Genomic DNA, 55,046 nt, shown 5'->3' on the forward strand with positions numbered 1-55,046 from the left:
TGCGACGAGGTCTCGACCGTGCCGGCCGGTGTCACATTGTTCTGCTTGGCAAGCGAATCGAACAGCGCCTGCGGCGTGATGCCGAGCGTGGCGAGCTTGGCATGGCTGAACTCGACATAGATGCGCTCGTCCTGGGTGCCGTAGAGATTGACCTTGGTGACGCCGGCGACCTTCAGCAGGCGCTGGCGCAGGCCTTCGGCGGTCTTCTTCAATTGCGCATAGTCGGCGCCGTCGCCGGTCATCATGAACAGGATCGAATCGACGTCGGAGAACTCGTCATTGACGAACGGACCGACGATGCCCGACGGCAGCGAGGACTGCACGTCGTCGAGCTTCTTGCGGATCAGGTAGAACAGATGCGGCACCTCCTTCGGCGGCGTCGAATCTCGGAAGGTCACCTGCATCGCGGTGAAGGCCGGCTTCGAATAGGTCTGCACCTTCTCGAAATAAGGCAGCTCCTGCAGCTTCTTCTCGATGGGGTCGGCGACCTGGCTCTGCATCTCCACGGCCGTCGCGCCCGGCCACATCACCGAGACGTTGACGACCTTGACGGTGAAGAACGGATCTTCGGCGCGGCCGAGCTTCTGATAGGAGAAGAAGCCGGCGACGCCGAGCGCAATGATCAGGAACAGCACCAGCGGCGGATGATTGACCGCCCAGGCCGACAGGTTGAACCGCTTCATGGGTGCTCTCCGATGATCCGATATCGCTAGTCCAGTCCGTTACTCTCGGTGATCGTCATTGCGAGCGAAGCGAAGCAATCCAGAGTCGCACGCGGAGCCCTGGATTGCTTCGTCGCTGCGCTCCTCGCAATGACGACAATTTCGTCCGAGCTAGAACGTCAGCGCCGACACGACGCGCACTCTCTGCGCGGGGTCGATCTTCTGCACGCCGAGCGCCACGACCTTCTCGCCCTCGTCGACGCCCGAGGTGATCAGCACGTCCTTGCTGTCATAGGCCTTCACCTTCACCGGCTTCAGCGTCACCTCGCCCTTGTCGTTCACCACGTAGAGCGACGGCTCGCGGCCCTCGCTGAACAGCGCCGACAGCGGCAGCCGCGCGACGCGGGTGGTGGCGGGATCGGCGAGCGTCAAGGTCGCGGTCATGCCGAGCGAGACGGCCTCGCCGGCGTCCGGCAGCGAGAATTTGGCGAGATAGGTGCGCGTGGCGGGATCGGCGGCCGGCGCGATCTCGCGCAGCTTGGCCGCATATTTCTTGTCGGCGTCCGACCACAGCGTGACGTAGGCGCTGCCGGTCTTGGCGCGTTCGAGCAGCGTCTCCGGGATCGCGACCACCGCCTCCTTCTCGGCGAAGCGCGCGACCCGGATCGCGGCCTGGCCGGCGGCAACCACCACGCCCGGCTCGATCATGCTCGCGGTGACCACGCCGCGCGCATCCGCAACCAGCGTCGCGTAGGACAGCGAGTTGCGGGTCAGTTCGACCGAGCGTTCGGCACGGTTGAGCCGTGCCCTCGCCTCGTCGGCGGACGCCCTGGCCTGGTCCATCTGGGCATCCGTGGTCCAGCCCTTGGCCCGCAGCTCCTTGGCGCGGGTCTCGGCGGCGGACGCCTGCGCCAGCACGCCGGTGGCAGCGCGGAATTCGGCTTCAGCCTGCTCGGCCTGGAGCTTCAGGTCGACCTCGTCGAGCGTGGCCAGCGGCTGGCCGACATCGACAGTCTGGCCGACCTCGACCAGGCGCTTGGCGACCTTGCCGGCGACGCGGAAGCCGATATCGGCCTCGATGCGCGGCCGGATGGTGCCGACGAAGCTGCGTTCGGGGGTCTCGGCCTCGTAATGCACGGGCGCGACCAGCACCGGCCTGACAGGCTCGGCCTTCTGGGCGACGGTTTCATTGCACCCGGCCAGGGCGACGGCCATGGTGGCCAGCGCAAGACCGGTCAACAGCTTGGAATAGCTCGCGAAAATCAGGCGGATCAACATGGGGCACCCTCGCTGCAGTTGCGAGCAAGTGTCGAATGTTGAGTGACGATTGTCAATATTCGTCAGTGATCATGACTTCGTGAACATCTGGACACGTTGCCGCAGGTGCTCAGTCCATCGGCAGGCAGCCTGTCGGGGACTCACGTCATTCCGGGGCGACCGCGCCAGCGGTCGAACCCGGAATCCCGAGGTGGTTGGCACGATCCTCATCATCTCGAGATTCCGGGTTCGGTCGCTGCGCGACCGCCCCGGAATGACGTGGCTGATGCAGCCTCTCAACGAACGTCCGCACGGCCGCCGCGGATCGCACCCGCCTCACCCCGCGGAGCGCACGTGCCCTTGCTGGGGCAACGACAACAAAGAGCCCGGTCGAGACCGGGCCCTTCGTCGCACTCAGCCGATGGGCGGTTTCAGGTCTGCAATCGTCAGCCGATTGTGCGGTCGCTATTCCGCCGGCGCCTGGCCTGCGAATTCGACCTTGCTCTCATGGCCGCCGAAGAACACCAGCAGCCCGGCGATCAGCGGCAGCACCGACAATGCGAGCAGGCCATGGGTGGTGGAGCCGGTGGTGTCCTTGATCCAGCCGACCAGATAGGGGCCGCCGAAACCGGCGAGATTGCCGATCGAATTGATCAGCGCGATGGCGCCGGCGGCGGCCGTGCCCGACAGCCACGCCGTGGGCAAGGTCCAGAACACGCCGAACACGCAGAACACGCCGATCGCGGCAACCGTCAGCGCGACCATGGTGAGCGTGGGATCGCCGATCATGCTCGAGGCGGCCAGCGCCACCGCGATCAGGATCAGTGGCGCACCGACGTGCACGACGCGCTCGCGCGTCGCATCCGAATGCCGCGCCCACAGGATCATCGCCACGGTGCCGAACGCATAGGGAATCGCGGTGACGAAGCCGGTCTGCACATTGGTCAGTCCGAACGCCTTGACGATCTGCGGCAGCCAGAACTGCATGCCGTAGAGCGCGCCGACGAAGCCGAAATAGATCAGGCTGAGCACGATCACCTTGGGCGACGACAGCGCCTCGCCGAGCGTCATGTGTCCGGCGGCCTGCTTCGCCGCCGTCTCGGCCTCGAGCCTTGCCGCGAGCCAGGCCTTCTGCTCCGCCGACAGCCAGGTTGCATGTTCGGGCCGGTCGGTCAGGTAGAACCAGGTGACCACGCCGAGGATGACCGAGGGGATGCCCTCGATGATGAACAGCCACTGCCAGCCCTGCAGTCCCATCAAGCCGTGCATGCCGAGCAGCAGGCCCGACACAGGCGCGCCGATCACGGTCGAAATCGGCACGGCAACCGCGAAGGCGGCGAGGAAGCGCGCGCGATACTGCGCGGGATACCAGTAAGTGAGATAGAGGATGATGCCCGGGAAGAATCCGGCCTCGGCGACGCCGAGCAGGAAGCGCAGCGTGTAGAAGCTCCACGGGCCCGAGACCAGCGCCATCAGCGCCGAGATGATGCCCCAGGTCACCATGATGCGCGCGATCCAGCGGCTGGCGCCGAACTTCTCCAGCGCCAGATTGCTCGGCACCTCGAAGATGAAATAGCCAATGAAGAAGATGCCGGCGCCCCAGGCGAACACCAGCGGCGAGAACTTCAGCTCGGCGTTCATGGTCAGCGCGGCGAAGCCGAGATTGACGCGATCCAGATACGAGAAGAAATAGGCCAGCACCAGGAAGGGAATCAGCCGCCAGGAGATGGCGCGGATGGTCGCGGCCTCGATGTCGGAGCGGCCAGGCGCGGCCGGGGTGGTGGCGGACGGACTCATCGATCTCCTCCCGGGAGCATTGCAGACATTGGTAGTTGATGGGCGGTGTTGAGCATCGGTCGTGGCAAGTCAATCGGAAAACCTGAAACCCCACAGCCCGTCGGCGCATCGCGGGGGCGCGGCACGCGCATGACGCTCTCGTCACCCGGGATGCTCGCCCGCGCTGACAGGCGCCGCCGCGCAGCACGAGCGCTCGCGACGGCGCTGATCGTGATCGCGCTCGGGCTTGGCCTGCGTTTCCACGGTCCCGGCCTCGGCCTTCCCGCCTTGATCGTCAAGTATGGCGGCTCCGTGCTCTGGGCGACGATGGTCTATATGCTGCTCGTCGCGCTGCTGCCGCGAATGGCGGTGGGGCAGATCGCCGGCCTCGCGCTCGCCATCGCCGCCATCGTCGAAGCCTTCAGGCTGATCCACACGCCCTGGCTCGACAGCTTTCGCCTGACGCTGGCGGGCGCGCTGCTGCTCGGCCGCATCTTCTCACTGTGGAACATTGCCGCCTATGTGGTCGGCATCCTCATCGGCGTCTGGATCGACCGGATCGCGATGCGGCCGGCTTCGGCATAGGCTTGCCCCGGGCAAGCTACGACATCGCGCGAGAGCTCAGCCCGACGCGGTACAGACGCGGCTGAAGAAGGCGTCCAGCTCCTCGGCCAGAACGGCAGGCTGCTCTTCCGGAATATAGTGGCCGCACGAGGAGATGGTGATGCCCTCCACTTGATCAGCGACCTCCCTGAGCGGCGCGGCCATGTCCACGATCGATCCCTGGTCGGCGCCAACGGCCAGCACCGGCGGCTTCAGCCTGCCCCTGGCTTTCAGTTCGCGGTTCTGAAGCGCTGACAGTGCGGCGGCACGATAATAGGCGAGCCCGGCGCGCAAGCCGCCGGCCTTGGTCAGCACGCGGGCATATTCGTCGAGATCGCATTCGGAGAACGCTTCTGGACTGGCCCCCTTCCGCCGCAGGAACCAGGCGAGATAGTCGCGTTCGCGGCCATGGATCAGCATCTCCGGGAGATCCGCGACGGCGTGGAACGCGAAGTGCCAGGTGCGCCACGCGCGGTCTGGCGCGAACGGCAACGCCTCGGGCAAGGTGACGCCGGGAATTCCTGCATCGAGCAGGGCCAGGCTGCGCACCTCGGCTTCAAACAAGGCCGCATAGGGATAGGCCACCCACGCGCCGATATCGTGGCCCACCAGATGATAGCTGGTGAGGCCGAGCTGCTGCAGCAGGCGATGCACCGCCGTGGCCAGGGCCTGCGTGTCGTAGCCGTCGGCTGGCCGGTCCGAGTCACCCTGTCCTGGGAAATCGACGGCAATGACCCGATACCGCGACCCGAGCAGCGGCATGACCTTGCGCCAGGCAAACCAGCTTTCGGGAAAGCCGGCGAGCAGCACCACGACATCGCCAGCCGGCGGACCACCGCTGACATAGTGCAGCCGGACGCCGTCGACGGTTTCGAAGCGATGGGTGAATCCCGGCAGCGACGGCTCGGCGCGACTGAACGGCTCCGCCGCGACCAGCCGCGGCGGAGTTTTGGCAGGGATGGCGTTCATCAACTCGGGCATTGATCATTCTCCTATTATAGAACAAACGTTTCCTATTTTGGCACGACATCATGCGAGCAACGCCGCGGCCTGATTTGCGACGCTCATCATCTCGCTCCTTGCACGCCCCGTCTTGCCAACCACCCGCAGCCCTTGGATCACGCAGAAGAGCGCGCCCGCGACGGCTTCCGGGTCGAGCGCCGGCCGGATCGATCCGTCGGCCTGTCCCAACTTGATCAGGTCGCGCAACAAGGTCTCAACCCGGCGCAACGCCCCCCGGACCTTGGCGGCAGCCTCCGCATTCAAGGTAGCGAGCTCGGTCGCGCTGGTGACGACGAGGCAGCCGCGCCGGCCTTCGCTGTCGCTGGCGGATTCCGCGTAGAACTGCAGCAAGGCCTTGAGCTTGTCGCGTCCGCTGTGGTGTGAATCGAGGCAGTCGCGAACCTGCCGGTCGCGGCGCGCGATGTAGTGATCGAGCGTCGCCAGAAAGATCGCGTGCTTGTCCGCGAAGGCCTTGTAGAGGCTTCCGGTGGTGAGCTTCATGGCAGCGCGCAATTCGGCCAGCGACGCGCCGTGGTAGCCGCGCTCGCTGAAGACCACCAGGGCCCTGTTCAGGGCGGTGTCCATATCGAACTCGCGCGGCCGACCAGGGCCGCGGCGCTCGGACGAATTCGTTTGTGACCGCGTCATTCCTCCTTTTAGGAAACATTCGTTTCCAAATCAAGAGCTCGAACGATTCTCCGGCGGAAAGGTCAGTCTCCAAGTTGAAACCGCTGGAACCGCTGCAATTCGTCCTCGATCCGCCGCTTCAACGTCTTGCGCTGATCGCCCCGCGCGGCCTTGCCCTGGCCGACCCAGCTCCATTTCTGCATCAGGAGCTTGCCGTTCTGGCGGTCGGTCTTGAGGTCGAGCGCGGCGACGATCTCGTCCCCGACCAGGACGGGCAGCGCGAAATAGCCGAACAGGCGCTTGTCCTTCGGGACATAGGCTTCGAAGCGATGATCGTAGTCGAAGATCGCCTGCGTCCGCTTGCGCTGGATGATCAGCGGATCGAACGGCGACAGAATGTGCACGCGCGCCGGATCGATTTCAGCCGGCTCGTCCAACGCTGCTGGCGTCGCCCAGTGCTCCTGCTTGCCGGCGCCCTCCACCGTCACCGGCAGCAGTTCGCCGCGCTGGACCCTGGCATCGATGACCCGGCGCACCGCGGCCTTGCTTGGCGCATTGAGATGGCAGAGCGAATCGAGGCTGACGACGCCTTGCGCGCGCAAGCCGCGGTCGAGCAGATAGGCTGCGATCTCGCGATCGTTGGCGCCCTTCGGCAGCCGTTCCCAGCCGAAATGCCGGGTGGTGAGGTCGTAGGTCTTGAGCATGCCGTCGCGGCCCGACACCGTCAGCACGCCCTCGTAGAAGCCGAGTTGCAGCGCGCGCTTCGACGGCTTGCGGCTGGCCCAGGCGTGGTCCTTCTCGCGCAGCACGTCGTCGTCGATGTCGCGGATCGTCAGCGCGCCGCCTTGGCGGATCAGCCGCATGACCTTGCGCGTATCCTCCGGCTTCACGGTCGTGAGCCAGCGATGGCCCTCGCGGCGGTGGCGGCGCATCGCCGGCACGAAGTAGCGGAAATCCTGCACCGGAATATAGGACAGCGCGTGGGTCCAATATTCGAACACGGTCTTGTCCGCGCTCTGCGCCTGCCTGAGATCGGCGCGGCGATAGGCGGGAATGCGGCTGAACAGGATGTGGTGGTGGCAGCGCTCGATGACGTTGATGGTGTCGATCTGCACATAGCCGAGATGGGCGATGGCGGCGGCGACCGCCTCGGGGCCCGCGCCGAACGGCGCGTCGGCATCGAGCCGCTGCGCGCGCAGCCAGATGCGGCGCGCCTGCGGCTTGGAGAGCGGGATGGGCGTGGAAACGGCGGGCATGCCGCGCAATGGTGCGAGATTCGCCCCCGCTCCCGCAACGGCGAATCAGGCCGACGGGATCCCCTTGCGGAACCTCAAGGCTTGGACTTGTCCGGAATGCTGCCGGTGGCGATCTCGGCCTTGCAGCTGGCGCGGCCGGGATCGGGCGCACGGCATTTGTAGATGCGGCCGGTCAGGCGGTCGACCAGCCAGGCCGTATCCTCGGAGGGACTTTCCAGGCCGACATAGCGGTTGCCGACAGCCGTGAACAGCGTCGACAGCAGGATCGATGCGGCAATGATCCCTGCTCCAATCAGCGTCGACATGGAACCGGACGATCCCGCCTGATCCTGGCTGCTCGCCCGATGGGACTGATAGTCGCGCCTGTGCGATGGGTTGAACACGGCTCTGCTTTTCTGTTCGCGTTTCTTGACTACGAATCCACTCGCCGTTCGCGTCCCTTAGGTTTGCGATTTTTTCCTGGCGAGCGCTATCCGGTAGAACCGCATCTGGCCGATTTGTTGTTCGCGGACCGGCCAGCTGCCGATCGCTTTGCGGCAGCGCGCGGCGCGTCCCGCGGACCGCTCGCTTCGCCCCTCGAGGGCCGCCCGGCCCGACAACGTGACGTCGATCACATTGGACGCTTTGAACCCGTTCTATCGTTCACGCATCCAATGGCCATAGGGCATGACGACCCGAGGATAACGACGATGACCCCATATTTTGGACGTTTTGCAGTTCAGGCGGCGGCGTTCTCCGCGATGCTGGCGATCGGCGCAGGCACCGCTCTCGCCGGCGAGGCCGTGTCGGCCGACAAGATCCTCAACGCGCTGAAGCCGAAGGCCGTGACGCGCGGCATCTCGATCGGACCGCAGGCGAACCCGCAGGCCGACACGGCGACGCAGGCGAAGCAAGCGGCCTTCATCGACAGCATGCGCAACCGCAAGACCCGCTCGCTGTCGCTCGGCGAGCGCGAACAGATCGCCGAGATCGCGGCGACCAAGCCCAAGATCGATCTCGAGATCCAGTTCGACTACAATTCGGCCGACATCAGCAAGGCCTCGATGCCGGCCTTGCAGGAGCTTGGCAAGGCGCTGTCCGATCCGAACCTGAAGGGCTCGACCTTCGTGGTCGCCGGCCATACCGACGGCATCGGCAGCGACGGCTTCAACCAGGATCTCTCGGAGCGCCGCGCCGACACCATCAAGCGCTATCTGGTCGAGAAGTTCGCCCTCCCCGGCCAGGACCTCGTCACGGTCGGCTACGGCAAGACCAAGCTCAAGGACGCGGCCAACCCGGCCGATCCGCTCAACCGGCGGGTCCAGGTCGTCAACATGGACACCAAAACCGCGGCGAAGTGAGCGCTCCGCCGCGCATCGCCCCGCCTGCTTACGGTCCCTGGCGGGCGGGGCGCTTTTTGTCCGCGTTCAGATCCAGCTCTGGAACAGCATCAGCCGGGTGAAGGTCTGCATCGTCGTGCCGATGAAGGCGGCGCTGATCGGCAGCATCGCGACGAAGCCCAGGATCGCGACAGCGACATAGCTCACCAGCACCCAGCGCGGCCAGCGTCGCAGCGCATGGACTAGCGCGAGGCTCGCCAGCGTCGCCGACGGCAGGTAGTAGTAGATGAAGCTTAGCGCGCGCGGCAGCAGCGCCCAGGGCAGATAGCAGCCGAGATAGAACGCCAGGATCAGGAACGCCGTCGCGCTGCGCGTCGCGATGAAATCCCGGGCGCAGATCGCGAGCGCGGCCAGCGCCGGCCACAGCACCAGCGGATTGCCGAGCAGCACCACCGCGGCGATGTCGGTGTCACCATTCTTGTCGAACAGGAACCAGACCGGACGGACCAGCAGCGGCCAGGTCGGCCACGCGCTCATATAGGTGTGGCCGGCGATCGCCGTGGTGATGCTGTCGGCGAAGATGCGCCGCTGCGCCTCGACGATACCCATGACGGACAGGCCGTGCAGCGGGACGAAGGTCGCGAGATAGCAGACCGCAGGCATCGCGACGAGGCCCAGCACGATCTGCAGCCAGCTCAGTTGCGGCCATTGCTCGGGCCGATACCAGTCGGTCGGCTCGCCATCGCCGAACGAGGTCTGCCAATGCTGCAACAGCTTGATGAGACCGACGATGAGAAGCGCCGTCAAGAGCGGAAACAGCCCGCTCCATTTGCAGGCGATCGCAAGGCCGAACAGCGCCCCCGCCAGCGCGAACACGACCTGCGGCCGGCGCTGCCTGAACGAAAACAGGAACGCCGCGATCCCGAGCAGGCTGAAGGCGAGCGCGCCGATGTCGAGCATCGCGATGCGCGCCTGGACGAACAGCATCTGGTTGAAGGCCGCGAGCAGCGCCGCCGCGATGGCGGGCCATTGCGCCGCGAACAGCGCCAGACCGCACAGATAGATCGCGGCGACGGCGAGCCCGCCGAGCACGGTACCGGGATAGCGCCATGCGAAGGCATTGTCGCCGAACGTCCTGATCGACAGCGCGATCAGCTCCTTGGCGAGCGGCGGATGCATCGGGTTGAGCTGCGGCGTTGCCGGCGCCAGTCCCAGCATCTGCCGCGCCGCCGGCACGTAATGCACCTCGTCGAAGACGAATTTCGGCGGCGCGGCGAGCCCGATCATCAGCACGACGTGCGTGATCGCGAAGATCAGCAATGCCGTCATCACACAACGGCGGACCGACAGAGCGCCATCCTGCGCAACCTCGCCGTCCTCTTCGTCGTCATCCCAGCGAGCAGCAGATACCTTCATGGGCCTCCGCGTTGAACTGATCCCACGGTGACGGCAACTAACCACCGAACGGTCATCGAGGCAAACTTGTGCCTATTTTACAACAACGCCGCGCGCCGTCTTCGGCTAGATTGAGCAAGGAACGACCTTCGGTGTGGATATGAGTCAGCGTCGCCGAACCTGTGTCGCTGCGATCTCGGCTGCCGCCCTGCTGGGCGCGGCGGGCGGGGCAAGCGCCGACGGCCGCATCGGCGAAGCCGTGCTGGTGCAGAAGGACGTGCTGCGCGTTGCAGGCGCGGCGAGCAGCCCGATCAATGTCGGCGACGGCGTCGTGCGCAACGAGACGGTGCGCACCGGCACGGACAGCGCCGCGCGGCTCGTCATGATCGACAGCACCAATCTCTCGCTCGGCGCCAACGCCACCCTGACGCTCGACCGCACCGTCTTCAACGACGAGACCAGCTATCGCGACATCGCGATCCGGCTCGGCACCGGCGCGTTCCGCTTCGTCACCGGCCATTCCGAGAAGACCGCCTACAAGATCAACACGCCGCTCGCGACCATCGGCGTGCGCGGCACCATCCTCGACATCCGCTCGCAGCGCGGCCAGACCATGGTCGTGCTGCAGGAAGGCGCGTCGCGGGTCTGCACCCTCACCTTCCAATGCCTCGAGCTGACCCAGCCCGGCGACACGGCCATCATCACCGCAACCGGCAACGGCAGGAGCACGATCAAGAAGACCAGCAATCCGTCCTGGAGCTTTGCGGCGAGCTGCGCGTCGACATCGGGCCTCTGCACGGTCACCGATCTCGCCAGCAATGCGCCGCCGCAGGACTTCACCGGCATCCTGTGCGGGCGATGACGATGAGAACGCGCCGCGGTCAGCTTGCTCTCCTGATGACGGCCATCGCCGGCGGGCTGCTCGCGCTCGCCCTGCAAGCCGCGCCGGCCGCCGCGCAGAGCACTTGCGGGGTGGACAACTTCGCGGCGGCGCCGTGCCCGACCCCGTCGCCGTCTCCGACCTCCTCGCCCACCGCGACGCCGACGCCGTCGGCCACGCCGACATCGACCGCCAGTCCGACGCCGACGCCCTCGCCCTCGAGCACGCCGACCCCGTCGCCGTCGCCCACCGGCGCGGGAAACAGCGCCAACGCGATCAACAGCCTCGCCGACCAGCGCTTCAACCAGATGATCACCAACCGCGTGCTCGGGCTGGTGCTGCTCGGCGTCAACGAGCAGGTCAACTGCAGCGACTGCGTCAGCGCGTTCGGCTCGGCCGGCTCGTTCTCGGCGGGCATCCATGGCCGCAAGCAGCTCACCAGCAATCTGGCGCTGCTCGCCGGCCTCGCCTACACGCACTACGACGAGAACGGCTATCACGTGACGTCTGCGCCGATCGGCGCCTTTGCGCTGCGCTACGACTTCGCCGACTGGGGCTCGTCGCGGCCGTTCTTCGACGTCGGCACCATCCTGACGCCCTATGAGCGCGTGCGCTACGGCCGCAGCTATGCGACGAGCCTCGGCAACGTCACGGTGGACGGCACCACCACGGCATCGAACTACGCGGTCTATGGCCGCGCCGGCTGGATCAGCCGGTTCTCGCCGCGCGACGAGCTCGCGGCCTCGGTCGAGCTGTGGCAATTGTGGCAGCACGTCGCCGGCTATCGCGATCCCACGGTGGCCTTCAACCCGTTCGACGCGACGATCGCCGGCGGCACCGACCGCACCAGCCTGGTCAAGGTCGGCGGCCAGTGGACCCACCTGTTCGGCACGAGCATCGAGGCCAACATCAATGGCGGCTACGTCCAGTCGTTCGCGACCAGCTCCGGCATCGTCGCCACCGTCACCGGCAACGGCACGGTGACGCCGACCATGGGCAACCAGGGCTGGTTCGAATATGGCGGCCGGCTCGGCTTCCGCCTGCCGCAGGGCTGGATCGCCGACCTGTTCGTCAACGGCACGCTCGGCCCGCAGCCGGTCGGCAACACCATCCACGGCGGCATCGGCCTGCGCGTCCATTACTAGCGGGCCGCCCCGGCGCAGCGGATCACCCTGCTCCGCCAAATTTTCATGATCGGCCTGCGCCCGCGTCGCCTTGACCCGCGCCCGGCGGCGGACCTATTGAATGATGATCGTCATTTCAATGCAACGGCTCGCCAGGCGCGCGGAGATCCGATGGACGTTTCCACCCAGGCAACCAGCGAGGCCCGGCGTAGCGGCACGGCAGCTCCGGAGGCGCCAGCGCCGCTTGTCACGCCGGCCCCGGCTCCGTCGCGCGCCAAGGCCGAATCGGTCCGCACGGCATTGCTCTCCGGCCCGGTGCTGCCGGCGCTGTTCCGGCTGGCGCTGCCGACCATGACCGTGCTGGTGGCGCAGACCGCGGTCAACGTCGCCGAGGCCTACTACGTCGGCTTCCTCGGCACCGATGCGCTGGCCGGCGTCGCGCTGGTGTTCCCGATCTTCATGCTGATGACGATGATGTCCAATGGCGGCATCGGCAGCGGCGTCTCCTCGGCGGTGGCGCGCGCCGTCGGCGCCGGGCACAACGCCGATGCCGATGCCATCGCGTTCCATGCGATCGTGCTGGCGGTGATCGCCGGCGGCCTGTTCACGCTCGCGACCGCCCTGCTCGGCCCGGCCCTGTACCATGCGCTCGGCGGACGCGCAGGCGCGCTGGAGGCGGCGCTGCGCTACTCCAACTATCTGTTCGCCGGCGCCATCCCGGTGTGGATCGTCAACCTGCAGGCGGCGGCGCTGCGCGGCGCCGGCAATGTGCGGGTGCCGGCGCTGGTCACCCTGGTCGGCGCGCTGGTCATGATCCCCGCCTCGCCGCTGCTGATCTTCGGCCTCGGCCCGCTGCCGGGGCTCGGCATTGCCGGCGCGGGCATCGCCTTCGGCCTGTATTACTGCGGCGCCATGCTGGTGCTGGTGCGCTATATGGCCTCCGGCCGCTCCAGCCTGCATGTGCGCGTTGCGCCGCTGCAGGCCCGGCTGTTCGCCGACATCCTGAGGGTCGGACTGCCGACCGCGCTGAACGCGGTCATGGTCAATCTCACCGTCATCCTGGTGACCGCGCTCGCCGGCCGCTTCGGCACCTCCGAGCTCGCCGCCTACGGCATCGCCTCGCGGCTCGACTACATCATGATCCCGATCCTGTTCGGACTGTGCACGGCCACCCTGACCATGGTCGGCATCAATGTCGGCGCCGGACAGCGCGGCCGTGCGCGCCGCATCGCCTGGATCAGCGCCCTGGCGGGCGCGGCGCTGGTCGGGACCATCGGCGTGATCGTGGCGCTGCATCCGCCGCTCTGGCTCGGCCTGTTCAGCCGCGACGCCGAGGTTGTGCGCGAGGGCGCGACCTATCTGCGCACCGTAGCGCCGGCCTACGCCGCGCTCGGCTTCGGCTTCGTGCTGGCTTTTGCCGGCCAAGGCGCGGGGCACGTGCTGTGGCCGTTCGTCGGCTCCGCCCTGCGCGTGCTGATCGCGGCGGGCGGCGGCTATGCCGCCATCGTCATGCTCGGCGGCGGCATGGCCTCGCTCGCCGCGATGGTCACGCTGTCGCTCGTCGCCTACGCACTCGTTTGCAGCCTCGTTCTCTCGCCCCGGATCTGGCGCTCGCGCGCTTAGCGGACACTAACCGGCAAGAGCAATTCAAACGACCTGCAACTCACAAGCGGCCACCGCCGAATACAAGCAATTCGCGCGGCTACTACCAGTGAGTGGTGCGAACAAGCACCTCTCGATGATCCGGCAAATACACTGATAACCTTCGGCTTCCGCAACGACGTCGCAGGGTTCCTTTACGGAACCGGATTCAGCATGCGGTAATGTCTGGCCGCCACTTCCTTGCAGCACGGGCTCGCATCCGCCGGCGTCGAGCCTCGGACAGCCATCAGCAGGAAGCGTTGCACATGACCGTATCGATTTCGTCGAAGACACTTCGCGATCTGGCATGGAGATTTGGCCGCGCGAAGGACGGCCAGATCAGCATGATCTTCGCCATCACCATCATCCCCATCCTGGTGTCGGTCGGCGCCGCCGTCGATTTCGCCAAGTCCAGCGACACCAAGGCGCAGCTCCAGAAGTCGGTCGATGCCGCGGTCCTCGCCGGCGTGACCCAGGCCAGCGCGCAGCAGGTCTCGACCGCGAGCGCGGTGTTCTCGGGCAGCTTCAAGGGCCGGTTCGGCACCGGCACGTCGGCGACCTTCACGCCCAACGGCGACGGCTCGCTGTCGGGCACCGCGACGACCACGGTGAAGACCTCGTTCCTCAATGTCATGGGCACGACGTCGCTCGGCGTGACGGCGTCCGCTACGGCGAAAGCCGGTGCGCAGGCCAGGTCGCCGGTCTGCATCCTGCTGGTCAGCACCATCAACGCGCAATCGTTGCTGGTGAATTCCGGCGCCCAGCTCAATGCGCCGAGCTGCGAGGTTCACGTGCTGTCGACGCAGAGCCCGGCGGCGATGTTCAACGCCACGCTCAACGTCAAGCGCATCTGCATCAAGGGCACCAACATCACCAAGAACGGCGGCGTCACCCCGCCGGCCGAGACCGGCTGCGCGGCGATCGCCGATCCCTTCGCCGGCAAGCTGCCCGTCGTCACGGTGGGCGCGTGCACCACCAACAACAAGGTCTATGATCCCGGCTCGGTCACGCTCAGCCCCGGCGTGTATTGCGGCGCGACCAATTTCAACGGCTCCGGCACGCTGACGCTCAATCCCGGCCTTTACATCATCAAGGGCGGCGCGATGACCTTCAATTCGGGGTGGACGGTGACGGGCAGCGGCGTCACCTTCTACCTCGTCGACCAGAACGCGACGCTCACCTTCAACGGCAACGTCAATGCGACGCTGTCGGCGCCGACCAGCGGCACCTACGCCAACATCCTGATGTACGAGCCGTCAGGCCTGTCGACGACGAACCTGCCGATCAACGGCACCAGCAGTTCGTCCTACACCGGCCTGATGTATCTGCCGAGCCGCAACGTCACCATCAACTCGGTCTCGACCATGAGCAGCAACAGCGTCACGATGGTGTTCAACACGCTGATCCTCAACCAGACCAACTGGGCGATCGCGCCCGGCGCGCTGTCGATGTCGGCGACCAGCGGCCAGGCCGGCACGGCGTTTTTGTCGAAGTAGCTTGCTGCATATGAGGCACGCTCCAGCCGCAATGACGGTGCGCCCCCTCTCCCCGTTCTTCACGGGGAGAGGGGTGGGGTGAGTGGCAGCCGCACGAGCGGTTTGAGTCGATAGCCTCCACCCGTCTCACCTGAATCACAGAGATTCGGATCACATCACGAACGTCCTCACGCCAAGAAAGAACGGACCTAACAACTAAGACTTCTTGTGTGGCTGCCCCGTGGCTGCCCCTCACCCCGACCCTCTCCCCGTAAGAACGGGGAGAGGGAGCGCACCAGTCGTTGTTCTTGCAGCGTTGTTCTTGCAGCGTCGCTCCTGCAACATCGCTCAAGCGGATCGGTGTCCCGACGGTTCTAAAGCACACCGCTGAACCTGCTCTGCTCCTTGAGGCCGACGCCTGCCCCGCGCGTCCACAGCCCGCGGCAAGACCCCACGTCATCACGCCCCTCACACCTTTGTCACACACTCTCCCTTGACACCCAGCGCGACTTGAGATGATGTTATGTTATAACATAACGATTGAGGCCGCATGCCCGTTCGCCGGCACCGACCCCTTCCCCTGAAGAGGCTGTTCGATCTCGATGCGCAAACTCCCCGTCACGGTCTTGTCCGGCTTCCTCGGGGCTGGGAAGACCACTTTGCTGAACCACGTCCTGAACAACCGCCAGGGTCTGAAGGTGGCGGTGATCGTCAACGACATGAGCGAGGTGAACATCGATGCGGACCTCGTTCGCGATGGCGGTGCCAATCTGTCACGGACGGATGAGCAACTGGTCGAGATGACCAATGGCTGCATCTGCTGCACCCTGCGCGACGACCTGCTGAAGGAAGTCCGCACGCTGGCCGAGAGCGGTCGTTTCGACTATCTCGTGATCGAGGCCACCGGCATTTCAGAGCCGCTGCCGGTGGCGGCGACCTTCGACTTCCGCGACGAGCATGGCATGAGCCTGTCGGATGTCGCGCGCCTCGACACGATGGTGACGGTGGTCGACGCGGTCAACCTGCTCAAGGACTATTCGTCGTCCGACTTCCTGACTGACCGCGGCGACCAGTTCGACGGCGATCGGCGCGCGCTGGTCGATCTGCTGGTCGAGCAGATCGAGTTCGCCGACGTGATCGTGCTCAACAAGGTCGACGATGCCAGCAGCGATCAGCGCGACGCCGCGCGCAAGATCATTCGCGCGCTCAATCCGGACGCCGACATCATCGAGACCAACCAGGGCCGTGTGCCACTGGAGCGCGTGCTTGCGACCGGGCGCTTCGACTTCGACCGCGCCCAGCAGCACCCGCTCTGGTACAGCGAGCTCTACGGCTTCGCCGACCATGCGCCGGAGACCGAGGCCTATGGCGTGACGAGCTTCGTCTACCGCGCCCGGCGGCCGTTCATTCCGGCCCGCTTCGACCGGTTCCTGCGCGAATCCTGGCCGGGCGTGATCCGCGCCAAGGGCCATTTCTGGCTGGCGACCCGGCCGCAATGGCTCGGAGAGATCAGCCAGGCCGGCGCCATCGTCCGCACCAGCGCGCTCGGCTTCTGGTGGGCTGCGGTGCCGCAGAAATTGTGGCCCGAGGACCTCGACTGGCGCACGCGCATGCTCGGGCGCTGGGACGAGGTCTATGGCGACCGCCGCCAGGAGATCGTGTTCATCGGCAGCAACATGGATGAGGCGGGCCTGAGCGCGCGGCTCGACGCCTGCCTGCTGCCGGGGAAGCCTGCGATGGATGTCGCCGCATGGGCGCGGCTGTCGGATCCGTTTCCGGTCTGGCGCCGCGCCGACGAGGCGGCCTGATCGGCATTCATCCGAACTGCGGCTCGAGACAACGAACCGCGAGACACACGCGCGACAGTCGCCCCTGCTTCGCGTGTGAGAGGGAGGGCGGTATAGCCACTCCCTGCCCGGCGGAGCCGTCGCGAGACGGCTCCGCCATTTCCTTGATGGCTACGGCTTCGACTCGGCGGGATCGCGGTGCACCGGATCGATCCACAGCACCGTCTCCGGCTTCTCGACCGGCTCGATGTCGATGTTGATCGCGACCGCCTCGCCGTCGCTGCGCACCAGCACGCATTCCAGCACTTCGTCCGGGCTGGCGTTGATCTCCTGGTGCGGCACATAGGGCGGCACGAAGATGAAGTCGCCGGGGCCGGCCTCCGCGGTGAATTGCAGCCGATCGCCCCAGCGCATCCGCGCCTTGCCCTTGACGACGTAGATCACGCTTTCGAGATGGCCGTGATGATGCGCGCCGGTCTTGGCGTCCGGCCGGATCGTGACGGTGCCGGCCCACAATTTCTGCGCGCCGACGCGCGCGAAGTTGATCGCGGCCTTGCGGTCCATGCCCGGTGTCGACGGCACGTTGCCATCGAGCTGATGACCCGGAATGACGCGGACGCCGTCGTGCTTCCAGCGCTCGTCGCCGTGATCGTGGGAATGGCCGTGCGTGTGATCGTGAGAGCCTGACATGATTTTCTTCTTCTCGGATTCTTGTGTTCGGAGGAACCGGCGCGATTGTAGTCGAAATGCCGCATCGGCGCCATTGCGGTTCCACGCGAACCTTTTCGCAACGCCCGCGTTGAGTCCGCACAGTTCACACACACAATGGAGAGACATCATGGGTGCGACCATGGACAAGATCAAAGGTGCGACCAACGAGGCGATCGGCAAGGCCAAGCAGGGCATCGGCGAAGCCACCGGCAACGACCGTCTGCAGGGCGAAGGCGCGATCCAGGAAGTGAAGGGCAAGGGCCAGCAGGCGCTGGGCGATGCCAAGCAGGCGACCAAGGACGCGGTGAACACCGCCGCCGGCGCTGCGAACAAGAACCTCTGAGCAGGATCGGCGCGGTCGCTGAGGTCGCGCGATGACGATCTCCAGAAACTAACAAGACCGGCCCCTCGCGGGCCGGTCTTCGCGTCGTTGTTAGTTGACGATGAATAGCAACTATCGGCGTCCCAACCGGCGCCTATGAATGCGCCCTCTCCCCTTGTGGGAGAAGGCATGCAGGACAGCCCCCACAAGCTTCGTTGGGTGAGGGGTATCTCTCCCCGAGCGTCGCTCGCCGAAGGATACCCCTCACCCTATAGCGTTCGCGGATGGGCAGGTGATGTCCTCTCCCACCCTGGCGAAGCTCCGCTTCGCCTTGGGGGAGAGGACGCTGTATCGCACAGCACGCTTGCTGACCGAACCGCCCTCACTCTCCCAGACCTACTTCACGCCCAGCAGCTCGACGTCGAACATCAAGGTCGCGTTCGGCGGGATCACGCCGCCGGCACCGCGTGCGCCATAGCCGAGCTCGGGCGGAATGATCAGCGTGCGCTTGCCGCCGACCTTCATGGTCGCGACGCCCTCGTCCCAGCCGGCGATCACGCGCTTCATGCCGATCGGGAATTCGAACGGCTCGTTGCGATCCACCGACGAGTCGAATTTCTTGCCCTTCTGACCGTTCTCGTAGAGCCAGCCCGTATAATGCATCACGCAGGTCTGACCGCGCGTCGGCGTCGCGCCGGTGCCTTCCTTGGTGTCGATGATCTGCAGTCCGGAGGGAGTGGTCATGGTCTTTCCTGTCGGTTGGGCGGAACTGGTCTGGGCCGCGACCGCGCGGGAGCCCAGCACGACACCGGCCGCGGCCGATGCCGCCATCATCAGCGCAACTCTTCTGTTCATCGGACGCCGCATGCTCCAGACCGCCTCTGCTCGTTCACGGGAGCCGCGGTTTAGCCCAAGCGGGAGCGGCTGACCAGCCCGGCATCTGCTTCCGAAAAAAATAATCCTATTGCCAATAATCGGAAATCATGATTATCTCCGCGCATCCCGCCTCACCGCAGAGGGGCGTAGCGCGCGATCGTCACGACACGCGAGGCGGGGTGCGATGGCCGCGAGAGATCGCAGCATTCTCTTCGACGAGGATGCGGACGAACGATATCTTGCGGACGTGAAGTCGCAGCGTCCTGACACCCCGACGCTGGTGTCACCCGCGCGATGCGCAAGCATCGTCGCGGCATGGTGGCCAACAAGCCCGGCGCACCAGGGAGACTGCGTATAAGCGTGAAGACCGTCGCGCAGGGAATGCCGGAGTGTTCGGCTTTGCCTGTGGTACCTGCCGCCTGCATTTTTTTCGCAGGCGGGCCATGGGTGAGGCCTTCACCCGGCATTCCCTGCGCCCTCTGCATGATTTGCGAGGGACGTGTTCGATGCATCACTCGGGCGAAGCTCGCCGCGAGATCACGTCCTCATGTCTTCAACTCGATCGCTGTTTGAATCGTAAATCCGCCAAACCCACCGCTGTCGTCCCGGACAAGCCGTGACGCGCGCCAGCGGGTCGCGGCGCCGATCCGGGACCCATACGCCGCGGCGGACGTGATGGGCCAAATGCCCATGACCAATTTGCCTCAAACCGCTCCCTGGGGGTATGGGTCCCGGCGTTCGCCGGGACGACGATGGAGTTGGTTGAGACAGACACCCGCCATCCTCGCCGACGTGTCGGACGAGCCGCGGCGCACACGAGCGCTGCGCCGAAGCTGACGCCATGCTTCGCGGGACGGCGCCCGCCTCACCCCATCGCCAGCACCGCGACCGACAGCAGCGCCAGCATCACGGTCGAGCTCAACAGTTGCAGCGATCCCTCGGGCTGCGTGCGCCAGCGCAGCACCTTGTCGGCGAGGCCGAGCGTTGCGTCGTAGAACTCCGCCGCGTAGGCCTGCCTGAGCATGCGCTGAAAGCGCGGGCCTGCCGCCGAGGTCATGAGCACGTGGATGATGGTCGCGCTCGCGACGAAGCCGATGATCCCCGGCCGCAGCGCGGTGCAGTGCGCGAGCTTGAGGATCAGCGCGGCGCCGGCGTAGGTCGGGATGGCCTGGAACAGCGCGGTCAGCGCCATGCCTTCGAGCCAATTGAGCAGCGCCGCCTTCGGCGCGGAGGTGCTGGGGGAGGCGACGGTGAGCATGGCCTGGACATCCGGTTGCGGCGGCCCTCGGCGAGGACCAGACCGCTCCCGTCTAGCCGCCACGTCCGGCGCGGACCGTGAGACCTGTCACGCCGGGCACCGTCTCCGGGCCGGTGCGGAGGCACGCCGCAGACGAGCGGCGCGCCGCATCGACTAGGTCCGGCCCTGCCCGTTGACCTGGCCCTGCTGCTGCTGACGCTCCTGCTCCTTGGCGCGGTGACGGCCGTAGAGACAGCCGGCGGCGGCGCCGAGCACGCCGTGATGACCGGCATAATGGCCGGCGACGCCGCCGACGATGGCGCCCTTGATGCACCCCTTGGCCTCGGCGGCCTGCGTCGACAGCAGCGCCAGCGCTGCGACCGAGGCGGCCAGCATGGTCTTCGTGATCGACATCGTCATGATCGAGCTCCGCTTGGATTGGTGCGGGGTAACGGCGACGCCGCGGGCCGGTTCCCGGCTCGCAACCGGCATGACGCGTTGCGCGAACCTTGTCGCGCGCGGTGATGACCCAGAAGCTGAGAGATCAGCTGGATGAGCTGAGAGACGCCCCCCAAACATGATCGTGACGCGATCACCCGCCAAGCTTCCGTTCACCGTACCGGCGCATAGAGCTGGCCGACGGTTACACAGGTGGTTGACGGCCGCGCGCCGGCATCTCCAGAACGACATCGCCGACGCGGGTAGTCCCGTCAGTGGAGACAGGATGATCGAGCACATCAACAAGCAGCGTGTGCGCAGGCTGCTCGAGGCCCATGCCGCCGGCGATTTCGACAGCGTGCTGGCGCAGTGCACCGACGACATCGAGCACTTCGCCTCGGCGCCGATCGACATCTTCCCCCATCTCGGCCGCCGCCGGGGCAAGGCCGAGGTGCGGCAGATGTGGGAGACGTCCCGCAGCCGCTATGCCGAGGTCCGGCACGAGATCAAGACCATGATCTGCGAAGCCGACCAGGTCGCCGTCGATCTGCGCATCTTCCTGCGCAAGCGCGACAACGACCGCATCGTGCAGTACGACCTCGCCGCCTTCTATACGCTGCGCGACGGCCGCGTCGCCCGCATCCGCGAGATCATGGACACCTACGACCTGGTGCAGCAGGTGCTGGAATGCGATCTCAGCCGGCTGCTGATCGCGGGCGCCGCCCGGCCCTGACGCCGGCGCAGCCGTGGCCGACGACGGGCCGAGCCTGCCGATCACGCAAACGTCACCGACGGCTGCTGCATTGCCTTGAACCTGTGGCCCCGGCTCCGCACCCCATCAGCGGTGGTATACGGGGCATCGGTGACATGAGAATAGCATTCCTGGCGATGGCCGGACTGGTGATGGGCGTCGTCGGCGGCGCGACGATTGGAATCGGGCTTGGACTGGCCTGGATCGAGCTGTTCAACACCAGCGAGTTCGAAGGCTATGCGGGCATGCTGGTGTTCTTCACCTTCATGCCGCTCGGCGCCCTGATCGGCGGTCTCGCCGGCGCGACCCTGTTCGGCCTGGCCGCCTTCCGGGAGCACGAGGTCGCGATCGCGCAGCAGCGGTTGCAGCACGAAGGACGCTGACGGCCCCGGCGCCCGCGCGCGGGACCGGTAGCGGCGCGCATTTGTGCAATGCAAAAACAACCATTGCGCGCGCAGGTGGTTGATTTATGTGAGGCGTAAGAGAGATAGATTCGGCGCCCCGGCGCGACGTCGTTTCGACGTCGCCTCAAGGCCGGCGCGCCCCCTCGCAAGCCAGTTCAGGATCCCGACCCGATGACGGAGCACAGCCTCTGGCGTCTGTCGCGCGCATTGCATGGCGCGATCAACGACCGCCATTTCGACGATTTCGCCGCGCTTCTCGACGACGACATCGACTGGGCCATCTACGGCCCGATCGACATGTTTCCCTTCCTCGGCGCCCGGCACGGCCGCGCCGCCGTGCTCGACGCCGTCAGGCAGATCGCCGAGCATGTGAGCATCCGGCGGATCGAGCGCGAGACCCTGATGCTGGACGAGACCAGCGCGGCGACCATGGTCCGCTGCGCGATGACGGCGCAGGATTCCGACAAGCCGATCACGGCGCGGCTCGCGCAATTCATGCAATTCCGCGCCGGCAAGCTCGCCCGGCTGCGGATCCTGATCGATACGTTCGACCTGGTCGAGCAGACGCTCGGCCGCCCGATCGACCTGCCGCGCATCGGCAGCTTCGCCTGAGCCGCCCTGCCTGTTGGATTGTGGTCACAGTCACCGGCAACCCAACACATCGTGACTGGCGCAGCCATAATTTTGCGCCAAGATTCCACCATATTCCGGCACACAGGTTCGGGCGGCGGGGGTTGCTCTCATGACATCGTATGGTTGCGCGCTGGCGGTTTTCACGGCCGGCTTCGGGCTTCTTGCGTCCGCCGCCGATGCGCAGACGCTGATGCAGGCGCCGCAGCCGCTGCAGATCGCGCCGTGGCAGCAGATCGCGCCGGAGCCCGAGGACGAGGACAAGTCCGAGGACCAGGTGGCGGCAGCCGACCCGATGCAGGACATCGACGTCGAGAAGCTCGACTGGAGCCAGCTCGCGATCGACGACACCACCTTTCTCGACCGTCCCGAGGCCGCTGCCGCGGCGAAGCGCAAGGCCGCCGCCGAGAAGGCCGCCGCGCTCGACTGGTCGAACCAGAACAAGGGCAGCCTTGCCTCGGGCGTGTCGGTCAAGCAGTCGGTGTCGCCGTTCTGGGACGCCCGCGTCGGCGCCGACATGACGGTCGCGCGGCAGCCGACCACGATGTCGGAATTGCTGGCGGAGAAGGCCGAGAACGGCGGCAATGCTCCGGAGTCCGGCGGCTCGGCCTGGGCGGCCGTCACCGCGCCGGGTGCCGGCGCGATCTGGGACAAGACCGCCATCGAGGCCCGCGTCGATCCCGGCTCGGATCAGAGCCGGCTCGGCACCACCATCACCAAGGCGGTGCCGATCGATCACTACAATCTGACCCTACAGAACGGCTACAACGTCACCCAGCAGGGCATGGTGCCGATTCCCGGCGCGGCGCCGAAGACCAGCCGCAGCTTCGACACCGAGCAGTCCGCCAGGCTCTCCATTGGCGACACCGGCACCAGCGTCACCGCAGGACAGACCTTGTCGTCGGGCGACGACAAATGGCTGCGCAAGGTCGGCGCCGAGCAGAAGCTATCGGATGGTCTCAGCGTCTCCGGCTCGGTCAGCGAGACCGCGCAGGGCGGCACCAGCAAGAGCATCTCGGCCGGCTTCAAGCGGAGCTGGTGACGTTCACCATTGCGGCAGCCCGCCACGAATGATCGAACGATCGCCGCAGCTTCGCCGCGGTGCGGCCCAATTTGGCCGCACTGATAGGCTTTGAGAAGTTCGTCGTGCGGGGACACCGCGCTCGCTTGAACGCGAAATGAGGAATTAGCCGATGAATGTCATTCGTCCGGACAAGATCGATGGAACTGAAGCCGAGCTGGATACGGATCTGGCGGCGGTCTCCGAAGTCGAGGCCGGCATTCGTGATTTCGTCCGTAACGATATCGCCTATCTGCGCCGTCCCAATGCGGCCGCCACGGCCGAGGCCTCGATCGACGCCGATGCAGCGGTGAACAGCGTCACCACGCTGATCCAGCGCGTCGCCGGCACCTCGCTGTCGGAGATCGAGAACCTGATCGGGGAGCTCGAGAGCCTGCGCGAGCTGCTGCATGCCGAGGGCCAGCGGGTGCAGCGCGAGATCGCGAGCTATGCGCAGCTCAGCCAGGCGGCGATGAAGTCGACCCGGGCCATCGCCGAGAACGTGACGCAGTGGAAGCGCGCCGCCGACGGCCTGCGCAGCAGCTGATCGTTCTTTCCGGAGCTTGAAGCGGACCGCCGTGCGAGCCATCGCGCGGCGGTCTTTGCCTTTGCAGCGCCACGTCCTTGAACGCGCCGCGGCCCTCCCGCGACCAGCTCCCGCCGCTCTCGCGGCGGGCAGGTTGCGTCAGGGGGGTGTCGCTTTCATGGAAACGATCCGGCCGGACGACGCCGATCCGATTCCCCTGAGGCCTGAGCCTCAGCGGATCGGGATCATCATGGTCCGCTTCGTCGGATTGCTGCTGGTGGCCATGGCGGTCATGGTGCTCATCTGGAGCCGCTAGACCGCCTCTGCGAACAGGACCGCCCGGTCCTGTTCTGGTTAACGAGTAGTTAAGGCGCTACTCGTTGATCGTCGCTGACGTCTCCAGCGAGTAAGAACCGTCGGCATAGCCCTTCACGACCATTCCCGTCGCGAGCATCACCGCGAGCGTCACGCTGGCAAAGATAAAGCCGAGGAGTTTCAGACCACCGCGATCTGCCATACTCATCCCCCACATCCTGATCCCTGATTGGCTGTCTTATAGAGTCCGAGTTCAGAATGCGTTAGCGCGAACTTCGTTCCGTGCCGACAATCCTACGAAGCGTGACCTTTTCGCCTCAACCGTTGTTCCGCCTCGGGACAAAGGCCGACGCAAGCACCGAGAACACCAGCTCGCCGCGCTGATTGATGCCGGTGTTGCGCGCTTGCAGGATGCCCCATTCGGGGCGCGAGGCCGACGCGCGAAGCGAATCAATCTCGCTCGAGAAGCTGATCGTATCGCCTGCAAGCACCGGCTTGTGCCAGCGCAGCTCACGAAAGCCGGGAGAAGGACCTCCGAGAACGACCGGCTCGCCGCGCGAGCGCGCGATCTCCAGGAGACGCTGGTTGTCTGCGACGATCAGCTTCATGCAGACGGATCCGACGTGCCATCCCGATGCCGCGAGCCCGCCGAACAGCGATCGGCGGCCCTCTTCCTCGTCGAGGTGAAAACGCTGCGGATCGAATTGAACGGCGAACCGCTTAATCTCATCGGCCGTAAACGTGTAGGAGCCGAGCTCGCGGCGCTGGCCAACCTGAATATCCTCGAAGAAGCGCATCAGCCCACCTGCCCGCGGCTCTCGCGGCGCTCGACGATGATCGGAGAGACCATCTCGCAGAGTCTCAAGCCCGCCTCGTTGCGCACGCTGCACCTGAAGGTGACGATCCCCGTCGACGGACGGCTCCGCGACACCCGCGCTTCCAGAACCTCCACATCGAGCATCAGCTCATCGTCAGGACGCAACGGCGACAACCACCTGACCTCGTTGACGCCCGGCGAGCCGAGCGAGGCGGTGCGGCCGATGAAGCCGTCGAACATCATGCGCATCATCAGCGAGCAGAGGTGCCAGCCCGAACCGGACAGGCCCTTGAGCATCGACTGCGAGGCGGCCAGTTCGTCCAGATGCATCGGCTGCGGATCAAACTCAGACGCGAAGGCGATGATCTCATCGCGGGTGACGTGTCGCGGGCCGAAGCTGCCGAACGGGCCTTGCGGAAAATCTTCGAAGGTGAGGGTCATGAGGTTGGGAATGGCTGAAAGAAGCCCGATTGTGGCCGCACTTTGCAGCAATCACAACCGGGCCGCTCGCATGGCTGACGCCCGGTCCAGTCGCAAGAGAGTGCCAGAAGGCGCCATATACCGGAATGAATTCGGCTGCCGCCGATGCCGTCTGGCGCGCAATTCGAGCACGACTTAAAGACGGATTTGACGACCGATTCGGACGTGGCCGGGGGATCAGGATGTTGGAATTTCGCGATTTGTTCCAGTGGGACCGCTTCATCACGCCCACCATCATCAAGACGTTCTATTGGCTCGTGATTGCGCTGATCATCCTGTCGGGAATTCGCGGCATTTTCACGGGCCTCTCCGAGATGGCGATCAGCCCGTTCGGCGGTTTCCTGATGCTGCTGTCGTCCCTCGCCGGCATCATCGTCGGCATGGTGTTCTCGCGCATCATCGCCGAGTTCGTGCTGATCGTCTTCCGCATCAACGAGCACCTCGGCGCAATCCGCGAACAGGGGCGGATGTAGCCGCCATGCGGCCTTAGTTGTTGAAGCGGAAGTGCATGACGTCGCCATCGGCGACGACATACTCCTTGCCTTCGAGGCGCAGCTTGCCGCCCTCGCGCGCGCCCGCCTCACCGCCGAGCGCGACATAGTCGGCATAGGCAATGGTTTCGGCGCGGATGAAGCCCTTCTCGAAGTCGGTGTGAATGACGCCAGCCGCCGCCGGGGCCTTGGTGCCGCGGTGAATGGTCCAGGCGCGCGCTTCCTTCGGACCGACCGTGAAGTAGGTGATCAGGTCGAGCAGCTGATAGCCGGCGCGGATCAGCCGATCGAGACCTGCCTCTTCGAGCCCGAGCGTCTCCAGGAAATCCACCCGCTCCTCGCGCGACAGCGTCGCGATCTCGGATTCGATCTTGGCGGAGATCACGACGGCGACTGCGCCCTCCTCCTTGGCACGCTCAAACACCGCCTTTGAGAAGCTGTTGCCGTCCTTGGCCGAGCCTTCCTCGACGTTGCAGACGTAGAGCACGGGCTTGGAGGTGAGCAGTCCGAGCATGCCGAAGGCGCGCTCCTCCTCGGGCTTGCGCTCCAGCAGCCGCGCCGGCCTTCCGTCGCGCAGCAGCTCGAGAGCACGGGTGACGAGCTCGTACTGCTCCTTGGCGTCCTTGTCGCCGCCCTTGGCCTTCTTGGCGAGGTTGTCGACCCGCTTCTCGAGGCTGTCGAGATCGGACAGCATCAGCTCGGTCTCGATGGTCTCGATGTCGGCGAGCGGGGCGATCTTACCCTCGACGTGGGTGATGTCGGAATCCTCGAAACAACGCACGACATGCGCGATCGCATCGACCTCGCGGATGTTGGCGAGGAACTGGTTGCCGAGGCCTTCACCCTTGGAGGCACCGCGCACCAGGCCCGCGATGTCGACGAAGGTCAGCCGCGTCGGAATGATTTGGCCCGACTTGGCGATCGCCGCGAGCTTCTCGAGTCTGGGGTCTGGCACCGCGACCTCGCCGACATTCGGCTCGATGGTGCAGAACGGATAGTTCGCGGCCTGCGCCGCCGCCGTCTCCGTCAGCGCATTGAACAGCGTCGACTTGCCGACGTTGGGCAAGCCGACGATCCCGCATTTGAATCCCATGATCCGTCTCGCATCCTCTTGGGGCGACGGCCCGGGGCGCCTTACGCGGCGCCGGCATCGCCCTTGTCCAGAAAACCTTTGGCCTGCAGCGCCAGATGCACCTTGTTGGCGAAGGTGGAGTCGCGCCGGCCCGTCAACAATTCAGCATTGTCGGCCACCGCCTCGCACAGCGCCTCGACCCACGGCATGTCGGACTTGGCAAAGTCCGACAGCACGTGCCCATGCACCAGCTCCTTGACGCCGGGATGGCCGATGCCGAGCCGGACGCGGCGGTAGTCGTTGCCCAGATGCGCCGAGATCGAACGCAGTCCGTTATGACCAGCAATGCCACCGCCGACCTTCACGCGCAGCTTGCCCGGTTGCAGTTCGAGCTCGTCCTGAAACACGGTGACGTCGCCGACGCCGAGCTTGAAGAAGCTGGCCGCTTCCTGCACCGCGCGGCCGGATTCGTTCATATAGGTGGTCGGCTTCAGGAGAATGACGCGTTCGGAGTCGAGTGTGCCTTCGGACGTCTCGCCTTGAAACCTGCGCCGCCACGGCGAGAAGCGGTGACGCCGCGCGATCTCGTCAACGGCCATGAAGCCGATATTGTGCCGGTTGCGCGCATATTTCGCGCCGGGATTGCCGAGGCCGACAAACAGCAGCATGACGCGGCATCCGCACCCGCCGTCGCTTCGGGAAGCACGGGACCCGCCCGCGCTTCCCAGAAGCGGAACGGCTTACTTCTTCTTGTCGCCGCCAGCCGGCGCCTTGGCCGCGGCCGCGGGAGCCTTCGCAGCGGCAGCCGGAGCAGCAGCAGCGGGCGCCGCGGCAGCGCCAGCAGCAGCCTTCTGCTCCTCGCCATAGCCCGATGGCGGCACGATGGTGACGAGCGTCGCGTCGTCGCGCGACAGCGTCTTCACGCCAGTCGGCAGCTTGACGTCGGAGATGTGCAGCGAGTGGTTGATCTCGAGCGCGCTGACGTCGGCCTCGATGAACTGCGGGATGTTCTCCGCGAGGCACTCGAGGTCGAGCGTGTGGGTCACGATGTTGACGGTGCCACCGCGCTTCACGCCCGGCGCGCCTTCCGAGCCCACCACGTGCAGCGGCACGCTGACGCGAATGGTCGCGCCCTGGCCGAGCCGCATGAAGTCGACGTGGATCGGGAAGTCCTTGACCGGATCGAGATGGAAGTCGCGCGGGATCACCCGGTGCTTCTTGCCGTCGAGGGTGACGTCGAAGATCGTGGTCAGAAACCGGCCTGCGAGGATGCGCTGGCGCAGCTCGCGGTCTTCCACCGAGATCGGCAGCGGGGGCTGGTTGTCTCCATAAATCACTCCGGGCACTCTCCCGGCGCGACGCTCTGCCCGTGCGGCCCCCTTGCCGACTGACGGACGGGCGGTCGCCTTCAGTTCTCTGACGGTCGCCATCGTGTTAAGTCCTTGTTTTAAAAAGTTAAAGGCCGCGATGCGGCCCGTTGCTGGACGTCCTTCGGCAAGCCTCCAGGGGTGCGGGGGCCGCGGACGTGGCGGCGTTCTAGCGGCAAACCCGGGAAATGACAAGGAAATGAAGGGACCGGCGGCCCCTTCATCCCACCAACTCTCCGGAGGTATTTCGCGCGCGGGTCAGCCGTCCGCGCTGCCGGCGCCCGGCGGCGTGCCGGCCGCGCCACCCAGCTTGGCCTCCAGCGCCGCGATCCGCGCCTTCAGCGCCTCGTTCTCCTCGCGGGCGAGCCGGGCCATGTCCTTGACCGCCTCGAACTCCTCGCGCTTCACGATGTCCAGATCGTTCAGGATCTTTTCCGCCTGGTTGCGGATGACGGAATCGACCTCCCGCTTCATGCCCTGGGCGGCACCTGCGGCATCGTTCATCAGGCGGCCGAGTTCGTCGAAAAACCGGTTGTTGGTCTGAGTCATGTGAGAAACTCCGCGTCCCGCGACGAGCACGATGATGGAAGACAGAATGGCGATCCCTGTCGCCGCCCGCAAGATGGGCCGTCTTGTCATGCCTTGGTTTCCTTGTCATCGTACTTGTTGCGCCGGCCCGCGGCGCTGGTATGAGCAGCCCTGAGATCACATCGCGCCGCGCCCGTTCATGTGGCGGAGCTCGTTCGAAGCCCGCATCGCCCGCGGGCTTCCGGAAGCGGGACGCCGTGCCCACGAAAGCCAGTGAATGACGCCTCTCCTCATCGATTTCCCCGTGTTCGATCCGGTTGCGATCGCCATCGGCCCGTTCGCGATCCGCTGGTACGCGCTGGCCTATATCTGCGGCATCGTCATCGGCTGGCTCTACGCGCGCTCGCTGCTCAAGAAAGAGCGGCTGTGGGGCGGCCCGGCGCCGGTGTCGCTGGTCCAGCTCGACGACTTCATCCTATGGGTCACGATCGGCATCATCCTCGGCGGCCGCACCGGTTACGTGCTGTTCTACAACCTGCCGTTCTTCATCGAGCACCCGCTGGAGATCTTCCAACTGTGGAACGGCGGCATGTCGTTTCATGGCGGCTTCATGGGCTGTGTGCTCGCCGTGATCTGGTTCGCCCGCCGCAACGGCCTGCCGATCATCTCGCTCGGCGACGTCACCACCGCGGTCGCGCCCATCGGCCTGCTGCTCGGCCGCATCGCCAATTTCATCAATGGTGAGCTGTGGGGCCGTGCCGCCGATGCAAGCGTTCCCTGGGCGATGATCTTCCCGCGCGATCCGACCCACCTCCCGCGCCATCCGAGCCAGCTCTACGAGGCCGGCCTCGAAGGCATCGTGCTGTTCATCGTGCTGGCGATCATGATCCGGTTCGGCGCGCTGAAACGGCCCGGCCTGATCCTCGGCAGCTTCATCACCCTCTACGGCGTGGCGCGCATCACCAGCGAGCTGTTCCGCGAGCCCGACAAGCAATTGGGCTTTCTCTGGGGTGGCCTGACCATGGGCATGGTGCTGTCGGTGCCGATGCTGATCATCGGCGCCATCCTGGTGGCGCGGGCGCTCCGCAGGCCTGAGAGTCGTCAAGCCACTCCCCCGCCGCAGGCCAATCCGTGATCGAAACCTCTCCGCTCCACACCGAGATCAAGCGGCTGATCAAGGCATCCGGCCCGATGCCGGTCTGGCGCTACATGGAGCTGTGCCTGATGCATCCGGAGCACGGCTACTACGTCTCGCGCGATCCGCTCGGACGCGAGGGCGACTTCACCACCGCCCCCGAAGTGAGCCAGATGTTCGGCGAGCTGCTCGGGCTGTGGGCGGCCTCGATCTGGAAGGCGACGGGATCGCCGCAGCAATTCCGGCTGATCGAGCTGGGACCCGGCCGCGGCACCATGATGTCGGATGCCCTGCGGGCGCTGCGCGTGCTGCCGCCGCTGTACCAGACGATCTCGGTCCACCTGGTCGAGGTCAATCCTGTCCTGCGCGAAAAGCAGAAGGCGACGCTGACCGGCCTGCGCAACATCAACTGGCACGAGAGCTTCGACGAGGTGCCGGAGGGCCCCAGCGTCATCTTCGCCAACGAGTATTTCGACGTGCTGCCGATCCACCAGATGATCAGGCGCGAGACCGGCTGGCACGAGCGCGTGGTCGAGCTCGACGAGGAGGAGAACTTCGTCTACGGCGCGGCCGCGGATCCAACGCCCGGCTTCGAGCTGCTGCTGCCGCCGCTGGTGCGCGCCGCGCCGGCCGGCGCGATCTTCGAATGGCGGCCGAACATGGAGATGATGGCCATCGCCAGGCGCATCCGCGACCAGCGCGGCGCCGCCGTCATCATCGATTACGGCCATGTGCGCAGCGACGTCGGCGACACCTTCCAGGCCATCGCCCGCCATAGCTTCGCCGATCCCCTGAAGACGCCGGGGCTTGCCGACATCACCGCCCATGTCGATTTCGACGCGCTGGCGCGGGCCGCGGAAGCCGTCGGCGCGCGCGTTCACGGCCCGGTCACGCAGGGCGAGTTCCTGCAGCGGCTCGGCATCGAAACCCGCGCGCTGACCCTGATGCAGAAGGCCTCGCCGGAAGTCTCGGAGGACATCGCGAGCGGGCTGAAGCGCCTGACCGGCGGCGGCCGCGGCGGAATGGGGTCGCTGTTCAAGGTGCTCGGCATCTCCGATCCGGCCATTCCGGTGCTGGCGGGCATCAGCGACGAGCACACCAACGAGAAGACGGGAGGCGCGTGATGCTGGTATCATCGGATGTGATGTCCGCGGTCCCTGGCCTGCGCCATGCCTTCTTCACCCGCGAGGGCGGCGTCTCCGACGGCATCTATGCCGGCCTCAATGGCGGGCTCGGATCGCATGACGTGCCGGAGAACGTCCGTGAAAACCGCCGCCGCATGGCCGCCCATCTCGGCGTCGCGCCCGACCAGTTCCTCAGCCTGCACCAGATTCATTCGCCCGACGTCGTGGTTGCGACCGGGCCCTGGGACGGCCCCGTCAGGCCGAAGGCCGATGCGCTGGTGACCGCGACGCCGAATCTCGCGATCGGCGTCACCACGGCCGATTGCGGGCCGATCCTGTTCGTCGACCCGCATAAGCGCGTCATCGGCGCGGCCCATGCGGGCTGGAAAGGTGCGCTCACCGGCGTGCTCGAAGCCACGCTGCAGGCGATGGAGGAGCTCGGCGCAGAGCGCAGCCGGATCATTGCCGCGATCGGCCCCCTGATCCGCCAGCCGAGCTACGAGGTCGGCGCCGAGTTCGTCACGCGCTTCCTCGACGACGACGCCGAGCACGCGCGCTTCTTCCTGCCGTCGGCGCGCGACGGCCACGCGATGTTCGACCTGGCCGGCTTCATCCGGATGCGGCTGGAAAACGCCGGCGTGCTGCTGATCGACGATATCGGCCTCGACACCTATGTCGACGAGCGCTTCTTCAGTTACCGCCGCTCGGTCCATCGCAACGAGCCGGACTATGGCCGGCACGTCCATGCCATCATGCTCGAAGGCTGAAGCTGGGCGCGATTGTGGCCGCATGTGGATTGCTTAACCCTTTCTGTACAACTGAATGCACTCTGTCCCAATCTGTGGCAGCCGCGACCTAGACGTTAATCGATTTTAACGATATCGCTCCCGACGATGAGGGGAGCGCCGACACCACTTCGACGGATCAGCCGCGCTGCGCAGCACGCCTGCGTTGCCGTTTTGCTGATCACGTCCGCTGCAGCGCTCGGCGGCTGCGCGACCAGCGGTGGTCCGTCCAACGCCTACGCGATGGCGCCTGCATCGGATAACGCCACGATCGCCTTCGAGCAGATCGACGGCCCGCCGCCGCAAATCTTCGACCGCATGGTCAGCGTGCTCGACAGCGAGTCCAAGCTGCGCAGTCTCGCCATCGTGTCGCGCGAGGCCCCTGCAGCGTATCGTGTCCGCACCTATCTCTCCGCCCAGGTCGTCGGCGGCAAGGGCGTGATCGCCTGGGTGTTCGACGTCTACGATCGCAATCAGCAGCGCGCGCTGCGGCTGTCGGGCGAAGAGCCGGTCGGACGCGGCGGCCGCGATCCGTGGAACAATGTCGACGACATGGTGCTTCGGAAAATCGCGCAGGCCGGCTTCAGCGGACTTTCGAACATGCTGAACGGCACCGCGCCCGTCGACGGCGCGCCCCCGGTGGCACCGGCCACCCGCGGCCCTGCGGTCGCCGTGGCCGAGCCCGCATCGCCGGCGTCCGGCGGCACCAGCGTCGCGGCCCTCGGCTACACCGACCGTTAGGCAAGGAGGCGCATTTTGCGCCGTTTTTGACCGGGAAAAACAGCCGTTTGACCGGGAAAAACACTTGCGGCGGGTTGCCATGCGCGCGGTGTCCTTGATATCACCTCGCCCGTGCAAAACTGCCGGTTCCATGGATAGCCCGATATGCTGAACAAGGTCTCCAGCGAGACGCGAGGAGAATTCACGATGTCGGCCAAGAACGGCTCCATCAAACTCGTCGCCGGCAACTCCAATCCGGCTCTCGCCGCCGGCATCGCCGCTGAGCTCGGGCTGCCGCTGACGAAGGCGGTGGTCCGGCGCTTCGCCGACATGGAGATCTTCGTCGAGATCCAGGAGAACGTCCGCGGCTCCGACGTCTTCATCATTCAATCGACGTCCTATCCGGCGAACGACCTCTTGATGGAGCTCCTGATCATCACCGATGCGCTGCGCCGCGCCTCCGCGCGCCGCATCACCGCCGTGGTGCCCTATTTCGGCTATGCGCGGCAGGATCGAAAATCTGCCTCGCGCACGCCGATCTCGGCCAAGCTCGTCGCCAACCTGATCACCCATGCCGGCGTCGACCGCGTCATGACGCTCGACCTGCATGCCTTGCAGATCCAGGGCTTTTTCGACATCCCGGCCGACAATCTCTATGCTTCGCCGCTGATGGTGCGCGACATCAAGGATCGGTTCGATCTCTCCAACCTCATGGTCGTATCGCCCGACGTCGGCGGCGTGGCGCGCGCGCGTGGCCTCGCCAAGCGCATCAACACGCCGCTCGCCATCGTCGACAAGCGCCGCGAGCGTCCCGGCGAGTCCGAGGTCATGAACGTGATCGGCGAAGTCTCCGGCCACACCTGCATCCTTGTCGATGACATCGTCGACTCCGGCGGCACCCTGGTGAACGCGGCCGATGCGCTTCTCAAGCACGGCGCCAAGGACGTCTACGCCTACATCACCCACGGCGTGCTCTCCGGTGGAGCGGCGAGCCGCATCACCTCCTCGCGCCTGAAGGAGCTCGTCATCACTGACTCCATCATGCCGACCGAAGCCGTCCGCAACGCGCCGAACATCCGCACGTTGCCGATCGCGCCGCTGATCGCCGAGGCGATCGGGCGAACCGCTGCCGAAGAGTCGGTGTCGAGCCTGTTCGACTGATATCGTCTCTCGTACGGCAAGAACGTCATCATCAAATTCCACTGTCATTCCCCGCGAAAGCGGGGAATCCAGTACGCCGCGGCGCCTCGATCAATCACAGCCATCTCCCTTTACTGGATCGCCCGGTCCCGTCTTCGCCTTCGGCTTTGACGCGGCCAAGAGCACTTTGGGCGCGCCGCAGCTTCAGCGAAGGCGGCAAGCCGGGCGATGACGCTGGTGTTTGGGCAAAGGGCCTGCCCCACACTCCCGTCATTGCGAGGAGCGCAGCGACGAAGCAATCCAGACTGCCTCCTCTGAAGGATCCTGGATTGCTTCTCTCCGCTCGCAATGACGCCTGTGGTATCTTTCATCAGGACAATATCCGACAGGACTTGCGCATAAGCCTCCGCGATCTCGCGGCGCGTGTTGCGTCCGAGCTTTGATCACAGCATCGCCCTCTTGGTGGAGGGCGCAGGGAAGGCCGGGCGCTGGCCGCGCCCGTGGCCCGCCTGCTCAAAAAAATGCAGGCGGCAGGTACCACAGGTCTGGCCGAACACACCCGGCCCTCCCTGCGCGATGGCTTTACGGCTGCTTCGCAGTCTCCCCGGTGCACCGGGCTTTCTGGCCACCGTTGCCCGCGCGGCGCGTGAGCGCCGGCACAGGCGTGACACCAGCGTCGGGGTGTCAGGACCGTGCGACTTGACCGTGCGTGCCGGATCGTTCGTCGGCGCGGCATCCGCCACGCTGCGACCCGACCCGCCCATCGCATTCCGCTGCCGACGTCCGTGACGACCGCGATACGTCCCCTCCGACGCAACGGAACGGCCCGGACCATAATGCTGATTTGGCGAAACCTCCAGCGATTTATTTTTATCCGAAGGGCTGGACAGGACTTGCGGAGAGAAGCGTGATTTGGGCGACGGGCACGCGCTGGACCGAACGGACACTGACGCGGAGAGACGCGGCGGATTACGGCTTCGCCTAATCCGCCCTACGCTCAAACCCGTAGGGCGGATTAGCGCAGCGTAATCCGCCGATCAGCCCAACGCCTTGCACAGCTCGTCCCGTTCGGCCAAAACATCCCCTACGACGCCAAGGACAACAACAAGAACACACACCGAGCCCCGCCCCTCCATGTTCAGCGCCATCGAACGCCCCGCGGCCCCGCCGCCCGGCCTCGGCCAGATCATCAGCGATTTCGGCCCGCTGTATGCCTCGCACGGCTTCATCGGCTGGCTGTTCGCGATTACCGGGCCGGTCGCCATCATCCTGTCGGTCGGCGCCAATGGCGGGCTGTCGCAGGCGGAGATCGCGTCGTGGATCTTCGGCGTGTTCTTCATCAACGGGCTGATCACGCTCGCGCTGTCGTGGCGCTATCGCGAGCCGTTGGTGCTGTTCTGGACCATTCCGGGCACCGTCCTGGTCGGCCAGTCGCTGACGCATCTGAGCTTCCCGCAGGTGGTCGGCGCCTTCTACGGCACCGCGCTGTTGATGCTGGTGCTCGGGCTCACCGGCTGGGTCAAGCGCGCGATGCAACTGGTGCCGATGCCGATCGTGATGGGCATGGTCGCTGGCGTATTCCTGCGCTTCGGCCTCGATCTCGTCCGCGCCGTGTTCACCGACTTCGCCATCGCCGGGCCGATGGTCGTGCTCTGGCTGCTGCTGACCGCACTCCCTGCGCTGGGCCGGCGCTGCCCGCCGATCATCGGCGCGCTCGTCGTCGGCACGCTCGCGGCTCTCCTGTTCGGCAAGTATGATCAGAATGCCTCGCTGCAGATCGCGCTGATCCATCCGGTGATCCCGACGCCATCCTGGTCGCTCGCGGCCATGATCGAGCTGATCGTGCCGCTCGCGGTCACCGTGCTGGTGGTGCAGAACGGCCAGGGCTTTGCGGTGCTGACCGCTGCCGGCCACAAGCCGCCGGTCAATGTGGTGACCGTCGCCTGTGGCATCGGCTCGGCGCTCGCGGCGATCGTGGGCGGCGTGTCGACCTGCCTGACCGGGCCGACCAACGCCATCGTCGTCTCCGGCGGCGAGCGCAAGCGCCACTATACCGCGGCGATGGTCGTCGGCGTGCTGGCGCTCGGCTTCGGCCTGCTGGCGCCGACCTTCACCACGCTGCTGCTGATCGCGCCGAAATCATTGATCACCGCGCTGGCGGGCCTCGCCATGCTGCGCGTGCTGCAGACCGCGTTCGTGACCGCGTTCAGGACCAACTTCTCCCTCGGCGCGCTGATCGCCTTCCTCGTCACCGTGGCCGACGTGCCCCTGCTCAATATCGGCGCGGCGTTCTGGGGACTCGTGGCAGGCTTTGCAATCTCGTGGCTGCTGGAGCGGGCGGATTTCACCGCCGCATCGGGCGCATAACGGATTGCCGCGGCGCACCACGCGCTGTCGTCGCATCCCCAGCCGAACGGGCACCATGCTGTTGCAGCGTCGCTGGATCGCGCTACACTTCACGACCAAACAAAAAGTCTTCTGGGAGGATATGATGACCGCGATCACGCGCCGCAACATGCTTGCGGGTACGGCAGCAGCAGGCGCGCTTGCGCTTACCGGCCAGCCCGCCTGGTCGGAGCCGCAGTGGAAGAAATATGCCGGCACCAGGCTCGAGGTGATCCTCGCCAAGGGGCCGCGCGGCGACAATCTGCAGAAGAACATCAAGGAATTCACCGCACTGACCGGCATCGAGGTGGAATCCGAGCAAATCCCGGAGCAGCAGCAGCGGCAGAAGGTCGTGATCGAACTGTCGTCGGGCAAGCCGAGCTTCGACGTCGTCCATCTCAGCTATCACGTGCAGAAGCGGCAGTTCGAGAAGGCCGGCTGGCTCGCCGACATCACCGACATGATGAAGGATCCGAACCTCACCGCGCCGGACCTCGTGCAGAGCGATTTCTCCGCCGCCGGCCTGAGTTACGCCAGCAACGACAAGGGCCGCATGTTCTCGCTGCCGTGGTCGGTGGACTACTTCATCCTCTACTACAACAAGGAGCTGTTCGCGAAGAAGGGCATCGAGGTGCCGAAGACGCTCGACGAGATGGTCACGGCGGCGCAGAAGCTGACGGATGCCAAGGACGGCATCTTCGGCTTCGTCGGCCGCGGCCTGCGCAACGCCAACATGACGTTGTGGACCAACTTCTTCCTCAACTATGGCGGCGAGTTCCTGGACGCCAAGGGCAACATCCTGACCGACGGCCCGGAAGCCATCGAAGCCACCAAGCTTTATCAGAAGCTGCTGACGACCTGCGCGCCTCCGGGCGTCGCCGGCTTCAACTGGATGGAGTCGATGGCCTCGTTCACGCAAGGGCGCTCGGCGATGTGGATCGACGGCGTCGGCTGGGCGCCGCCGCTGGAGGATCCCAATGCTTCGCGCGTGGTCGGCAAGGTCGGCTACACCGTGGTGCCCGCCGGACCGAAGGGACAGTACTCGGCGACCTATGGCGACGGCATCGGCATTGCGGCTGCGAGCAAGAACAAGGAAGCCGCCTGGCTGCTGTGCCAGTGGCTGGTGTCGAAGCCGCAGGGCGCCCGCCTGGTGCAGGCCGGCGGCGGCGTGCCGTTCCGCAACTCGGTGCTCAACGACCCCGGGGTGCAGGGCGGCGTGAAGATGCCGAAGGAGTGGCTGCAGTCGGCGATCGACTCCGGCAAGATCAGCAAGCTCGGCCTGCCCGTGATCATTCCCGTCGCCGAATTCCGCGATCTCGTCGGTGCGGCGCTGACCGCCACGCTGTCGGGCGCCGATCCCGCGACCGAGCTGAAGAAGGCGCACGAGCAGTTCCGCCCGATCCTGGAGCGCAGCGAGAAAGCGTGAGCACGATCGTCGAACAGGCCGGCGCGGCAGCGGACACTGCTGCGCCGGAACGTGCATTGCGACCGCCGTCCTACTGGCCGTTCGTGGTGCCGGCGCTGGTCACCGTGCTCGCGGTGATCATCTTTCCCTGGCTGTTCACGATCTGGATGAGCTTCCAGGAGTGGAAGGTCGGTTCGCCCACGACCTTCGTCGGGCTGTCGAACTATATCCGGCTGCCGGCCGACCCGCGCTTCGTCGAGTCGGTCGGGCACACGCTGTCCTACACGGCTCTCTCCGTGCTGCTGCCGCTGGTGCTCGGCACCTTCGCGGCGGTGATCTTCCATGCGCGTTTCCCCGGACGCGGGCTGTTGCGCGCGCTGTTCATCATGCCGATGATGGCGACACCGGTCGCGATCGCGCTGGTGTGGACGATGATGTTCCACCCGCAGCTCGGCATCCTGAACTATCTCTTGTCGCTCGTCGGCCTGCCGCCGCAGCTCTGGGTGTTCCATCCGGCCACCGTGATTCCGTCGCTGGTGCTGGTCGAGACCTGGCAATGGACGCCGCTGGTGATGCTGATCGTGCTCGGCGGCATCGCCTCGCTGCCGACCGAACCTTACGAGAGCGCACAGATCGACGGCGCCAGCACCTGGCAGATGTTCCGCTACATCACCCTGCCGCTGATCATGCCGTTCCTGTTCATCGCCGCGATGATCCGCGCCATCGACGCGATCAAGAGCTTCGACATCATCTTCGCAATCACGCAAGGCGGTCCGGGCTCGGCGTCGGAGACCATCAACCTCTACCTCTACAGCGTCGCCTTCGTCTATTACGACCTCGGCTATGCCTCGGCGATCGCGGTGGTGTTCTTCGCGCTGATCGTGGCGCTGACCGCACTGTTGCTGATGCTGCGCCGGCGCGCACAGTGGAATGCGCTGGGGAGCGACACATGAGCGCGCAGACCATCCTCGGCCGGCTCGCCCTTGCGCTCGGCGTCTTCCTGATCGTCTCGCCGGCGATCCTGTTCTTCCTCTGGATGATCTCGCTGTCGGTCAAGTTCGAGGTCGACAACGCCGCCTATCCGCCGGTGTTCTGGCCGGAACACTTCGCCTGGAAGAACTATGCCGACGTGCTGTCGTCCAACCGTTTCTTCACCTACTTCAGGAACAGCCTCTTGGTGACTGGCGGCGCGACGGCGCTGGCGATGCTGGTCGGCGTGCCCGCCGGCTACGGCATCGCCCGCATGGCCGCGCACAAATCGGCGATCGTGATCCTGATCGCGCGCATCACGCCGGGCCTGTCCTATCTGATCCCGCTGTTCCTCTTGTTCCAGTGGCTCGGCCTGCTCGGCACGCTATGGCCGCAGATCATCATCCATCTCGTCGTCACCGTGCCGATCGTGATCTGGATCATGATCGGCTATTTCGAGACCACGCCGATCGAGCTCGAGGAAGCCGCACGTATCGATGGCGCGACGCGCTGGCAGATTTTCCGCCACGTGGCATTGCCGGTGGCGAAGCCCGGCCTCGCCGTCGCCTTCATCCTCGCGGTGATCTTCTCCTGGAATAATTTCGTGTTCGGCATCGTGCTGGCCGGGCGCGAGACCCGCACCCTGCCGGTCGCGGTCTACAACATGATCTCGTTCGATCAGCTCTCCTGGGGGCCGCTTGCGGCGGCCGCGCTGATCGTGACCCTGCCGGTGCTGCTGCTGACCGTGTTCGCGCAGCGGCAGATCGTGGCCGGCCTGACGGCGGGTGCGGTCAAGGGCGGCTGACGGGTATAATGCATACCAAAGAGAGCCGCGACGGAATGCCAAACTTGCCTTGGTCAGGCCATAGTCTGCCACTTGGTTACCTGCGTGGAACCGGGATTCGCCCCGCGCCTGCGGCGCGGCGGTGACCGCGTTGACGGTTTCATCTCGTCTCCGTGCCGGCTTCGTTCCAGCCGAATACCACTGCGCCGCACGATCGACCGGCTCCGGATTTGCGCTCCGCCCGGCCCGTCGTGCAATCCATCACCGGCTGAACGCCAGACCGACGAAAGCTGCATGACGTCCGATCGCGACGCCTCCGCGCCAGACCGATTGACTGCCCTGTTGCAGACCGAGCTGCTCGACTCGCCGCCGGAGCCGGGCTTCGATCGCGTCACCCGTTTGACCTCGCGGCTGCTGCAGGCCCCGGCGGCGATCATCGCGCTGGTGGATCGCGACCGGCAGTTCTTCAAGAGCTCGGTCGGCCTGTGCGAGCCGTGGGCGTCGCTGCGCGAGACGCCGCTCAGCCACTCCTTCTGCCAGCACGTCGTGACCTCGGCGCAGCCGCTGGTGATCAGCGACGCCAACGAGCATCCGCTGGTGAGGGACAATCTCGCGGTGCCGGTTCTCGGCGTGATCGCCTATCTCGGCGTCCCCCTGCGGCTGCCGAGCGGCGAGGTGATCGGCGCGCTCTGCGCCATCGATCACGAGCCGCGGCCGTGGAGCGACGACGACATCGCCCAGCTCACCGAGCTCAGCGAGATCGTGATGGACGAGATCGCGCTGCGCACCGAGAATGCGCGGCGGCGCACGGTCGAGCAGCATCATCGCGTGCTCGTCCATGAGCTCAATCACCGTGTCAAGAACACGCTGGCGTTGGTCGACAGCGTGATCGCGCTCAGCATCCGCGCCGATTCGGCGCTGGCCGAGTTCGGCGAGGTGCTGCGCGGCCGCATTGCCGCGCTGACGCGCAGCCACGCGCTGGCGCTGGATCGCGGCCGGGAGGCGATCGCGCTCGATGAGCTGGTCTGCGCCGAGCTGGCGCCGCTGCAAGGCGACCGTGTCGCGGTCGACGGCCCGGCCGTGCCGCTTGCGCCGGGCGTCGCGCTGTATCTGTCGATGGGGCTGCACGAGCTCGTCACCAACGCGGTGAAATACGGCGCGCTGTCGAACGATGCAGGACAGGTGACGCTGAGCTGGACCCATGCCGACGGACGGCTCAAGCTGTCCTGGGAGGAGAACGGCGGGCCGCAGGTCTCCCCACCTGCGAGCAACGGCTTCGGCTCGCTGCTGTTCGAGCGCATTCTCGGCGCCGCGCTGAAGGGCGAGGTCACGCGCGACTTCGCGCCGGATGGGCTCAGGGTCTCGTTCGACCTGCCGCTCGCGCCATGACGGAATTCAGCCGCGCTGGCCGCGCCGGCGCACCTGCGTGATCTCGGCCAGGATCGACATCGCGATCTCCTCCGGCGTGATGGCGCCGAGATCGAGGCCGGCGGGCGCCTTGACCTCGTCGAGCAGCGCGGCGTCGATGCCGTCCTTGATCAGCTTGTCGCGCAGGCTGTCCATCTTGCGGCGGCTGCCGACGAAGGCGTGGTAGGCCGCATCGCAGGCGAGCGCGGCGCGCAACGCCGCCTCGTCGCCCTTGCCTTGCGTCGACACGACCACGAAGCGGCTGCTCCCGGCCGGTTGGCCTAGCGCGAAGCCATCGATCAGCACATCGGCCTGCGGTGTCGTGACGAGATCGGACGCCGGCGCCGCCAGCGTCACGTGATAGCCGAGCGGCCGGGCCTGCGCGGCGAGCGCGACCGCGACCGGGCTCGCGCCGAGAATGACCAGCGCGGGATGCGGAAGCACCGGCTCGACGAAGATATCCATGGTGCCCTTGCTCGGGCACATGTTGGCGGCGAAGCGCACGCCTTCCTTGGTTTCGCCCGGCTTGACGCCGAGCTCGGCGAGCAGGTTCTCAGGCTGCACCGAGACCATGCGAGGGATGCCGTCGGCGAGCGCCTCACGCGCCGCCTTCAGCACCGCGCCGCGGGCGCAGCCGCCGCCGATCCAGCCCGCGACGATGCTGCCGTCGGGGCGGATGATCGCCTTGGCGCCGGCCTTCGCGGCCGTCACCGACACCGTGCGGACGACGGTGGCGAGCACGAAGCTTTCCTCGGCGGCCTTGAGCTGCGCGGCGAGATCGAGCAGTTCGACAGTTGCCGTCATGATTGCCTCCTGTGTCGTCGTGAGAGGCGCGGTGCAACCGCGAGGGCAGTCTGTTCCCTCCCCCCTTGTGGGGGAGGGCTAGGGAGGGGGGCGGCTGGCACCGGTGCCCGTGGTACCCCCCTCCCCAGCCCTCCCCCACAAGGGGGGAGGGAGCGCACTGCCGATGCCGTAGCAGAGTGCCTTATGGTCAGATCGATCAGGCTATTCGCCATCCTCACAACCTCGCCAGATACGGCTCCAGTGCGGCCAGCGAATTCAGCGTATGCGCGGGCGCGTAGAGATCGACGAACGGCAGCGCGGCCTTGATGCCGCGTGCGTCCGGCGCGTAGCCGTCCCAGCCGAGCATCGGATTGAGCCAGACGATGCGGCGGCAGCGGCGGCTCAACTGTGCCATCTCACGGCCGAGCAAGGCGGGATCACCGGTGTCGTAGCCGTCAGAGACGATCATCACGCAGGTCCGCGAATGGATGACGCGCGGCGCGTGCCAGCGATTGAAGGTCTGCAGGCTCTCGCCGATCCGCGTCCCGCCGCCGGCGCCCTGCGCCATCATCGAGAGACGGTCGAGCGCCCGCGCGGCGTCCTTCTCCTTCATGGCGTCGGAGACGTAGGCGAGCCTCGTGTGAAACAGGAAGGCCTCGGCCTCGCGAAAGGCGTCGAGCACGCCATGGATGAAGCGCAGGAACACCGCGGTGTAGGGGCTCATCGAGCCGGAGGCGTCGAGCAGCACCACCAGCCGCAACGGCTTGTGCTTGCGTCGCCGGTGCACCAGCGCAATCGGCACGCCGCCATGGCTGATATTGCGGTGGATGGTGCGGCGCAGGTCGAGCCGCTCGCCCGACTTCCGCTGCTGATCACGCCGGGTCAATCGCGTCCGCATCGCCTTGGCGAGCCGCGCCGCGGCCTCATGCGCCAGCGCGACCTGGTCGGGATCGGCGAGCTTGCGGAAGTCGGTATCGCTGATGGCGGCGACGCGCGAGGCGCCTTCGCGCACGCCCTCGCCGCCCGCGTCGCGCGGGGTTTCGTCAGAGGGAATCTGATCGGTCGCGCCGTGAGGCTCCGGCTGAGCGGCATTCGTATCCTGCAGACTCTTCAGGGACGGGCTGTTCGCTCTCGCCGTCGAGCCGGAGACCAGTGAGCGCGAGCGCACGCGCCTGCCGAGCCAGAAGGCGTCGAACAGGCCGTCGAAGCGATCCCACTCGCTCTTGCGTGCCGAAAACAGATGCTTGAACGCCGAGCGCAGCAGGCCGGGCTTATCGGCATAGCCCGCACGCATCACTGCCGCCGCGTCCTGCCCTTCCGCCAGGCCGACCGCAAAGCCGTTGTCGCGCAGCGTCTTGAGAAACGCACCGAGACGGCCCGCGACGAGCCGCGCCACCGCGTCCATGTCCTCGTGGTCGGGTGTGGCGCCACAGCAGCTCATGCGACCTTCCCCAACAGCCGCGCCGCGACCTCGCGGGTGATGCGCGCGCGGTCCTCATGCGTCTTGAGCAGGCACATCAAGGTGTCATGCACCATCTCCGGCTGGTCCTTGAGATCGCGTACGTCGAGCCCGACCAGTGCCGCCGCCCAGTCCAGCGTCTCGGCGACGCCGGGCACCTTGCGCAGTTCCTCCTTGCGCAGGGATTCGACCATGCGCGCGATCTGCAGGGCGAGCGAGGCGGAGGCACCGTCGATCCTGGTCAGGATGATGCGCGCCTCGCGGTCGACATCGGGATAGTCGACGTAGTGGTAGAGGCAGCGCCGGCGCAGCGCATCCGATAGCTCACGGGTTCCGTTCGAGGTCAGCACCACATGCGGAATGCTGATCGCCTTGATGGTGCCGAGCTCGGGGATCGAGACCTGGAAGTCGGACAGCAGCTCCAGCAGGAACGCCTCGAACTCGTCGTCGGCGCGATCGATCTCGTCGATCAGCAGCACCGGCGGCTTGGCGCGGCGGATCGCCGCCAGCAGCGGCCGCTCGAGCAGATATTTCTCGGAGAAGATCTGATCCTCGATGGTGTCCGGCTGGCCGCGATGCGCCTCGATCGCCAGCAGCTGGCGCTGGTAGTTCCACTCGTAGAGCGCGGAGCTCTGGTCGAGGCCTTCATAGCATTGCAGACGGATCAGCTCGGTGCCGTGCACGCAGGCGAGCGCCTTGGCGACCTCGGTCTTGCCAACGCCGGCTTCCCCCTCCAGCAGCAGCGGCCGCTTCAACAGCTGCATCAGCGCGATCGCGGTCGCCAGCTCGCCGTCGGCGATATAGCCGCAGGCGGCGAGAGATCGGGCGATGTCGTCGCGGGTTTTCATACCGGTTTGTTTCTCGATCTCGCCGCGAAGTCGGTGTGTTCCCTCCCCCCTTGTGGGGGAGGGTTAGGGAGGGGGGTGCCCCGCGCGAGACTGCCGCCGGAGACCCCACCCCCGACCCCTCCCCGCAAGGGGGAGGGGAGCGCACCGGCGATGCGGTTACAGCGCCGTCTCTCTCGGCGTCATTGCGAGCGGAGCGAGGCAATCCAGGGTGATGGACGGGACTCTGGATTGCTTCGTCGCTTCGCGCCTCGCAATGACGAAGGTGCTCTTGGACTTCGTCTATGCAACCGCGCCCAAATTCTTCGCGGCCTGCCAGTTGCGCCAGAAGTCGTGGGGCATCTGGATGTGCGTCGCGCCGAGGAACGAGAACGCGTCGTTCACCGCGTTGGAGAACGCCGGCACGCCACCGACATTGGGGCTTTCGCCGACGCCCTTGGCGCCGATCGGATGATGCGGCGAGGGCGTGACCGTGAAGTCGGTCTCCCAATGCGGCGTCTCGACCGCGGTCGGCATGAAGAAGTCCATGAACGAACCGGTCACGACATTGCCCTCGGCATCGTAGCGGATCTCCTGCCCCATCGCGATGGCGAAGGCTTCGGTGAGGCCGCCATGCACCTGGCCCTCGATGATCATCGGGTTGATGCGGGTGCCGCAATCGTCCAGCGCGTAGAAGCGCCGGACCTTGTACACGCCGGTATCCACGTCGATGTCCATCACGCAGAGATAGGCGCCGAACGGATAGGTCATGTTGGGCGGATCATAGTAGCTCACCGCCTCCAGCCCCGGCTCCATGCCCGGCGGCACGGAGTTGTAGGCCGCCCAGCAGATGTCCTTCATCGACATCGCCTTCTCGGGCAGGCCCTTGACCCGGAAGCCGTCGATGTCCCATTCGAGATCGTCCTCGTGGACCTCGAGCTTGTAGGCCGCGATCATCTGCGCCTTCGCCTTGATCTTGCGCGCCGCCATCGCGATCGCAGCACCCGCGACCGGCGTCGAGCGCGAGCCGTAGGTGCCCAGGCCGTAAGGCGCGGTGTCGGTGTTGCCCTCCTCGACCATGATGTTATCGGCGGGTATGCCGATCTCGCTGGCGATGATCTGCGCCCAGGTCGTCTCGTGGCCCTGGCCCTGGCTCTTGGTGCCCATCCGAGCGATGCCGGCACCCGTGGGATGCAGCCGGATCTCGCAGGAATCGAACATCGCGATCCCCAGGATATCGCAGTTCTTCGACGGGCCGGCGCCGACGATCTCAGTGAAGAATGAGATGCCGATGCCCATGATCTCGCGGGTCTCGCCGCGCTTGAACGCCGCGCGTTTCTCGGCCTGTTCCTTGCGGAGACCGGCGTAGTCGACGGTCTCCATCATCTTGCGCATGGCGGTGTGGTAGTCGCCGGAATCATATTCCCAGCCCAAAGCGGAGTGATAGGGAAACTGCTCCGGCTTGACGAAGTTCTTCAGGCGCAGCTCGGCCGGGTCCATGCCGAGCTTCTGCGCCAGAATATCCATCGCGCGCTCGATGCAATAGGCCGCCTCGGTGACGCGGAAGGAGCAGCGATAGGCGACACCGCCTGGCGCCTTGTTGGTGTAGACGCCGTCGACCGCGAGATGCGCGACCGGGAAGTCGTAGGAGCCGGTGACGATGTTGAAGAAGCCGGCCGGCCATTTCGACGGGTCGGCGCAGGCATCGAAGCCGCCGTGGTCGGCCAGCACATGGACGCGCAGGCCGGTGACCTTGCCGTCCTTGGTCGCCGCGATCTCCGTGGTCATGTGATAGTCGCGCGCGAACGCGGTGGCGGTCAGATTCTCGATGCGGTCCTCGACCCATTTCACCGGCTTGCCCGTCACGATGGAGGCGACGGCGGCGCAGATGTAGCCGGGATAGGCGCCGACCTTGTTGCCGAAGCCGCCGCCGATGTCGGGCGCGATGACGTGGATCTTCTGCTCGGGGAGTTTCGCGATCAGCGACACCACGGTTCGGATGACATGCGGCGCCTGGAACGTGCCCCAGATCGTCAGCTCGCCCTTGATCTTGTCGAACGAGCAGACGCACTGGCAGGTCTCGAGCGGCGACGGATGGGTGCGGTGATAGGAGATCATCTCCTTGATCGTCACATCCGCCTTCTTGAACGCCGCCTCGGTCAGCTCCTTGTCACCGACGCTCCATTCGAAGATGTGATTGTGATGCTTGCGCGGGCCGTGTGCGCCAGAGGTCTTGCCGGCGAGGTCCTCGCGCAAAACGGGAGCGTCCGGGTCCATGGCCTTGAACGGATCGACCAGCACCGGCAGCGGCTCGTACTCGACGACCACCTTGGACACGCCGTCATCGGCGGCGTAGCGGTCGGTCGCGACGACGAACGCGACCTCCTGGTTCTGGAACAGCACCTTGCCGTCGGCGAGCACCATCTGCACGTCGCCGGCCAAGGTCGGCATCCAGGCGAGGTTGACCGTCTTCAGCGTCTCGGCGGTGATGACCGCCAGCACGCCCGGCACCTTCAGCGCCTCCTCGGTGTGGATCGCCTTCACCCGCGCATGCGCATGCGGCGAGCGCACGAAGTCGCCGTGCAGCATGCCAGGCAGCTTGACGTCATCGACGTAGTTGCCCTTGCCTTGCGTGAAGCGAATGTCCTCGACGCGCTTGCGCCGGCAGCCCATGCCTTCGAGGGCGGCTTCGCGTTGTTCCCGCGTGGGAGTCATGTCGTTCATTCCGCGGCCTCCTGGAATTCCACGCCGTTGATCTTGGCGGCGGCGTATTGGATCGCCTTGACGATGTTCTGATAGCCGGTGCAGCGGCAGATGTTGCCGGAGATGCCGGCGCGGATCTCGGCTTCCGTCGGCTGCGGATTCTCCTTCAACAGCCGATGCGCGCGCAAAATCATGCCGGGCGTGCAGAAGCCGCATTGCAGTCCGTGCATCATGCGGAAGCCTTCCTGCAGCGGCGACAAGGTGCCGTCGGCATTGGCCATGCCCTCGATCGTGGTGATCTCGGCGCCATTGGCCTGCACCGCGAGCATGGTGCAGCTCTTCACGCTCATGCCGTCGATATCAACAGTGCAGGCGCCGCAATGGCTGGTCTCGCAGCCGATATGGGTGCCGGTCAGCTGCGCCTGCTCGCGCAGGAAATGGACCAGCAAGGTGCGCGGCTCGGCGAGGCCTTCGACCTCGCTGCCGTTCACCATCATCGTGACGTGGGTTTTGGGCATTCGGTGCTCCCTGAAGACGTCTTCGAACTTTTGCTCAGCTACCAGCCGCGGTGTCAGTGCGCTCCCCTCCCCCTTGCGGGGAGGGCAACCGGCCGCATTCGCGGCCGGCTTTTTTGAAGAACGCCGAAGCAAAGCTTCGGCTGCGGGTGGGGGTCCACGGCGGCAGTCTCGCCTGGGGCTACCCCCCTCCCCGCCCCTCCCCCACAAGGGGGGAGGGAGATGAGAGAGCTCGCCGCATGGCGAGGTTGCACCGCGTGCGGGGCCGCGGCGTCAGCAAACGCGGCTACTTCGCCCGGCTCGCCGCGCGCTGCAGCGCGCGCATCACCATGATGCCGCCGACATGGATGCGATACTCGGCCGGGCCGCGCGCGTCGGAGGCCGGCTGCATGATCGCGCGCGCCGCGGTGGCCGCGGCCTTCAGAGCGGCGTCATCCAGCGTGGTGCCGATCACCGCATTCGCCGCGTCGGTCGCCAGCAGCGGCGTCTCGTGCAGATTGGTGAGCGCGATCACGCACGTCGCGACCTTGCCGCCGGCCATGGTCAACACGACGGCCGCCGCGGCGGTCGCGTAGTCGCCGACCTTGCGCTTCAGCTTCTCATAGGCGTAGCCGTGGCCCGCAGGCGGAACGGGAATGCTGATTCCGGTCAGGATCTCGCCCGGCTCCAGCGCGGTGAAATAGGCCCCCTGGTAGAACTCCCGCGCTGCGACCTCACGAGTGCCGTTCGGCCCCTCCAGACGGTAGCTTGCGTCCAGCGCCAGCATCAGCGCCGGCATGTCGTTGCCGGGATCACCATTGGCGACGTTGCCGCCGAGCGTGCCGCGGTAGCGCACCTGCGGATCGGCGATCAAGAGCGCGGTCTCGTGCAGGATCGGCAGGCTGGCTCCGATCTCAGTCGAGGCCAGCAGCTCGGCCTGCGTGGTCATCGCGCCGATGACGATGCGGTCGCCGTCGCGGCGGATGCCCTTGAGCCCGGCGATGCCGTGCAGATCGATCAGATGCGCTGGCGTCGCCAGCCGCAGCTTCATCATTGGCAGCAGGCTGTGGCCGCCCGCGAGGGGGCGCGCATCGTCGCCGAGGTCGGCGAGCAGCTTGATCGCATCGCCGACGCTCGCCGGCCGGTGATAGTCGAACGGGCCAGGAATCATGACGTGTCCTCTCCTGTGCTGGCCTGCCTTGCCGGCAAGGCCGTCGCGTTGTTGCGGCGGGCGTTCGTGCTGCGAGAGCGAAGTGCGAACGCGGACGCATCGCGGATTGGCGCAGAGCGTCGATCGTGACAGCCGGCCGCGCAACGAAGCCGGCACGGAGAGCGGCGAAATCGCACGAAATGCGGCTGGCCGCGCACGAATTGCGTCAGCGAGCGCGACCCAATCGCGCGAGTGACGGCATGCGCGGCCGCGCGAGACGCGCGCCCGGTGTTGGATGCGTTGCGAAGAATGGCGGCGCTCTGTTGCGGCAGCGAAATGAACGCTGAGCTCAGGCCGGCCGCCGCAGCCCGAGCCGCGCCTTGACCTCGGCGACCTTGGCGCGGCTCACCGGCACGCGCGGCTTCGAGGGGCCATCGAGCTCGATGATCGCGCCCTCGCCTTCCCGGCCGACATAGATCACATGCTCGATCGCGACGATGTGGCTGCGGTGCACGCGGATGAAGCGGCCGGGATCGAGCTGCGCCTCAGCCTCGGAGATCGACCAGGGGCACATCCGCTCGCGGGTGCCGTCGTGGATCCGGGTGTAGTGCGCATCGGCGCGCACGCTACGCACGTCCCCGGCGTCGATGAAATGGGTGCCGTTGGCGCCCTCCAGCGGCAATCGCGCCGCGGTCGCGCGTGGCGGCTGGCCGATGCCCCCCAGCGGCGCGGCCGTTGCCCGGCTCATGGCGGCGACCTCGACCACCGGCTCGGCCGCCGTCGCGGCCGGTTCCGGCGCCAATTGCGGCGCAGCCTCGGCAACGGCCGGCATCGACTGCGATTGACGGCGCGGGTCCGGCACCAGCGACAGCAAAAATCCGGCGGCGATGACGAAGCACAGCACGGCGACGACGATCGCGAGTGCTTGCGGCGACGCAGCAAGTCCTGGTGCGGCGTGATGATGTCCCTCGCCCATCGGCACGACATGCATTCCCAGCATCGCCGTGTAATGCATGCCGGACACGGCGATGCCGAACGCAACCGCACTGATGGCGAGCCGCAGGCCGTCCTGCCGCGCCAGGAAGATGCGCAGGCCGCCATAGGCGGCGCCGATCGCAATCGCCACCGACAGCGCCACCAGCGCCGGATCATGCGTCAGCCCGAACGAGCCGGACAGGCCGTGCATGCCGACATAATGCATGCTGGCGATGCCGGCGCCGAGCAGCAGCGCGGAAGGAACGACGCGCCGGGGCGAGGGATCGCCGATGCTGACGAAGAACAGCGAGATGCCGATCACGAGCGCGCAGATCAGGAACGAGATGATGGTCGGCAGCACCAGATAGACGGCATCGGCCGGCAGCGGCGCCGCCATCATGCCCACGAAATGCATGGTCCAGATGCCCACGGCCAGAATGCCGGCGGCGCCGGACAGCAGCACGCGCGCGTTCTCTCCCGGCCCGCTGCGGATGCGCGCGGTGAGACTGAAACCGGTATAGCCACCCAGGCTCGCGATCACGACCGAGAGCGCGACGAGATAAGGATCGTATCCTTCGATCATCCTTGCCGGCCGCCCGTCGCCACGGGCCAGCCTCCTCCCGGGAATGTTTTACAGGTGCGGCGAGGAAATTGACAACACAAGGCGGGGAGCGCGAGTGGGCTTGGTGTCGCTGCGTGGCGGGACTGATGTGCGCGCCACCTTCCGGTCCTCAGCGAATTTGGGGTTCGAGCTCCCGCCGCCAATGCGGTGCGCGCCCCTCCCCCTTGCGGGGAGGGGTCGGGGGTGGGGGTCCACGCATTCCGCTCACAATGATGAGCCTCGATTCCCGAGGAAGCATTTTGGCGGAAGTGGGTCTCATAGACTACATCGCCCGGAGACCCCCACCCCCAACCCCTCCCCGCAAGGGGGAGGGGAGCCGACTGCCCGTGTCGCGAGATATGCGATCGTGCGGCGAGGATACATGTGGCCGGCTCAGCCAGCCACATGCCTCGCCCGTCAGATGATCCCCGCCGCGACCTGGCTGCGCAGCCGCTCCAGGCTCAGCAGTGTCTCGGCGCAGGCGGTCGCCACCTCGATGCCCTTGGTCGCAAAGTGCTTGCGGAAGAACTCGAAATGCGCCTGCGTCTCGTGGAATTGCTGCGGCGTCAGCACCGCGGAGAACACCGGCACCTCGGTGCGCAATTGAACGTCCATCAGCGCCTTGATGACGGTGTCGGCGACGAACTCGTGGCGGTAGATGCCGCCGTCGACGACGAGACCGGCCGCGACGATCGCGGTGTAGCGCCGCGTCTTCGCCAGCAACTGCGCATGCAGCGGGATCTCGAACGAGCCCGGCACCTCGAAGATGTCGACGCGGTCGCGCGGGATATTCCGTGCTTCGATCTCGTCGAGGAACGCCACCCGGCATTCGGCGACGACGTCGCGATGCCAGGCCGATTGCACGAAGGCTATGCGCTGCGGCTTGCTGAAGCGCGGATGCGACGGCGCCGGTGGCGACTCGTCGGGCGGTGACGCGGCCGGCATGTCCGCCGGCGGCGACGTGGCTGTGGTGAGGGTGTCGGTGGAAGTATCGGTAGGCGCGTCTTGCAACATCTGATTCATGGTTATCCTCGTCAGAGACCAGAATCAGGGCATACGGAACGACGACGCCCCCACGCTGACATGCGCGGGGTGCCGGGACCCGTTCTCTTTCATCCGGACTGTGACCGTCGGCTTCGGAATCGCACCGAATCTGCTGACCCTTCTCTGCGCGGCGCGTTCCGGAGAACAGAATTCTCCAGACCGAGCCTTGCCGAGAAGGCGCTCGCGGGCTCGCGCTCGACCGGGAACGCTTACCGCCGGTGGGGAATTTCGCCCCGCCCTGAGAACATCGGCCGCCCGGGATGGACGGCCTGAACGAACTATGCAGGCGGCCGGCGGCTGCGGCAAGGCCTCACGCCCGCAGTCCGCGACGGGCGGCCATGCAGTCGCCCGCGGCCGTTCCCACGGCCGGATCGGCCCGGACGGAGCGGCTGCGGCGAATCCGATTCCGTTTTGTTCTCATTCGGCGATGATTCCACAGGCCGGACAGGAGTTGTGGACGAAGCGGTGTTTGGCTGTGGACGGACTCGCCCCCCCGTTGCGCAGATTCCGCAAATCACATCAGTTTGTCCTCGCACGCCCGGGTTACCTCCGGGACTGCAAGCCGGGTCTCGAAGCGCCGCGAGGGCGTGGGCCGGGTCGCCGCGTATGTACCAACGAGATCAAGAAGACGAGGTCGAGACGGCATGTCCCTGCTCGAAAGCACTATCGATTCCGCCGATCATCCGCTGAGCGTGGTCGAGACCATTGCGGCCGACAACAACTGGATGTTCGAGCGCTCCGGCGAGGACGAGATCACGATCGCCTCCAAGGGCCAGTGGACCGACTACCAGCTCTCCTTCACGTGGATGGCGGAGATCGAGGCGCTGCATCTGGCCTGTGCCTTCGACATGAAGATTCCCGAGGCCCGCCGCGCCGAGGTGCAGCGGCTGATCGCAGCGATCAACGAGCAGCTCTGGCTCGGCCATTTCGACATCTGGACCCACACCGGCATGGTGATGCACCGTCAGGCCCTGGTGCTGCCGGGCGGCATCACCGCGTCGGGACTGCAATGCGAGAGCATGCTGGCCGGCGCCATCCACGCCTGCGAGCGCTATTTTCCGGCCTTCCAGTTCGTGGTCTGGGCCGGCAAGTCGACCCAGGAAGCCATGGCCGCGGCGCTGTTCGATACGGAAGGCGAAGCGTAAGCCGCCGTGGCCTCGACACACTCGGTGTCGTCCCGGCGAACGCCGGGACCCATACCGCGTGATGCATGTGTGAGCCGAGACGCTTGTCGCTCTGCCCTCGCCCCACTAGAACCGCCGGTGGTTATGGGTCCCGGCGTTCGCCGGGACGACAGTGGAGTTCGTCGTGACATCAGCGGACAACAACCTGCTTCATCAGCTCACCGGCACTATCGTGCTGGCCGGCGCCGGCAAGATGGGCGGCGCGATGCTGGCCGGCTGGCTAGCCGGCGGGCTCGATCCGAAGCGCGTCGTCATCATCGAGCCGATGCCCTCGGCCGAGATCACCGCGCTCGTCGCCAAGGGCGTCCGCCTCAATCCGACGGCGACTGCGCCGGCCGAGGTCGTCATCGTCGCCGTCAAGCCGCAGATGTTCGCCGAAGCCGGCCCCGCCTTGAAGCCGTGGGTCGGCGACGCGACGCTGGTGCTGTCGATCATGGCAGGCATCACGATCGCCGGCCTGCAACAGACGATCGGCGGCGCGGTCGTGCGCGCAATGCCGAACACGCCGGCCGCGATCGGCCGCGGCATCACCGTGGCGGTGCCGGCCGGCAACGTCAGCGCCGCGCAGCGCATGCTGACGGACGCGCTGTTGCGCGCCACCGGCGCGGTGGAATGGGTCGACCAGGAGGCGCTGATGGACGCGGTGACCGCCGTGTCCGGCTCGGGTCCCGCCTATGTATTCCTGCTCGCCGAGGAGCTCGCCCGCGCCGGCGTCGCCGCCGGCCTGCCCGAGCCCCTGGCGACGACGCTCGCGCGCCACACCGTGTCGGGCGCCGGCGAGCTGCTGCGCCAATCGAACCTGCCGTCCGCCACGCTGCGCCAGAACGTCACCTCGCCGGGCGGCACCACCGCCGCGGCGCTCTCGGTGCTGATGGCAGCCGACGGCTTCCAGCCGCTGCTGACCAAGGCGGTCGCCGCAGCCACGGCGCGCTCGAAAGAGCTCGCGAAGTAGACAACGGCGAGCTGACAGCTCAGCGCGGCGGCGTCGGCGGCCCGCCATGCTGCTGGCGCCATTGCAGGAACTGGCGGAACAGGGCACTGCGCTCGGTTGGATCGTTCGACAGCTGTCCGCCGCTCTGGCGCACGAAGCTCTCGAACTGGGTCTGCTGCACATCGGCGACCTGCGGCCGCGGCACCATGTTGTGCGCCAGCAGCCACTCTTCCGCGGCCTTGAACCGCTTCCAGTTCGGGATGGCGGCGACGATGCTCGACTCCCGCCATTTCGGATGCCGCGGCGGCTTCATGAACTCGTCGTAGTTGGCGAAGAACGCATCGACGAAGCGCGCCACCTTGCGGTAGCGCTCGGTATGCTCCGGCCAATTGTAGCTGACGAGCAGCATACCGATCGCCACCGTCTCGATCGTCTCGCCGGGGTTGAGCAGGTTCGGATATTCCTCGGAGGACAATGTCGTCGGCAGATAGAGGTCCTGCAGCCGGCGGTCGTAGGGGATCGTCACCAGGTGCAGGGCGCGGTTGTCGTTCCTGATATTGCGGGCGAGCTGGAACACCTTGCCGGTGGAAACGATATAGGCGTCGGCGTCGCCGTCGATCAGCTTCTGGATCGATTTGGCGTCGTCGGTCGCGTAGTCGAACGACGCCGTCAGGCCGAGCCGGTTGAAGATCACGCGCGCGGAATAGAAGCCGACATCGGTCGGCGCGATGATGCGCTTGCCGTTGAGATCGAAGATCGAGCGGATCGAGGAGCGCGCGATGACATGGATTTCGTTGTGATAGAGCCGCGCGATGTAGCGGAGCTGCGAGGTGATGTCGGGAATGCCGTATTGCAGGCGGTAGAATTCGGGCACGTCGGCAGCGACCGCGCCCATGTCGATGCTCTTCAGGAACAGTATATCCGAGACGTTGCGCACCGGTCCCTTGCCGAGCACCGGCAGCACGCGGACATTGGTCTGGTCGTCGAGCACGCGCGCCATGTCGGAGCCGAAGACCGAGGTCGCGCCGCCGGCCGGCGCGGTGATGATGGTGACGGTGCCGTCGTTGACGTCGGTCGGGTTGGGCAGCCGCCACACGTCCGGCCCGCTGCCGGGCGCGGGCGACAGTGACGCCGGCAGGCCGGCCGGATGTGGCGGCGCCGGGATCACGGGCGCGCCGTTCGGCCGGGCGGCCGGGGCGACGGGCACGATGATCGAGCGGGTCGCTGCCGGGCGAGGCGGCTGCGGCGGCTGTTGCTGTAGCTGCGGCCAGGCCTGCGCAGATGCCTGGCTCATCATGAGTCCGGCTGCGAGCGCGGCGTGCGCGACTTGCGAAGCTGCCTTCGAGACGATGGACATAGCGCAACGGCCTCCTGCACCATCGCGATGCCGCCGCAGCGTTCTCGACCGGTCCGGAGCATTCACCTCGAGGCCTGCCTGCGTCAGGCATGCGACGGGCGACCGCGGCCTCGGCTGAGACCTCGCGACAACCAACCTCGCGATGCGGAGCGCGCCCGAGGCCAAATGGCCACGATCGGCTCCGATCGAGGTCGATAGTTGCGGGAGGTGATTCGATGGATTTGCGGCAGCCGCCGGGATTTTGTATGACGACGTGCATATAAACCGGAGATCGGACTCCGGCTGTGGCCCCGGCGCAACGTCTCCTGTTTCAGGCCGCCAGCCGGTGTTGCCGTCGCGCCAGGATCAGCAGCGTCACGACGATGGCGAGGTTCAGGCCATTCCACGCGATGCCGTTGGCGAAGGCCGCTGAATAGGACCCCGTGGCGTCGAAGATGACGCCCGAGACCCAGCCGCCGAACGACATGCCGAACACCGACGCGAAGATGATGATGCCGACCCGCGTGGCGGCCTCGCGCGCCGGCATCGCCTCGCGCACGATGATCGCATAGCTCGGTACGATGCCGCCCTGGAACAGGCCGAACATGCCCGAGATCAGATAGAGCGACGTCAGGCCGTCGAAGAACAGATAGAACAGAAGCGCAAAACCCTGCGCCAGCGAACCGATCAAGAGCGTGCGCATGCCGCCGATGCGATCGGCGAGAAAGCCGGAGCCGATCCGGCTGACGATGCCGAGCGCCATCATCAAGGACAGCATCTGCGCGCCGACGGCGACGCCGTAGCCGAGATCGCCGCAATAGGCGACGATGTGCACCTGCGGCATCGCCATCGCCACGCAGCAGGCGATCGCGGCGATGC

General features: G+C 66.3%; 56 protein-coding genes and 1 riboswitch (2 of these 57 cut by a window edge). Of the genes, 27 read left to right on the forward strand and 29 right to left on the reverse strand.

What is annotated here, in order from left to right:
• The 3 genes from ACQR1D_RS27255 to ACQR1D_RS27265 form a co-directional block, all read right to left on the reverse strand.
• A protein-coding gene (locus ACQR1D_RS27255) for an efflux RND transporter permease subunit (RefSeq protein ID WP_315802725.1) crosses the window boundary here: on the reverse strand, positions 1-683 show its 5' portion. It extends 2,458 nt beyond the left edge of the window; 683 of the gene's 3,141 nt are visible here — the first part of the coding sequence; its start codon is at positions 681-683; its stop codon lies beyond the left edge, outside the window.
• Positions 684-833: 150 nt separating this feature from the next.
• Positions 834-1,940: an efflux RND transporter periplasmic adaptor subunit gene (locus tag ACQR1D_RS27260; RefSeq protein ID WP_434894189.1), complete on the reverse strand. Its 1,107-nt coding sequence runs from the start codon at positions 1,938-1,940 to the stop codon at positions 834-836.
• A gap of 444 nt (positions 1,941-2,384) precedes the next feature.
• A complete protein-coding gene (locus ACQR1D_RS27265; RefSeq protein ID WP_434839112.1) occupies positions 2,385-3,716 on the reverse strand; it encodes an MFS transporter in 1,332 nt (443 codons plus the stop codon).
• Between the two features lie 129 nt (positions 3,717-3,845).
• Here ACQR1D_RS27265 and ACQR1D_RS27270 point away from each other — a divergent pair, with 129 nt between their 5' ends.
• Positions 3,846-4,280 (forward strand): DUF2809 domain-containing protein, encoded by a 435-nt coding sequence (locus ACQR1D_RS27270; protein WP_315802722.1) that lies wholly within the window; start codon positions 3,846-3,848, stop codon positions 4,278-4,280.
• Positions 4,281-4,316: 36 nt separating this feature from the next.
• Here ACQR1D_RS27270 and ACQR1D_RS27275 read toward each other — a convergent pair whose 3' ends face one another.
• The 4 genes from ACQR1D_RS27275 to ACQR1D_RS27290 all read right to left on the reverse strand — a co-directional run bounded on the left by ACQR1D_RS27275 (position 4,317) and on the right by ACQR1D_RS27290 (position 7,488).
• Positions 4,317-5,279 carry an alpha/beta fold hydrolase gene (locus tag ACQR1D_RS27275; protein WP_434839113.1) on the reverse strand — a complete coding sequence of 321 codons (963 nt, stop codon included), beginning with the start codon at positions 5,277-5,279 and terminating at the stop codon, positions 4,317-4,319.
• Positions 5,280-5,327: 48 nt separating this feature from the next.
• A complete protein-coding gene (locus ACQR1D_RS27280; RefSeq protein ID WP_434839114.1) occupies positions 5,328-5,885 on the reverse strand; it encodes a TetR/AcrR family transcriptional regulator in 558 nt (185 codons plus the stop codon).
• Between the two features lie 125 nt (positions 5,886-6,010).
• Positions 6,011-7,183: a winged helix-turn-helix domain-containing protein gene (locus ACQR1D_RS27285; protein WP_434839115.1), complete on the reverse strand. Its 1,173-nt coding sequence runs from the start codon at positions 7,181-7,183 to the stop codon at positions 6,011-6,013.
• 74 nt (positions 7,184-7,257) lie between these two features.
• Positions 7,258-7,488 carry a hypothetical protein gene (locus ACQR1D_RS27290; RefSeq protein WP_315802718.1) on the reverse strand — a complete coding sequence of 77 codons (231 nt, stop codon included), beginning with the start codon at positions 7,486-7,488 and terminating at the stop codon, positions 7,258-7,260.
• Positions 7,489-7,872: 384 nt separating this feature from the next.
• Between ACQR1D_RS27290 and ACQR1D_RS27295 the strand changes: the two genes are divergently transcribed.
• On the forward strand, positions 7,873-8,523 hold the full coding sequence (locus ACQR1D_RS27295) for an OmpA family protein (RefSeq protein WP_434839116.1): 651 nt from the start codon (positions 7,873-7,875) through the stop codon (positions 8,521-8,523).
• Positions 8,524-8,589: 66 nt separating this feature from the next.
• Here ACQR1D_RS27295 and ACQR1D_RS27300 read toward each other — a convergent pair whose 3' ends face one another.
• Positions 8,590-9,918, reverse strand: coding sequence for a phospholipid carrier-dependent glycosyltransferase (locus tag ACQR1D_RS27300; RefSeq protein ID WP_434839117.1), 1,329 nt, complete (start codon positions 9,916-9,918; stop codon positions 8,590-8,592).
• A 139-nt stretch (positions 9,919-10,057) separates the two neighbouring features.
• Here ACQR1D_RS27300 and ACQR1D_RS27305 point away from each other — a divergent pair, with 139 nt between their 5' ends.
• From ACQR1D_RS27305 to zigA, 5 genes are all read left to right on the forward strand, one after another.
• Entirely contained in the window at positions 10,058-10,759 is a 702-nt protein-coding gene (locus tag ACQR1D_RS27305) for a FecR family protein (RefSeq protein ID WP_434839118.1), read from the forward strand.
• Positions 10,756-11,922: a hypothetical protein gene (locus tag ACQR1D_RS27310; RefSeq protein ID WP_315802714.1), complete on the forward strand. Its 1,167-nt coding sequence runs from the start codon at positions 10,756-10,758 to the stop codon at positions 11,920-11,922. Before ACQR1D_RS27305 ends, ACQR1D_RS27310 begins: the two co-directional genes overlap by 4 nt.
• Positions 11,923-12,072: 150 nt before the next feature.
• Positions 12,073-13,524: an MATE family efflux transporter gene (locus ACQR1D_RS27315; RefSeq protein WP_434839119.1), complete on the forward strand. Its 1,452-nt coding sequence runs from the start codon at positions 12,073-12,075 to the stop codon at positions 13,522-13,524.
• Between the two features lie 284 nt (positions 13,525-13,808).
• Positions 13,809-15,038 carry a TadE/TadG family type IV pilus assembly protein gene (locus ACQR1D_RS27320; RefSeq protein ID WP_434839120.1) on the forward strand — a complete coding sequence of 410 codons (1,230 nt, stop codon included), beginning with the start codon at positions 13,809-13,811 and terminating at the stop codon, positions 15,036-15,038.
• A 581-nt stretch (positions 15,039-15,619) separates the two neighbouring features.
• A complete protein-coding gene (gene zigA, locus ACQR1D_RS27325) occupies positions 15,620-16,825 on the forward strand; it encodes a zinc metallochaperone GTPase ZigA (protein WP_434839121.1) in 1,206 nt (401 codons plus the stop codon).
• Positions 16,826-16,975: 150 nt separating this feature from the next.
• Here the strand turns inward: zigA and ACQR1D_RS27330 are convergent, their stop codons facing one another.
• Positions 16,976-17,494: a cupin domain-containing protein gene (locus ACQR1D_RS27330; RefSeq protein WP_316217385.1), complete on the reverse strand. Its 519-nt coding sequence runs from the start codon at positions 17,492-17,494 to the stop codon at positions 16,976-16,978.
• 148 nt (positions 17,495-17,642) lie between these two features.
• Between ACQR1D_RS27330 and ACQR1D_RS27335 the strand changes: the two genes are divergently transcribed.
• Positions 17,643-17,858 carry a CsbD family protein gene (locus tag ACQR1D_RS27335; protein ID WP_315802709.1) on the forward strand — a complete coding sequence of 72 codons (216 nt, stop codon included), beginning with the start codon at positions 17,643-17,645 and terminating at the stop codon, positions 17,856-17,858.
• Positions 17,859-18,233: 375 nt separating this feature from the next.
• Here ACQR1D_RS27335 and ACQR1D_RS27340 read toward each other — a convergent pair whose 3' ends face one another.
• The 3 genes from ACQR1D_RS27340 to ACQR1D_RS27350 all read right to left on the reverse strand — a co-directional run bounded on the left by ACQR1D_RS27340 (position 18,234) and on the right by ACQR1D_RS27350 (position 20,346).
• Positions 18,234-18,692: an FKBP-type peptidyl-prolyl cis-trans isomerase gene (locus ACQR1D_RS27340; RefSeq protein ID WP_315802708.1), complete on the reverse strand. Its 459-nt coding sequence runs from the start codon at positions 18,690-18,692 to the stop codon at positions 18,234-18,236.
• Between the two features lie 886 nt (positions 18,693-19,578).
• Positions 19,579-19,971, reverse strand: a complete 393-nt coding sequence (locus ACQR1D_RS27345) for a hypothetical protein (RefSeq protein ID WP_316237600.1) — start codon at positions 19,969-19,971, stop codon at positions 19,579-19,581.
• Between the two features lie 153 nt (positions 19,972-20,124).
• Entirely contained in the window at positions 20,125-20,346 is a 222-nt protein-coding gene (locus ACQR1D_RS27350) for a hypothetical protein (RefSeq protein WP_315714380.1), read from the reverse strand.
• Positions 20,347-20,674: 328 nt separating this feature from the next.
• Between ACQR1D_RS27350 and ACQR1D_RS27355 the strand changes: the two genes are divergently transcribed.
• From ACQR1D_RS27355 to ACQR1D_RS27380, 6 genes are all read left to right on the forward strand, one after another.
• Entirely contained in the window at positions 20,675-21,121 is a 447-nt protein-coding gene (locus ACQR1D_RS27355; RefSeq protein WP_316237601.1) for a nuclear transport factor 2 family protein, read from the forward strand.
• Between the two features lie 134 nt (positions 21,122-21,255).
• Positions 21,256-21,522: a hypothetical protein gene (locus ACQR1D_RS27360; protein WP_315803283.1), complete on the forward strand. Its 267-nt coding sequence runs from the start codon at positions 21,256-21,258 to the stop codon at positions 21,520-21,522.
• Between the two features lie 192 nt (positions 21,523-21,714).
• The gene (locus tag ACQR1D_RS27365) at positions 21,715-22,155 is read left to right on the forward strand and encodes a nuclear transport factor 2 family protein (RefSeq protein ID WP_315803282.1); all 441 of its coding nucleotides are present in this window, start codon (positions 21,715-21,717) and stop codon (positions 22,153-22,155) included.
• Positions 22,156-22,285: 130 nt separating this feature from the next.
• Positions 22,286-23,215 (forward strand): hypothetical protein, encoded by a 930-nt coding sequence (locus ACQR1D_RS27370; protein WP_315803281.1) that lies wholly within the window; start codon positions 22,286-22,288, stop codon positions 23,213-23,215.
• A gap of 151 nt (positions 23,216-23,366) precedes the next feature.
• Entirely contained in the window at positions 23,367-23,780 is a 414-nt protein-coding gene (locus tag ACQR1D_RS27375; protein WP_315714086.1) for a hypothetical protein, read from the forward strand.
• Positions 23,781-23,937: 157 nt separating this feature from the next.
• Positions 23,938-24,075, forward strand: a complete 138-nt coding sequence (locus ACQR1D_RS27380) for a hypothetical protein (RefSeq protein ID WP_434840243.1) — start codon at positions 23,938-23,940, stop codon at positions 24,073-24,075.
• Positions 24,076-24,132: 57 nt separating this feature from the next.
• Here the strand turns inward: ACQR1D_RS27380 and ACQR1D_RS27385 are convergent, their stop codons facing one another.
• The 3 genes from ACQR1D_RS27385 to ACQR1D_RS27395 form a co-directional block, all read right to left on the reverse strand.
• Positions 24,133-24,282 (reverse strand): hypothetical protein, encoded by a 150-nt coding sequence (locus tag ACQR1D_RS27385; RefSeq protein ID WP_315714401.1) that lies wholly within the window; start codon positions 24,280-24,282, stop codon positions 24,133-24,135.
• 109 nt (positions 24,283-24,391) lie between these two features.
• Positions 24,392-24,871, reverse strand: coding sequence for a MaoC family dehydratase (locus tag ACQR1D_RS27390; RefSeq protein WP_434840242.1), 480 nt, complete (start codon positions 24,869-24,871; stop codon positions 24,392-24,394).
• Positions 24,871-25,332 carry a MaoC family dehydratase gene (locus tag ACQR1D_RS27395; RefSeq protein WP_316237660.1) on the reverse strand — a complete coding sequence of 154 codons (462 nt, stop codon included), beginning with the start codon at positions 25,330-25,332 and terminating at the stop codon, positions 24,871-24,873. The genes ACQR1D_RS27390 and ACQR1D_RS27395 overlap by 1 nt, the downstream gene beginning before the upstream one ends.
• Positions 25,333-25,553: 221 nt before the next feature.
• On the opposite strand from ACQR1D_RS27395, the gene ACQR1D_RS27400 reads away from it, so the two are divergent.
• Positions 25,554-25,844, forward strand: coding sequence for a DUF4282 domain-containing protein (locus ACQR1D_RS27400; RefSeq protein WP_315714083.1), 291 nt, complete (start codon positions 25,554-25,556; stop codon positions 25,842-25,844).
• A gap of 13 nt (positions 25,845-25,857) precedes the next feature.
• On the opposite strand, the gene ychF is transcribed toward ACQR1D_RS27400, so the two are convergent.
• The 4 genes from ychF to ACQR1D_RS27420 all read right to left on the reverse strand — a co-directional run bounded on the left by ychF (position 25,858) and on the right by ACQR1D_RS27420 (position 28,850).
• The gene (ychF, locus tag ACQR1D_RS27405) at positions 25,858-26,955 is read right to left on the reverse strand and encodes a redox-regulated ATPase YchF (RefSeq protein ID WP_434840241.1); all 1,098 of its coding nucleotides are present in this window, start codon (positions 26,953-26,955) and stop codon (positions 25,858-25,860) included.
• A gap of 41 nt (positions 26,956-26,996) precedes the next feature.
• Positions 26,997-27,602: an aminoacyl-tRNA hydrolase gene (gene pth, locus ACQR1D_RS27410; RefSeq protein ID WP_434840240.1), complete on the reverse strand. Its 606-nt coding sequence runs from the start codon at positions 27,600-27,602 to the stop codon at positions 26,997-26,999.
• A gap of 72 nt (positions 27,603-27,674) precedes the next feature.
• Complete coding sequence (locus ACQR1D_RS27415) at positions 27,675-28,364, reverse strand: 50S ribosomal protein L25/general stress protein Ctc (protein ID WP_315803275.1); 690 nt, start codon at positions 28,362-28,364, stop codon at positions 27,675-27,677.
• 195 nt (positions 28,365-28,559) lie between these two features.
• Entirely contained in the window at positions 28,560-28,850 is a 291-nt protein-coding gene (locus ACQR1D_RS27420) for an accessory factor UbiK family protein (RefSeq protein WP_315714079.1), read from the reverse strand.
• 256 nt (positions 28,851-29,106) lie between these two features.
• On the opposite strand from ACQR1D_RS27420, the gene lgt reads away from it, so the two are divergent.
• From lgt to ACQR1D_RS27470, 10 genes are all read left to right on the forward strand, one after another.
• Positions 29,107-29,964, forward strand: a complete 858-nt coding sequence (gene lgt, locus ACQR1D_RS27425; protein WP_434894188.1) for a prolipoprotein diacylglyceryl transferase — start codon at positions 29,107-29,109, stop codon at positions 29,962-29,964.
• Complete coding sequence (locus ACQR1D_RS27430; protein WP_434840239.1) at positions 29,961-31,088, forward strand: class I SAM-dependent methyltransferase; 1,128 nt, start codon at positions 29,961-29,963, stop codon at positions 31,086-31,088. The genes lgt and ACQR1D_RS27430 overlap by 4 nt, the downstream gene beginning before the upstream one ends.
• A 20-nt stretch (positions 31,089-31,108) precedes the next feature.
• Positions 31,109-31,855 carry a peptidoglycan editing factor PgeF gene (gene pgeF, locus ACQR1D_RS27435; protein WP_434840271.1) on the forward strand — a complete coding sequence of 249 codons (747 nt, stop codon included), beginning with the start codon at positions 31,109-31,111 and terminating at the stop codon, positions 31,853-31,855.
• A 126-nt stretch (positions 31,856-31,981) separates the two neighbouring features.
• Positions 31,982-32,614 (forward strand): hypothetical protein, encoded by a 633-nt coding sequence (locus ACQR1D_RS27440; protein WP_316177552.1) that lies wholly within the window; start codon positions 31,982-31,984, stop codon positions 32,612-32,614.
• Positions 32,615-32,800: 186 nt separating this feature from the next.
• Positions 32,801-33,754, forward strand: a complete 954-nt coding sequence (locus tag ACQR1D_RS27445) for a ribose-phosphate pyrophosphokinase (RefSeq protein ID WP_315803270.1) — start codon at positions 32,801-32,803, stop codon at positions 33,752-33,754.
• 1,113 nt (positions 33,755-34,867) lie between these two features.
• Complete coding sequence (locus ACQR1D_RS27450) at positions 34,868-36,100, forward strand: benzoate/H(+) symporter BenE family transporter (protein WP_434840238.1); 1,233 nt, start codon at positions 34,868-34,870, stop codon at positions 36,098-36,100.
• Between the two features lie 124 nt (positions 36,101-36,224).
• Positions 36,225-37,544, forward strand: coding sequence for an ABC transporter substrate-binding protein (locus ACQR1D_RS27455; RefSeq protein WP_316217516.1), 1,320 nt, complete (start codon positions 36,225-36,227; stop codon positions 37,542-37,544).
• Positions 37,541-38,476, forward strand: a complete 936-nt coding sequence (locus ACQR1D_RS27460; RefSeq protein ID WP_316177547.1) for a carbohydrate ABC transporter permease — start codon at positions 37,541-37,543, stop codon at positions 38,474-38,476. The genes ACQR1D_RS27455 and ACQR1D_RS27460 overlap by 4 nt, the downstream gene beginning before the upstream one ends.
• Positions 38,473-39,297: a carbohydrate ABC transporter permease gene (locus tag ACQR1D_RS27465; RefSeq protein WP_434840237.1), complete on the forward strand. Its 825-nt coding sequence runs from the start codon at positions 38,473-38,475 to the stop codon at positions 39,295-39,297. The genes ACQR1D_RS27460 and ACQR1D_RS27465 overlap by 4 nt, the downstream gene beginning before the upstream one ends.
• Before the next feature lie 273 nt (positions 39,298-39,570).
• Entirely contained in the window at positions 39,571-40,665 is a 1,095-nt protein-coding gene (locus ACQR1D_RS27470) for an HWE histidine kinase domain-containing protein (RefSeq protein WP_316177544.1), read from the forward strand.
• A gap of 6 nt (positions 40,666-40,671) precedes the next feature.
• On the opposite strand, the gene ACQR1D_RS27475 is transcribed toward ACQR1D_RS27470, so the two are convergent.
• The 8 genes from ACQR1D_RS27475 to ACQR1D_RS27510 form a co-directional block, all read right to left on the reverse strand.
• A complete protein-coding gene (locus ACQR1D_RS27475; protein ID WP_315803263.1) occupies positions 40,672-41,487 on the reverse strand; it encodes an XdhC family protein in 816 nt (271 codons plus the stop codon).
• 214 nt (positions 41,488-41,701) lie between these two features.
• A complete protein-coding gene (locus ACQR1D_RS27480; protein WP_316217520.1) occupies positions 41,702-42,907 on the reverse strand; it encodes a vWA domain-containing protein in 1,206 nt (401 codons plus the stop codon).
• Positions 42,904-43,773 carry an AAA family ATPase gene (locus ACQR1D_RS27485; RefSeq protein ID WP_316217521.1) on the reverse strand — a complete coding sequence of 290 codons (870 nt, stop codon included), beginning with the start codon at positions 43,771-43,773 and terminating at the stop codon, positions 42,904-42,906. The genes ACQR1D_RS27480 and ACQR1D_RS27485 overlap by 4 nt, the downstream gene beginning before the upstream one ends.
• 279 nt (positions 43,774-44,052) lie before the next feature.
• Positions 44,053-46,473 carry an aerobic carbon-monoxide dehydrogenase large subunit gene (locus ACQR1D_RS27490; protein ID WP_434894187.1) on the reverse strand — a complete coding sequence of 807 codons (2,421 nt, stop codon included), beginning with the start codon at positions 46,471-46,473 and terminating at the stop codon, positions 44,053-44,055.
• Positions 46,470-46,970: a (2Fe-2S)-binding protein gene (locus ACQR1D_RS27495; RefSeq protein WP_434894186.1), complete on the reverse strand. Its 501-nt coding sequence runs from the start codon at positions 46,968-46,970 to the stop codon at positions 46,470-46,472. The genes ACQR1D_RS27490 and ACQR1D_RS27495 overlap by 4 nt, the downstream gene beginning before the upstream one ends.
• A 283-nt stretch (positions 46,971-47,253) precedes the next feature.
• Positions 47,254-48,117, reverse strand: a complete 864-nt coding sequence (locus tag ACQR1D_RS27500; RefSeq protein ID WP_434894185.1) for an FAD binding domain-containing protein — start codon at positions 48,115-48,117, stop codon at positions 47,254-47,256.
• A 328-nt stretch (positions 48,118-48,445) separates the two neighbouring features.
• Positions 48,446-49,654 (reverse strand): MHYT domain-containing protein, encoded by a 1,209-nt coding sequence (locus ACQR1D_RS27505; RefSeq protein ID WP_434894184.1) that lies wholly within the window; start codon positions 49,652-49,654, stop codon positions 48,446-48,448.
• Between the two features lie 435 nt (positions 49,655-50,089).
• Positions 50,090-50,695, reverse strand: coding sequence for a 6,7-dimethyl-8-ribityllumazine synthase (locus tag ACQR1D_RS27510; protein WP_434894183.1), 606 nt, complete (start codon positions 50,693-50,695; stop codon positions 50,090-50,092).
• A 77-nt stretch (positions 50,696-50,772) separates the two neighbouring features.
• Positions 50,773-50,966: riboswitch (FMN riboswitch) on the reverse strand.
• A 394-nt stretch (positions 50,967-51,360) separates the two neighbouring features.
• Between ACQR1D_RS27510 and ACQR1D_RS27515 the strand changes: the two genes are divergently transcribed.
• The gene (locus ACQR1D_RS27515; RefSeq protein ID WP_315714059.1) at positions 51,361-51,861 is read left to right on the forward strand and encodes a YbjN domain-containing protein; all 501 of its coding nucleotides are present in this window, start codon (positions 51,361-51,363) and stop codon (positions 51,859-51,861) included.
• Positions 51,862-52,024: 163 nt separating this feature from the next.
• The gene (gene proC, locus ACQR1D_RS27520) at positions 52,025-52,852 is read left to right on the forward strand and encodes a pyrroline-5-carboxylate reductase (RefSeq protein ID WP_434894182.1); all 828 of its coding nucleotides are present in this window, start codon (positions 52,025-52,027) and stop codon (positions 52,850-52,852) included.
• Positions 52,853-52,871: 19 nt separating this feature from the next.
• Here the strand turns inward: proC and ACQR1D_RS27525 are convergent, their stop codons facing one another.
• Positions 52,872-54,188, reverse strand: coding sequence for a TAXI family TRAP transporter solute-binding subunit (locus tag ACQR1D_RS27525; protein ID WP_434894181.1), 1,317 nt, complete (start codon positions 54,186-54,188; stop codon positions 52,872-52,874).
• Positions 54,189-54,498: 310 nt separating this feature from the next.
• Positions 54,499-55,046: the end of an MFS transporter gene (locus tag ACQR1D_RS27530; protein ID WP_315803254.1), read on the reverse strand. It continues 691 nt past the right edge of the window; the window shows 548 of its 1,239 coding nt (coding positions 692-1,239); the start codon falls outside the window, past its right edge; the stop codon is at positions 54,499-54,501.

The organism is Bradyrhizobium sp. HKCCYLRH2047 (genome assembly GCF_051168175.1).
Classification (GTDB): Bacteria; Pseudomonadota; Alphaproteobacteria; order Rhizobiales; family Xanthobacteraceae; genus Bradyrhizobium.

Coding starts and splice junctions, on each gene's coding strand:
- ACQR1D_RS27365 (WP_315803282.1), top strand. CDS start 21,715: ATGACGGAGCACAGCCTCTGGCGTCTGTCGCGCGCATTGCATGGCGCG.
- ACQR1D_RS27355 (WP_316237601.1), top strand. CDS start 20,675: ATGATCGAGCACATCAACAAGCAGCGTGTGCGCAGGCTGCTCGAGGCC.
- ACQR1D_RS27335 (WP_315802709.1), top strand. CDS start 17,643: ATGGGTGCGACCATGGACAAGATCAAAGGTGCGACCAACGAGGCGATC.
- ACQR1D_RS27340 (WP_315802708.1), bottom strand. CDS start 18,692: ATGAACAGAAGAGTTGCGCTGATGATGGCGGCATCGGCCGCGGCCGGT.
- ACQR1D_RS27440 (WP_316177552.1), top strand. CDS start 31,982: ATGAGGGGAGCGCCGACACCACTTCGACGGATCAGCCGCGCTGCGCAG.
- ACQR1D_RS27300 (WP_434839117.1), bottom strand. CDS start 9,918: ATGAAGGTATCTGCTGCTCGCTGGGATGACGACGAAGAGGACGGCGAG.
- ACQR1D_RS27320 (WP_434839120.1), top strand. CDS start 13,809: ATGACCGTATCGATTTCGTCGAAGACACTTCGCGATCTGGCATGGAGA.
- ACQR1D_RS27415 (WP_315803275.1), bottom strand. CDS start 28,364: ATGGCGACCGTCAGAGAACTGAAGGCGACCGCCCGTCCGTCAGTCGGC.
- ACQR1D_RS27295 (WP_434839116.1), top strand. CDS start 7,873: ATGACCCCATATTTTGGACGTTTTGCAGTTCAGGCGGCGGCGTTCTCC.
- ACQR1D_RS27515 (WP_315714059.1), top strand. CDS start 51,361: ATGTCCCTGCTCGAAAGCACTATCGATTCCGCCGATCATCCGCTGAGC.
- ACQR1D_RS27375 (WP_315714086.1), top strand. CDS start 23,367: ATGAATGTCATTCGTCCGGACAAGATCGATGGAACTGAAGCCGAGCTG.
- ACQR1D_RS27465 (WP_434840237.1), top strand. CDS start 38,473: ATGAGCGCGCAGACCATCCTCGGCCGGCTCGCCCTTGCGCTCGGCGTC.
- ACQR1D_RS27280 (WP_434839114.1), bottom strand. CDS start 5,885: ATGGACACCGCCCTGAACAGGGCCCTGGTGGTCTTCAGCGAGCGCGGC.
- ACQR1D_RS27500 (WP_434894185.1), bottom strand. CDS start 48,117: ATGATTCCTGGCCCGTTCGACTATCACCGGCCGGCGAGCGTCGGCGAT.
- ACQR1D_RS27330 (WP_316217385.1), bottom strand. CDS start 17,494: ATGTCAGGCTCTCACGATCACACGCACGGCCATTCCCACGATCACGGC.
- ACQR1D_RS27385 (WP_315714401.1), bottom strand. CDS start 24,282: ATGAGTATGGCAGATCGCGGTGGTCTGAAACTCCTCGGCTTTATCTTT.
- ACQR1D_RS27345 (WP_316237600.1), bottom strand. CDS start 19,971: ATGCTCACCGTCGCCTCCCCCAGCACCTCCGCGCCGAAGGCGGCGCTG.
- ACQR1D_RS27505 (WP_434894184.1), bottom strand. CDS start 49,654: ATGATCGAAGGATACGATCCTTATCTCGTCGCGCTCTCGGTCGTGATC.
- ACQR1D_RS27470 (WP_316177544.1), top strand. CDS start 39,571: ATGACGTCCGATCGCGACGCCTCCGCGCCAGACCGATTGACTGCCCTG.
- ACQR1D_RS27380 (WP_434840243.1), top strand. CDS start 23,938: ATGGAAACGATCCGGCCGGACGACGCCGATCCGATTCCCCTGAGGCCT.
- ACQR1D_RS27485 (WP_316217521.1), bottom strand. CDS start 43,773: ATGAAAACCCGCGACGACATCGCCCGATCTCTCGCCGCCTGCGGCTAT.
- ACQR1D_RS27395 (WP_316237660.1), bottom strand. CDS start 25,332: ATGACCCTCACCTTCGAAGATTTTCCGCAAGGCCCGTTCGGCAGCTTC.
- ACQR1D_RS27390 (WP_434840242.1), bottom strand. CDS start 24,871: ATGCGCTTCTTCGAGGATATTCAGGTTGGCCAGCGCCGCGAGCTCGGC.
- ACQR1D_RS27275 (WP_434839113.1), bottom strand. CDS start 5,279: ATGCCCGAGTTGATGAACGCCATCCCTGCCAAAACTCCGCCGCGGCTG.
- pth (WP_434840240.1), bottom strand. CDS start 27,602: ATGCTGCTGTTTGTCGGCCTCGGCAATCCCGGCGCGAAATATGCGCGC.
- ACQR1D_RS27270 (WP_315802722.1), top strand. CDS start 3,846: ATGACGCTCTCGTCACCCGGGATGCTCGCCCGCGCTGACAGGCGCCGC.
- ACQR1D_RS27510 (WP_434894183.1), bottom strand. CDS start 50,695: ATGAATCAGATGTTGCAAGACGCGCCTACCGATACTTCCACCGACACC.
- pgeF (WP_434840271.1), top strand. CDS start 31,109: ATGTCCGCGGTCCCTGGCCTGCGCCATGCCTTCTTCACCCGCGAGGGC.
- lgt (WP_434894188.1), top strand. CDS start 29,107: ATGACGCCTCTCCTCATCGATTTCCCCGTGTTCGATCCGGTTGCGATC.
- ACQR1D_RS27420 (WP_315714079.1), bottom strand. CDS start 28,850: ATGACTCAGACCAACAACCGGTTTTTCGACGAACTCGGCCGCCTGATG.
- ACQR1D_RS27360 (WP_315803283.1), top strand. CDS start 21,256: ATGAGAATAGCATTCCTGGCGATGGCCGGACTGGTGATGGGCGTCGTC.
- ACQR1D_RS27290 (WP_315802718.1), bottom strand. CDS start 7,488: ATGTCGACGCTGATTGGAGCAGGGATCATTGCCGCATCGATCCTGCTG.
- ACQR1D_RS27305 (WP_434839118.1), top strand. CDS start 10,058: ATGAGTCAGCGTCGCCGAACCTGTGTCGCTGCGATCTCGGCTGCCGCC.
- ACQR1D_RS27310 (WP_315802714.1), top strand. CDS start 10,756: ATGACGATGAGAACGCGCCGCGGTCAGCTTGCTCTCCTGATGACGGCC.
- ACQR1D_RS27490 (WP_434894187.1), bottom strand. CDS start 46,473: ATGAACGACATGACTCCCACGCGGGAACAACGCGAAGCCGCCCTCGAA.
- ACQR1D_RS27525 (WP_434894181.1), bottom strand. CDS start 54,188: ATGTCCATCGTCTCGAAGGCAGCTTCGCAAGTCGCGCACGCCGCGCTC.
- ACQR1D_RS27455 (WP_316217516.1), top strand. CDS start 36,225: ATGACCGCGATCACGCGCCGCAACATGCTTGCGGGTACGGCAGCAGCA.
- ACQR1D_RS27285 (WP_434839115.1), bottom strand. CDS start 7,183: ATGCCCGCCGTTTCCACGCCCATCCCGCTCTCCAAGCCGCAGGCGCGC.
- ACQR1D_RS27450 (WP_434840238.1), top strand. CDS start 34,868: ATGTTCAGCGCCATCGAACGCCCCGCGGCCCCGCCGCCCGGCCTCGGC.
- ychF (WP_434840241.1), bottom strand. CDS start 26,955: ATGGGATTCAAATGCGGGATCGTCGGCTTGCCCAACGTCGGCAAGTCG.
- ACQR1D_RS27475 (WP_315803263.1), bottom strand. CDS start 41,487: ATGACGGCAACTGTCGAACTGCTCGATCTCGCCGCGCAGCTCAAGGCC.
- zigA (WP_434839121.1), top strand. CDS start 15,620: ATGCGCAAACTCCCCGTCACGGTCTTGTCCGGCTTCCTCGGGGCTGGG.
- ACQR1D_RS27400 (WP_315714083.1), top strand. CDS start 25,554: ATGTTGGAATTTCGCGATTTGTTCCAGTGGGACCGCTTCATCACGCCC.
- ACQR1D_RS27265 (WP_434839112.1), bottom strand. CDS start 3,716: ATGAGTCCGTCCGCCACCACCCCGGCCGCGCCTGGCCGCTCCGACATC.
- ACQR1D_RS27350 (WP_315714380.1), bottom strand. CDS start 20,346: ATGCTGGCCGCCTCGGTCGCAGCGCTGGCGCTGCTGTCGACGCAGGCC.
- ACQR1D_RS27370 (WP_315803281.1), top strand. CDS start 22,286: ATGACATCGTATGGTTGCGCGCTGGCGGTTTTCACGGCCGGCTTCGGG.
- ACQR1D_RS27315 (WP_434839119.1), top strand. CDS start 12,073: ATGGACGTTTCCACCCAGGCAACCAGCGAGGCCCGGCGTAGCGGCACG.
- ACQR1D_RS27495 (WP_434894186.1), bottom strand. CDS start 46,970: ATGCCCAAAACCCACGTCACGATGATGGTGAACGGCAGCGAGGTCGAA.
- ACQR1D_RS27445 (WP_315803270.1), top strand. CDS start 32,801: ATGTCGGCCAAGAACGGCTCCATCAAACTCGTCGCCGGCAACTCCAAT.
- ACQR1D_RS27260 (WP_434894189.1), bottom strand. CDS start 1,940: ATGTTGATCCGCCTGATTTTCGCGAGCTATTCCAAGCTGTTGACCGGT.
- ACQR1D_RS27480 (WP_316217520.1), bottom strand. CDS start 42,907: ATGAGCTGCTGTGGCGCCACACCCGACCACGAGGACATGGACGCGGTG.